Here is a 57,671-nt window from a genome sequence, read left to right on the forward strand (position 1 = left end):
GGCCCGCGTCGTCGGCTCGGCCTGCGATGGGTCATCCGGCCAGTAATGCTTGGGATAGCGCCCTTTCATGTCCTTCTTCACCTCGGCATAACTGCCACTCCAGAACCCGGCCAGGTCCTGGGTCACCTGCACCGGTCGACGCGCCGGGGAAAGCAGGTGCAGCTTCAACGCTACCCGGCCCTGGGCGATACGCGGCGTTTCGCGGCTGCCGAACATCTCCTGCAGACGCACCGCCAGTACCGGCGGTTGCTCGCTGTAGTCGATACGGATACGTGACCCGGTGGGCACCGTCCAGTGCGTGGGCGCCAACTCGTCGAGCTGTGACGGCAGCGGCCAGGGCAACAGGCCAGTGAGGATGGCTGGCAGATCCAGGTTGGCGAAGTGCGCGAGCCGGGTGACCCGGTCCAGCCAGGGGGCGAGCCAGTCTTCCAGGCCATCGAGTAAGGCCTGGTCGGAGACGTCCGGCCAGCGGCTATCAATGTCCTGCTGCTCATCCAGCTGGCGCAGCAGCAGGATACGTGCCTGCCACTGGCGCAGCGCCGGCGTCCAGGGCAACAGGCTGAGCCCCTGCTTGCGCACTACATTGCACAGGGCCCGGCTGCGCTGGGCCGGGTCAATATTCGCCAACGGCTCGCGGTGCAGCACCAGGGTACCGATGCGCTGCTGGCGCTCGGCGATCAGGGTTTCGCTACGCGGGTCCCATTCCAGGGTCTGCTCGATCTGCAGCATCTCCGGCAGATACTGCTCCAGCCACTCCGGGTCTAGCGCCGCAGCGAGAAATATCCGCGCATTGCGCTGGCTGGCATGGCCGCCGAGACTGGCAATCACCAGCCAGGGCCGCTGTTGCAGACTGTCGACCTGGGCGAAGGCGGCGGCGCGGCCATTGGCCAATCGGTAGTCCGCGCCCTGCTCGCCACGGCGCTGGGCAATGCGGTCCGGATAGGCCAGCGCCAGCAACAGGCCGGCCCAGCGCTCGCTGTCCGGCTCCGGCACGGGTTGCGCAACATCGATGCGCTCGATCAATCGCTGCCACTGCCCGGCCAGCTGGCGCGCCCGCTGCAGCGCACCGCGATCCAGGGCCGGCTCGCCAGCGGGGTGGTCGAATGCTGCCAGCCGGCGGGCGATATCCGCGTCCTCCACGCCGCGCAACAGGTCCCGCTCGCCGAGAATCGCGGCCAGCCGGCAGGCTTGACGCCCCAGCCCCAACTGCTGCCCCCGCAGCAGCATGTGCGCCAGCCGCGGATGCATCGGCAACGCTGTCAGCGCCGCGCCGTGGTCGGTCAGCTGCCAGCCCCGCTCAGTTCGTGTCAACGCCCCCAACTGGATCAGCAGATCCCGCCCCTGCTGCAGCGCCGCTCCCGGCGGCAAGTCCAGCCAGCGCAGCTCCGCCGGGTCATCTATACCCCATTGCGCCAGTTGCAGGGCCAGGGGCGCGAGATCCGCTTGCAGTATCTCCGCCTGACCCTGGGCAGCCAGCTGCTCCTGCTGGCCAGCCGACCACAGGCGATAACACACACCCGGCTCGGTACGCCCGGCACGACCTGCACGCTGCGTTGTAGCCGCCTTGGATATGCGGCGTGTGTGCAACCGGGTCATACCGGACACCGGGTCGAAGGCCGGCTCGCGGTGCAACCCCGAGTCGATGACTATCCGCACGCCGTCGATGGTCAGACTGGTCTCGGCAATCGGTGTAGCCAACACCACCTTGCGCCGCCCGGCCAGTGCCGGGCTGATAGCCCGGCGCTGCGCGGCGAAGTCCAGGTCGCCATACAGGGGGGCGATATCCACGTCAGGATAGCTGTCCAACGCATGTTCCAGCCGCCGATGCAATCGGCGAATCTCGGCTGTTCCGGGTAGAAACACCAGCAGGCTGCCGGACTCGGTGGCCAGTGCCTGCAGGATCGTCTGCTCAAGCAACGGCTCCAGCGGCTGGCCCGGCGTGGCGGCGGAGCCATAATGCACCTGCACCGGATACTGGCGCCCATCGCTGCTCACCAAGGGCGCGTTGTCCAGCAGACGGCTGACCGCCGCGGCGTCCAGCGTGGCAGACATAATCAGTAATTTCAGTGGGTTGGCGTCGTCGCGCAGATACTGCTGGGTCTGCAAGCAGAGCGCCAATCCCAGATCGGCGTCCAGGCTGCGCTCATGGAATTCATCGAAGATCACCAGGCCAATGCCCGGCAGCTCGGGGTCGGCCTGCAGCAGGCGCTGCAGAATGCCTTCGGTTACCACCTCGATGCGAGTCGCGGCGCTGACCCGGGTTTCCAGGCGAATACGATAACCGACCGTCTGGCCCACCGGCTCACCAAGCATCTGCGCCAGGCGCTCGGCAGCCGCCCGGGCCGCCAGCCGCCGCGGCTCCAGCAGGATGATCTTCTGCCCCGCCAGCCATTCACTGCGCAGCAGCGCCAGCGGCACCAGGGTAGTCTTGCCGGCGCCAGGCGGCGCCTGCAGCACCACCGCCGGCGAGCGGGCCAGTTGCTGATCCAGCTCGGCCAGCACCGTTTGTACAGGAAGATCAGACATGCACGGGATATCCGGTCAAAGGGGGCATTATAACCGCCCGCGACTTCAAGCCGTCACGGCACCAGCGTATAGTATGCAGGGTCTGGATACGTTGCCTACCCCGAGGAATATCATGCGCCTGAAAGCTCTGGCCAGCGTTCTGCTGACCACCACTCTGGTTTCCCAATTGACCGCCTGCGGCAGCATCTTCTACCCCGAACGCCGCGGTCAGATCAGCGGTGAGATCGACCCCGGCGTGGCGATTCTCAACGGTATCGGCCTGCTGTTCTATGTCATCCCGGGGCTGGTGGCCTTCGCTGTGGATTTCGCCACAGGCGCCATCTATTTCCCCGATGAACGCTACACCCTGGCCCCCGAACGCCTGCAGGAAGCTGTCGATGCCCAGGGCCAAGTCGACCCGCTTAAACTCGAAGCCATTCTGCAACAGGATCTGGGTCTGCAGCTGCCCATGCAGCATGCTCGGCTGCTGAACAGCCCGAACGGCGCGCACTTGGCCCTGCTCGGGCTGCCGGCCCGCGCCTGATGGAGATATCCGCCCAGCAGCTGAGCAAGCGCAATGCCCGCCTGCTACGGCTGGCCACCTACGCTTCGGTAATGGTCGCGATCCTGTTGATCACACTCAAGGCCGTCGTCTGGTTCATGTCCGGCTCGGTAAGCCTGCTGGCTTCACTGATCGACTCGTTGATGGATGCCGGCGCGTCGCTGATCAATCTGGTCGCGGTCGCCTACGCGCTGACCCCGGCGGATAAGGGCCACCGTTTCGGCCATGGCAAGGCCGAGGCGCTGGCCGGTCTGGCGCAATCGGTGTTCATTGCCATCTCGGCTATCGTGGTGTTGCAACAGGGTATCGATCATCTGCTCAACCCCAGGCCGCTGGAAGCAGCCTGGTTCGGGGTGGCGGTAATGCTGATCTCGATCATCGCGACCTTGTTGCTACTGGCTTTTCAGCGCCATGTGATTCAACACACCGGCTCAACCGCGATCCGTGCCGATGCCCTGCATTACCGCTCCGATCTGTTGATGAACGCCAGCATTATCATCGCGCTGATCCTGGCCTATTACGGCGTACCTGGAGCGGATGCGGTGTTCGGTATCGGCATCGCCCTGCTGATCGCTTTCAGCGCCCTGCAGATTGGCCGCGACGCGGTGCAGATCCTGATGGATCACGAATTGCCCGATGCGGTGCGCAAGGAAGCCATGGCGCTGGCTCGTAGCGTGCCCGGCGTGATCGACGTGCATGATCTGCGCACCCGCGAGTCCGGCCAGCAGTGGTTCATGCAGTTGCACCTGGAGTTGCCCGGCGACCTGTCGCTGACCGATGCCCATGAGCTGGGCGAACAGGTCCGTCACACGATCATCCGGCGCTTTCCCCAGGCGGATGTGCTGGTACACAAGGACCCGGTCCACCCCCAGCCGTCCGCACAAACGCAAACGGCCGACTGAGTCGGCCGTTTGCGCTGGGTCCGTTGAGGTATCCGGGTTGGATACTGCCTGTCCTCCGTGCCTTGTGGGCTGGGGTGGCCGGGTGACGAATCGATCCGGTAGAACCTTCCGTCTCAGGGCTGCTCGAGTGGAGCACCTGTTTGGACTCGCCGGCCAAGGCTTGAAACTTGTGATTATGGTAACGCGCAGGCAGCACCATTTCTTGTCTTTTATTGCCCATCAAGCGGTCAATTGCGCAATAATATCGCGACCAACTCAATATTCCTGCAACTACACGAGGTGGACGCATGAATGAATACACTCTGGACCGATATGATCTGAAAATTCTGGCCGCATTGCAGCAGGACGCCCGTATCAGCAATCAGGAACTGGCCGAGCGCATCGGCCTGTCGCCTTCACCCTGTTCACGACGGGTAAAACAGCTGGAAGAAAGCGGCTATATCACCCGGCAGGTGGCATTGCTCAACCCGCAGAAGCTGGGGCTGACCCTCACCGCCTTCGTGATGATCGGCATGGACCGCCATACCCCGGATCGCTTTGCCGGTTTCGAGGACACCATCCGCCAATGCCCCGAGGTGTTGAACTGCAGCCTGGTTACCGGCATGGAAGCGGATTACCAGTTGCGGGTGGTGGTGCCCGATATGGACCATTATCAGCAGTTTCTGCTGGGTACACTCACCCGCATCGAGGGAGTGTCCAGCGTGCGCTCCAGCTTTGTACTGAACCAGGTGGTCTCGAGTACGGAATTGCCGCTCAACCACCTGGTCACAAAATAGACAGCCCTTTTTCCTGACAGGAGACCATTGTGTCCTACGAAGAATTCGAAGCCCTTGCCCTGCCCTTGTCCATCTTTGCCCTGGTAGCCTTCATGGGATTCATTGTCTGGGATCTGGCAAAGAAGTCCAAGGCTGGCCGCTACGGCACCATGGTGTTGTTCTTCGCCCTGGGCCTGGGCGTGCTGGGCTTCGTGATCAAGGCCGTGATTCTTGGTAGTGTGGATGGCTGACGAGCACCCGAAGCACGACGCCAGGCTTTTCGGGTTCCGCCGACTATAAAAACAAGCATCGGAGTACCGCACCATGAACCTGCATCAGTACGCTGAAACCCATGAAGTCACCAATCAGGTGCCGCCGCTGGATGGTATCAACCTGTACCGTAGCGATCTGCCCCTGCGGCAATGGGTCCATCGTTACCGAGGTGACTGGGCCGATGAACAACTGTCTGCCTATGGCCAACTGGCCGGCGGTGCATTGATGCGGGCCGGCTTTCTGGCCAATGAAAACCCACCGGTATTCCACAGCCATGACCGTCAGGGCCGCCGGATAGACCTGGTGGAATTTCACCCCGCCTATCATGAACTGATGAGCGCAGGTATTGCCCATGGCATCACCAGCGCTCCCTGGACTGCACCGCGCCCCGGCGCCCATGTAGCCCGCGCCGCCACGATGTACCTGCACAACCAGGCAGAGGCCGGCACCAGTTGCCCGATGACCATGACCTTCGCCTGCATACCGGCGCTACGACTGCAGCCGGATCTGGCGGAGCATTGGTTGCCGAAGATCCTGTCGCGCCAGTACGATCCGCGCAATCTGCCGATGGAGCAAAAGAGCGGCCTGACCATTGGCATGGCCATGACCGAAAAGCAGGGCGGCACCGATGTGCGGGCCAATACCACCCGCGCCTGGCCGGTCGCCAATGCCGGCCCTGGCCACGCCTATGAGCTGCTGGGGCACAAATGGTTCTGCTCGGCCCCCATGTGCGACGCTTTCCTGACCCTGGCGCAGACCGACAAGGGCCTGAGCTGCTTTCTACTGCCCCGCCACCGCCCCGATGGCAGTCGCAACCAATTTTATATACAACGGCTGAAGGACAAGCTGGGCAATCAGGCCAACGCCTCCAGCGAAGTGGAGTTTCGCGGCGCCCTGGCCTGGATGATCGGCGAGGAAGGCCGCGGCGTACCGACCATTATCGAAATGGTGGCATTGACCCGCTTCGATTGCATGATCGGCTCCAGCTCGCTGATGCGCCAGGCCTTGGCCCAGGCCACTCATCATTGTGCCCACCGCAATGTCGGCGGGCGCCCACTGATCGATCAGCCGCTGATGCAGAACGTACTGGCCGATCTGGCCCTGGAAAGCGAGGCGGCGCTGGCCTTGACCATGCGCATGGCCAGCGCGCTGGACCACGCCGATGATCCACACGAGGCCGGATTCGCCCGCCTGGTCACCGCCATCGGCAAGTACTGGATCTGCAAACGCGCCCCGGCCATGATCAACGAAGCTCAGGAGTGCCTGGGCGGTGCGGGTTATGTGGAAGACAGCATTCTGCCGCGACTGTATCGCGAAGCGCCGGTGAACTCGATCTGGGAGGGCTCCGGCAATGTGCAATGCCTGGATGTGTTGCGCGCCCTGTCGAAGGAACCGGGCATCGTCGAGATGCTGTTCGCCGAGCTGGGTGATGGCGCTGGCGATCGGCGGCTGCAGGCCCATATCACCCAACTGCAACAGCACTTTGCGGACAAGGATGAGATCCAGTACCGTGCCCGTCAGTTGACCGAAGATGTGGCCGTGGCACTGCAGGCGAAACTGCTGCTGGAAGCGGGTAACAGTGCCGTATCCGATGCCTTTATCGCCAGTCGCCTGCAAGGGCATGGGCGAGTCTACGGCACCCTGCCCCGCGGCCTGGATGTGCGCACGCTGGTCGAGCGAGCGCTGCCGCAGGCCGGTTAACCCTGAAGCCAGGGTTTTCCTTCAGCCATACCCAATTAACAGGACGGTGCTGGCGGCAGGGCCGCTGATCGAGATGGAAGTCGACGGGGTCGCCATCGGCCCTCCAGAGGAAGTGCTGGCTGGTGGCATAGCATTGCCAGCCGGCAGCAGCGGCGTGCTGGCCAGCTGGGTACGAGCTGGTGCTCGAACCTCCCAGGGGTCCGGTACGCTCACTTTCTATGAGCCATAAAAAAAGCGCCCCACAGGGCGCTTTTTTTTACTCCACGCGGATCAGAAAATCTGCCGCTGGATGATGGTCTCGTTACGATCCGGACCGGTGGAGATGATATCGATCGGCGCGCCGACCAGCTCTTCTATCCGGGCAATATAGGCCCGGGCATTAGCCGGCAACCCTTCCAGCGTCTGGATGCCCAGGGTCGACTCGCTCCAGCCAGGTACTTCCTCGTAGACCGGTTCCAAGCCGATATAGCTATCCGCGTCGCTCGGCGCTTCCAGCACTTCGCCTGCAGCGTTACGGTAACCGACACAAATCTGGATTGCATCCAGACCATCGAGCACGTCCAGCTTGGTCAGGCACAGCCCGCTGATACTGTTGATCTCAATGGCGCGCCGCAGGATAACCGCATCAAACCAGCCGCAACGACGGGCGCGACCTGTGGTGGAACCGAATTCGTGACCGCGCTGGGCCAGACGCTCACCGATGTCGTCGAACAGCTCCGTGGGGAACGGACCAGAGCCGACCCGGGTGGTGTAGGCCTTGGTGATGCCCAGCACATAGTCCAGGTACAGCGGACCAAAACCGGAACCGGTGGCGGTGCCGCCAGCCGTGGTGTTGGAACTGGTCACGTAGGGGTAGGTGCCATGGTCGATGTCCAGCAGCGAGCCCTGGGCTCCCTCGAACATGATATTGGCGCCTTCGCGGCGCAGCTCGTGCAGCCGTGCCGTCACATCCTGCATCAGCGGCTTGAGCCACTCGGCATATTCCATGGCCTCGTCGAGAGTCTTCTGGAAGTCGATCGGCTGCACCTTGTAATAATGCTGCAGAGCGAAGTTGTGGTAATCCAGTACCTCCCCCAGCTTGGCAGCGAAGCGCTCGCGGTGGAACAAGTCGCCCACGCGCAGACCGCGGCGGGATACCTTGTCCTCATAGGCCGGGCCGATACCACGACCGGTGGTGCCGATCTTGGCTTCACCGCGGGCCAGTTCACGGGCCTGATCCAGCGCCACGTGGTAAGGCAGGATCAGCGGACAAGCCGGACTGATGCGCAGACGATCACGCACCGGCACACCCTTGGCTTCCAGGCCGGTCAGTTCCTTGAGCAGCGCCTCCGGGGACAGCACCACGCCGTTGCCGATGTAGCACATCACGTTTTCGCGCAGAATCCCCGAGGGAATCAGGTGCAGAACGGTCTTCTCACCGTCGATCACCAGCGTGTGACCGGCATTGTGCCCGCCCTGATAACGCACCACCGCTGATACCTGATCAGTCAGCAGATCGACGATCTTGCCCTTACCCTCATCACCCCATTGGGTGCCCAGGATGACAACATTCTTACCCATGTTCAGCTCTTGCCTCACTCGTTAGGAACTGGCCCAGCAGGCCATGAAAGTCAAATGTGCAGTTCTTTTACCTGCCAACCATCATTCGCAAAATGCAGAATCCGATCACAACCGAAACCCACCGCCTCGGCATCGAGCTGACCGGGCAATGCCACTATCACCCGCTCACCGGCTTGACGCAGCTGCATGACCTTGTCGTGCAGACCAGGCTGGCTCGCATGCGGCGCCCAGATGCCGTGATCACGACGACCACCGTCGATCTCACCGCAGGCCACCAGCAACCGCAGGTCAGTTGAGAAACCCGTAGCCGGGCGCGCACGGCCGAAGTCACGGCCAATCTCGTCATAGCGACCGCCCTGGGCGATGCTCTGACCGGTGCCAGCGACGAATGCCGCGAAGGTCACGCCCGTGTGGTAGTGATAACCACGCAGCTCCGCCAGATCGAAATACAGCGGCACCTGCGGATAGCGCTGGGAAATCACCTGAGCGATTTCCGCCAGCTCGTCGAGCGCTGCCAGAATGGCCTCGGGCGCACCGTCAAGCATAATATGCGCACGTTCCAGAACCTCGACCCCACCGGACAGCTCAGCCAGGCTGCAGAGCATGGCCGCCAGGGCTGGTTGCTCGATACGCGAGGTCAATTCCTGCACCTCGTCCAGCGCCTTGCGCTGCAGGGCATTGAACAGAGCGCGTTCGACCGCGCCGTCCAAACCCGCCGCCTCGACCAGACCACGGTAAATACCCACGTGGCCGATATCCAGATGCACACCCTCGACACGCGACGCCGCCAGGGTTTCCAGCATCAACGCAATAACTTCGATATCGCTGGCACTGGACGCATCGCCATAGAGTTCGGCACCCAGCTGGATCAGACTGCGGGAAGTGGACAACGGCCGCGGCAGCGTGTGCAGCACACTACCGCAATAGCATAGACGACTGGGACCTTCGGCGCCGAGCGTATGCGCGTCGATACGCGCCACCTGGGGCGTGATGTCCGCACGCAGGCCGAGCATACGCCCAGACATCTGGTCGATCATTTTGAAGGTTTGCAGTTCCAGATCATGACCGGAGCCGGTCAGGAGGGATTCGAGATACTCGATATGCGGGGTGATGACCAGGTCATACCCCCAGCGGGAGAACAGATCCAGCAGTTGCCGACGGGCTGCTTCGGTACGCGCCGCCTCTTCCGGCAGCACTTCTTCGATCCCGTCAGGCAAGAGCCAGCGATCAACAGTAGGCATTTTCAAAACCTTTATTACGTAAAGGGCAAAGGTCTGTCGACCCACCCTAGCGGATCAGATATAAGCAGGCAGTACCCGCCAGCATGCTCAGCAACCCGGCAACCCGCAGTTGCCGGTCACTCATACCGCTCACTTCAACCAGCATTCGTTTCCACCGGCGGGGAGCCAGAAAGGGCATCAGACCTTCCAGAACCAGCACCAGACACAGTGCCGCGGCCAGATTCTGCCACATGAACTCGAACCCCTCGCCCGGATCTGCCGGTCACAAAAAAGCCGGGATGACCCGGCTGCGCGATTGTAGCATGTTTTCGACTGGCTACACCCGTTCGTTGGACGAGTGCAGCCAGGCTCGAATCAGGGTTGCTGCGCCCCTTTGAAAAACTTGAAGAATTCGCTGCTCGGGTCAAGTACCAGCACATCGGACTTGCTCGAGAAGCTTTCACGGTAGGCCTGCAGACTGCGATAGAAGGAGTAGAACTCAGGATCCTTGTTATACGCCTCGGCATAGATGGATGCCGCTTCGGCATCACCCTGGCCACGGATTTCTTCAGCTTCACGGAAGGCTTCAGCCAGGATCACGCGCTGCTGCCGGTCGGCATCGGCGCGAATACCTTCGGCCAGCTCACGACCCTTGGCGCGATGCTCGCGGGCCTCGCGCTCACGCTCGGAACTCATCCGCTCGAACACGCTACGGTTCACCTCACGGGGCAGGTCCATACCCTTGACCCGCACATCGAGCACCTCGATACCGAGTTCGCGGCGCGCGCTCTCGTTAAGATCGCCAGTGATATCGGCCATCAACTGATCGCGCTCACCGGCCACCACCTCATGCAGGGTACGGCGCGCCACTTCGTTGCGCAGACCCGACTCCAGCTGGCGAGACAGACGCTCTTCGGCAATCGAACGCAGTCCGGAGGTAGCGGTGTAGTAGCGTTGCACGTTGGCGATGCGCCACTTGGCGAAGGAGTCCACCATCAGCGCCTTCTTTTCCAGCGTCAGGTAACGCTGGGTGGTGGTGTCCAGGGTCAGCAGGCGGCCATCGAACATCTTCGCTTCCTGCACGAACGGCAGCTTGAAGTGCAGCCCCGGTGGCACGTCGACACGGACGACCTTACCGAACTGCAGTACCAGACCGCGCTGGGTCTGCTCGACGATGAAGAAGCTGTTCCAACCGACCACGATCACCACCAGGGCGATTACGAGTCCGAAAATTGACTTGTTACTCATCAGCGGACCTCCCTTGTACGCACATCACGCTGCTGCAGTTGTACAGGCAGACGGGTATTGGCATCAGCGCCAGCGGCAGAAGGAACGGCCGAGGACGAAGATGACGAACCACCGCCCTGCTGCATCAGCTTGTCGATCGGCAGGTACAGCAGGTTGCTGTTGCCATCACCCGACACCATGATCTTGCTGGTGTTGCTCATCACTTCCTGCAGCGTTTCAATAAACATACGCTCGCGCATCACTTCCGGCGCTTGCTGGTACTCGCTCACCAGTAGGTTGAAGCGCTCAGCCTCACCCTGAGCACGGGCGACCATGGCCTGACGGTAACCGCTGGCTTCTTCCAGCAGGCGCTGGGCTTGACCGCGAGCTTCCGGAATCACGCCATTGGCATAGGATTCAGCCTGGTTGCGCTCACGCACCTCGTCTTCCCGGGCGCGGATCACGTCGTCAAACGCGTCCTGCACCTCGGCCGGAGCCTGCGCGCTTTCGATGTTCACCTGAACCACGGTGATACCGGTCTGATAGGCATCCAGATAACGCTGCAGACGCTCTGTAGTCTCGACGCCCATCTGCTCACGACCTTCGGTCAGCACCTGGTGCATCCCCGTGGAACCCACCACATGACGCAGCGCGCTCTCGGTTGCATGGCGCAAGCTGGTCTCGGGATCTTCCACCTTGAGGACGAAGTCCTCCAGATTGGAGATACGGTACTGCACCGCCAACGGCACCTCGACGATGTTCTCGTCTTCGGTCAGCATCTGACCCTGTTGACGATAAGAGCGTACCTGGGTGACGTTGCGCTGGAATTTCTTCTCGATCGGCGGGAAGTAGATATGCAGACCCGATTCAACAGTCCGGTGATATTCACCGAAACGCAGCACCACTGCCTGCTCCTGCTCGTCGACCTTGTAGACCGCATTGAATAGCCAGAAAACGAAGATGATCAGGCCGCCGATGACCCAGAGCCCCTTGGGGATGCCCTGTCCACCGCCGACACGCCGGCCGTTGCCGCCATCGCCGCTGCCGCGCTTCTTGCTGCCGAAGATACCGTTCAGGCTGTCCTGCAACTTGCGCAGCGCCTCGTCCAGATCGGGTGGTCCCTGCTTGCCGCCGCGATTGCCACCGCCACGGTTACCGCCACTACCCCAGGGATCCTGGTTGTTCGAGTTGTTGCCACCACCAGGCTCATTCCACGCCATAGCGTTCTCCGTTATCCAAAACCATTAAACTGCTTCCGCCGACGTGGATGGCCGGCGCAGTCATTTCTGCAATCCTACAGCAAATGTCAGCCGCAGCGCGAACCGCGACCGCCATCCATTATTGCAAAGTGTGTTGTTCGAGAAACCTGTCCGGCTGCCAGCCTTCACGTTTGAGCAGCCGATTGAAGTCGCTGCGCTGCAGGCGCAGATCCAGCTCCTGACGGCCGTCAGCGGCGATGCGCTCGGCAGTGACCGCTCCCGCAGCGTAGAACTGCGCGCGCAGCCGGGCCTCGGCGTGCTCCAGCACAACGCTCTGCTGCACGATATCGTCACCCAGGCGTTCAGCGACAGCCTGCGCCAGCAGCTCCAGACCCTTGCCTTCGCGTGCCGACAGCCAGACCCGCACCGCCACGCCATCGCCGTCACGCTGGATCTGAGGTTCGAAGTTATCCAGCAGATCGATCTTGTTGTAGATCTCCAGCATCGGCAGTTCATTGGCGCCAATCTCACCCAGTACCAGATTGACCTGCTCGATATTCGAGGTGCGCTCCTCATCCGCGGCATCAATTACATGCAGCAACAGATCAGCCTGACTGGATTCTTCCAAGGTGGCGCGGAAGGCTTCAACCAGTTTGTGCGGCAGATGGCGGATGAAACCCACCGTATCAGCCATGATGACCGGGCCGATATCGTCCAGCTCAACCCGGCGCAGGGTCGGATCGAGCGTAGCGAACAGCTGATCGGCCGCGTACACCGCAGATTCAGTCAAGGTATTGAACAGAGTGGACTTGCCGGCGTTGGTATATCCGACCAGGGAGACGACAGGAATTTCCGCCCGGCGACGGGCGCGGCGAGCCTGATCACGCTGGCTGCGCACCTTCTCCAGGCGCTTGGAGATCTGCTTGATGCGCACCCGCAACAGGCGGCGGTCGGTTTCCAGCTGAGTTTCGCCCGGGCCACGCAGACCAATACCACCTTTCTGCCGCTCAAGGTGAGTCCAGCCGCGAACCAAGCGGGTACTCAAGTGATCCAGCTGGGCGAGCTCAACCTGCAACTTACCCTCATGGGTACGCGCACGCTGGGCGAAGATATCCAGAATCAGCCCGGTACGATCAATCACCCTGCACTCAAGCTCGCGCTCGAGGTTGCGTTCCTGGCTCGGTGTCAACACATGGTTGAAGATGACCAGATCACCCTCACCCGCCTTGACCAGCGCGCGCAGCTCCTCAACCTTGCCCGTGCCGATGAGAAAGCGCGGGCTGGGCTGATAACGATTGATGGTCAGGAAATCGACGATCTCCGCGCCGGCCGAGCGTACCAGTTCCAGAAACTCATGAGGGTCTTCACGGTTCTGTTCATCCTGGCCTTCCAGGTGAACGAGTACGGCACGTTCACCCCCCTCATGACGTTCAAAAAACAATCAGGCCTCCAGCGCGATCAAGGATTGCCAGCCTCGGCCTCATCGCCACCCTGCACCGGCAGGCGAACCGGGCGACCGGGCACCACGGTGGAAATGGCGTGCTTGTAAACCATCTGGCTGACAGTGTTCTTCAGCAAAATGACGAACTGGTCGAAAGACTCGATCTGGCCTTGCAGCTTGATGCCATTGACCAGATAGATGGATACCGGAACACGTTCCTTGCGCAGAACGTTCAGGTAAGGGTCTTGTAGAGAATGCCCTTTTGACATTGCCTCACTCCTTATGGAAACCATTATGGGAACCGCTTTAAATTGAAATGCATTATCCGGCCAGTCCATCAGGACGGACAGCCAGTATCCAGATGACTACGTGACACCTGCCGACAGCAGTACGAGAAAGCTATATGGCGATTGACCCGAGGTATTTCAAGAGCTTGTCCGATCTTTCCGGGTCCAGGCTGTCGAACCATTCGATATCCTCACGCCAACCGCGCAGCCAGGTAAACTGGCGCTTCGCCAACTGCCGGGTGGCAATTACACCGCGTTCGACCATTTCATCGAGAGAGAGTTTCCCGTCGAGATAGTCCCAGGCCTGCCGGTACCCCACTGCACGAACCGACGGCATCGACACATCCAGATCACCCCGCGCATGCAAGGCTTCCACTTCAGCAATGAAACCCTGCTCCAACATCAGTGAAAAACGCAGGGCAATGCGTTCATGGAGGATATGCCGCTCGCGGGGAGCCACAGCCACATAGCGCGTAGTATAGGACATATTTGCCCCACCAGTCGCCCTGCTTTCGGCATTTTCAAGCGCCTGGCGGGCATGCCAATCGGTCAGCGTCACGCCACTCAACAGAAAGACTTCATAAGCACGCTGAATCCGCTGCGGGTCATTGGGATGAATGCGGGCGGCCGCGGTCGGATCGACCTTCGCCAGCTCGGCATGCACTGCCTCCCAACCCTGCGCCGCAGCCAGGGCCTCGATGCGCTGACGCACCAGCGGATCAGCCGCCGGCATTGCGGCCAGTCCGCCGGCCAGAGCCTTGTAATACAGCATGGTGCCGCCGACCAGCAGCGGAATGCGGCCGCGATTGATGATATCGGCGATCAGCGCCTGGGCATCATGGCGAAAACGTGCCGCCGAGTAGGCTTCGGCTGGATCGAGGATATCTACCAGATGGTGGGGATAACGCGCCAGGGTCGCGGCGTCGGGCTTGGCGGTGCCGATGTCCATGCCGCGATAGACCAGTGCCGAATCCACGCTGATCAGCTCGCATGGCAGGTGCTCGGCCAGATGCAGGGCCATATCGGTCTTGCCCGCGGCGGTCGGGCCCATCAGGCAGATCACCGTGGGTGTCGCAGAAGCGCCCATTCAACGGCCCCGGAGGAAGAGTTTATCCAGCTCGCCCATGCTCATGCGGGTCCAGGTCGGCCGCCCGTGGTTACACTGGCCACTGCGCTCGGTCTGCTCCATGTCACGCAACAGTGCGTTCATTTCCGCCAGGGTCAGGCGCCGATTGGCGCGTACCGAGCCGTGGCAGGCCATGGTGGCCAGCAATTCGTTGCGGTGCGCCTCGATGCGATCGCTGGTACCGAACTCCATCAGGTCCGCCAGTACATCCTGCACCAATTGCGCCGCATCGGCCTGGCGCAGCAATGCCGGAATTTCACGAATGGCCAAGGTTTCCGGCCCCATGCGCTGCAAGGCAAAGCCCAACCGGGCGAACCAGGCGGCATGTTCCTCGGCGCAGTCGGCCTGACGCTGACTCACCGCCATGGATTCGGGTACCAACAGCGGTTGGCTGCGCAGCCCCTCAAGCTCCATGGCCTGCTTCAGGCGCTCATAGGTGATGCGCTCATGGGCGGCGTGCATGTCGACGACTACCAGGCCGTCGGCATTCTCCGCCAGAATGAATACGCCGTGCAGCTGGGCCAAGGCGTAGCCCAGCGGCGGCACCTCGCCGGCGTCTCCGGCTGGCGGCATCTGCGCAGGCTGACCCGCCGTTTCACCATAAAGCCCGGTATAAGCCTGCGTGGCGCCAGCCAATGCCTGTGGCGAAGGGCGTTCCAGCGCCGCAGGCGCAACCGACCAGGCTGGTGCGGGTTCATTCAGCGGCATATGGGTCTGCCCGGAGAATACCCCGGCGCTCAGGCCCGTGGCGGCTGGCATGGCCGTTGACTGCAGGCCTTCACCAGTTGAATCATCCGTCGCCCCGCTCTGCGAGTCCGGCCGCTGATCGGCCAGCGCCCGGTACAGGGTGCTGAACAGGAAGTCGTGCACCATGCGACCGTCGCGAAAGCGCACCTCGTGCTTGGTCGGGTGTACGTTGACATCCACCACCGCCGGATCCACTTCCAGAAACAGCACAAAGGTCGGGTGCCGCCCATTGAACAGCACATCACGATAGGCCTGACGTACCGCATGGGCCACCAGCTTGTCGCGGATCATCCGGCCATTGACGCAGAAATACTGCAGATCCGCCTGGCTGCGGGAAAAGGTCGCCAGTCCGACCCAGCCCCACAGGCGCAATCCGCTGCGCTCCTGGTCGATGGTCACCGACTGTTCGACGAAAGCCGGCCCGCAGATACTGGCGACCCGACGCCGCGCCTCCTGCTCGGTGTGCGCCGGTCGCAGGCTAAGTACCGAGCGACCATTGTGCCGCAGATTGAAAGCGACATCGAAGCGTGACAAGGCCAGGCGCTTGACCACCTCTTCCAGGTGGCCGAATTCGGTTTTCTCGGTGCGCAGGAATTTGCGTCGCGCCGGGGTATTGAAAAACAGGTCACGCACTTCCACCGTGGTGCCCCGGGGATGCGCCGCCGGTTGCACCCGCGGGTTCATGTCGCGCCCCTCGGTCTCCACCTGCCAGGCTTGTTCCGCGGTCTCCGAGCAGGAAGTCAGCAGCAGCCGCGACACCGAGGCTACCGAGGCCAGCGCCTCACCACGAAAGCCCAGGGTGGCGACCCGCTCCAGATCATCCAGGTCCATGATCTTGCTGGTGGCATGGCGTGACAGCGCCAGCGGCAGATCATCCTCCTCAATACCACAGCCGTCATCGCGCACCCGCAACAGTTTGACGCCGCCCTGTTCGACGTCGATGTCGATTCGCGTGGCGCCGGCGTCCAGGCTGTTTTCCAGCAGCTCCTTGATCACCGAGGCGGGACGTTCGACGACCTCTCCAGCCGCAATCTGGTTGGCCAGACGCGGATTCAACAACTGTATTCGGGGCATGTCAGACTTCGTTAGCAGTATCAGGGGTCATTTTTGACCAGCATGTTGCCGGCCGGCACCTTGAGCACCTGACCGACGCGAATCTGATCACTACCCAGGCCGTTGGCCTGGCGCAGACTGGCCAGGCTGACCTCGTAGCGGGTAGCGATCATCGACAGGGTATCACCCCGCGTCACCGTATGCTCACGTGGCCCTTGCGCCAGCTGACCGTTGCTCTTGAGCGCGGCAATGCGCGTACCGGGCGGCGGATTGCGGTGGAAGTAGCTGCGAATACCGCTGTGCATCGCCCGCGCCAAGCCCTGCTGGTGGCTGCGGGTCACCAGCTTCCTGGCCTCCCCGGGATTGGAGATGAACCCCGTCTCAACCAGAATCGATGGAATGTCCGGGGATTTGAGCACCATGAAGCCGGCCTGTTCAACCCGGCGCTTGTGCAACGGGGTCAGCTTGCCGATAGAGCCCAGTACCTGCTGCCCGACATCCAGGCTGGCGGACAGGGTAGCGGTCATGGACAGATCCAGCAGCACGCTGGCCAGCACCTGATCCCTGTTGTCCAGACTCACGCCGCCCACACCGCCGATCAGGTCGGAGCGGTTTTCCCGGTCCGCCAGCAGGCGCGCGGTTTCCGAGGTCGCACCGCGATCAGACAAGGCGTACACCGACGCGCCGAAGGCGCTGGGCCGGGTAAAAGCATCGGCGTGAATGGAGACGAACAGGTCGGCGTTGTGCTTGCGGGCGATCTCGGTGCGCTTGCGCAACGGAATGAAATAATCCCCGGTCCGCACCAGCACCGCCTTGAACCCCGGCTCGGCATCGATCAGTGCTTTCGTCTCGCGAGCGATTGCCAGCACCACGTCCTTTTCCCGCGCCTTGTTATGGCCGATGGCGCCCGGGTCTTCACCGCCGTGACCGGCATCGAGAGCAACAATGATATCCCGCTGGCCGGCCTCGCTCACCGAGCGGGTCGGCGTCTGCGGCAAGGGCGAAGCGCTTGGCTCGGCCGTGGCCGGCAGGTCCGGTCGCGGCTCGTTGTCATAGAGGTCGATCACCAGTCGGTGGCCGTGCTGCTGATTCGGCGGCAACGAGAAGCTCTTCGGCTTGACCTCACGGGACAGGTCCAACACCACCCGCAGATCGCTGCCGTCACGAGGCGCCGAACGCAAGCCGGTCAGCGGGGTGTTCTGCAGCGGCAGATCACCGGTACTGGCGGCAAAGCGCGCGCCCGAAATATCGATGACGATCCGCTCGGGATTGGACAGGGTAAACAGTTTGTGGTCGGCAGGGCCGGTGAGGTCGAAGACCAGCCGGGTGTTGTCCGGCGCGCGCCACAGGCGCACACTTTCGATCTGCGCGGCCTGCAGCAGGCCGCCATACAGCGTGCCGGTGACCAGCAGTAACAGCCCCAGCGCACGCAGCGTCATTGTTCTGAGTTTTATCACGGCGTTGCTTCGCCTCTTGTGCTGTGCAGCCTGTGGCCAGCAGCCAGGCCGCGCTCCCCATGCCCCTCAATCTGCAGTCTTCTGCCATCGCCGTCAACCGTGATGCTGATGATCAGGTCCGGCTGCGGCAACATGCCCTGGCCTTTCGCGGGCCATTCTATCAAACACAGGCTATTGTCCGAAAAGTAGTCACGAATACCGAGAAACTCCAGTTCCTCGGGGTCGGCCAGTCGATACAGATCGAAATGGTAGATACTCCGCTGCTCCAGCTTATAGGGCTCGACCAGCGTGAAGGTCGGGCTTTTCACCGCACCGGCATGACCGGCAGCGCGGATCAGGCCACGACTGAGGGTAGTCTTGCCCGCGCCCAGGTCGCCCTCCAGCCAGACGCTACCGCGCCAGTTCAGTGCCTCACCAATAGCCGCGCCCAGGCGTTCCATGGCCTGATCACCTTGTGCATGCAATTCCAGGGTCATCAAATATCCCGCAGGTTCAGATAAAAACGTATGGATGAAATCAGGTCGCTGGCGATAATACCCAACTGACCGCCCTGCTCTGCCGCCCGGTCACCCGCCAGGGCATGCAGCAATACCGCGTAACGCCCGGCTGCGCCCGCTTCCAACCGCTGGGCCAACAGCGCGCCGATCAAACCGGACAGGACATCCCCCATCCCCGCACTGGCCATACCCGGATTACCGTACTGGCATAACCCCGGCAACACTTCATCTGCGGGCCCGGCCACCAACGAGCCCACACCCTTGAGGACAGCCGCACAGCCAAAGCGTTCCGCCAACCGCTCGACCGCCGCCAGCCGGTCGGCCTGAATGTCTGCGGTCGCGCAGCCGAGCAACCGGGCCGCCTCGGCCGGATGTGGCGTGATGATCGTCCGCTTGCCCAGCGAGACAGCCTGCGGCGCGGCGGCGATGGCATTCAGCGCATCGGCATCCAGTATTCGCGGCAGGTCGCGCTCCAGCACTGCATTCAGCAGTTGTGTAGCCCAGGGACCAGAGCCCAATCCGGGCCCCAGCACCACCGCCGTGGCCTGGTCCAGCAAAGGTGCCAATTGTGCCGGATCATCCACCCCATGCGCCATCACTTCCGGGCATCGGGCCAGCATAGGCACCACATGTTCACTGCGGGTCGCCACACTGACCTTGCCCGCGCCGCAGCGCAGCGCGGTTTCTGCCGCCAACAGGATAGCGCCGCCCATCCCCTGGTTGCCGCCAATGACCAGCAGGTGGCCGAACATACCCTTGTGTGCGGCCCGGGGCCGCGGCGCAAGTGTCTCATGATAGAACGCCAGATCCAGCCGTTCGAGCTGCGGCGCCACGCCCGGCTCGGACGCCTCGGCCAGTGCGGCGAAACACAGCTCACCGACCTGATCCGGCCCCTGGCCGGTCAGCAGGCCGGGCTTGAGGGCGATAAAGGTCACCGTCAGATCCGCCCGGATAGCGCAGCCCTCGATTACTCCGCGATCAGCATTCAAGCCGCTGGGCAGGTCTACCGCCACCACCGGTAGGCCGCTGGCATTGACCACTGTAATGGCATTGCTGAAGGGATCACGCACCGCCGCTTGCAGCCCGGTGCCGAGCATGGCATCCAGCACCACACCACTTCGCGGCAGAACGCCTCGCCAGGGCTCGATGCTGGCGCCCGCTTCCTGAGCGGCGCGCCAAGCCGCTGCCGCATCGCCTTGCAGACGCTCCGGCGGCGTCAGCGTCAATACCTGCACGTGCCAGCCGGCCCGCTGGGCCAGGCGCGCCACCAGATAACCATCGCCGCCATTATTACCGCCGCCGCACAGCACGGTCAGCCGGTCGGCATGGGGCCAGCGCCGGCGCAGCTCGCGCCAGACAGCGGCGGCGGCCCGCTGCATCAGCTCGAAACCAGGCGTGCCGGCGGCGATAATGCGTGCATCCAGCTCTCTGGTAGCCGCGGAGCTGTAGATGTGGCGAGGAAGATCAGGACGCATGGACATGTCACCCGGATGTGTTGTCTGGCAGAATTATACGTTCACTCAAGCACAGACCCCATCCCCATGCCCGATACCGCTCCCGATTATGTCCAGCTTGCCGCTCAGATCCGCGAGATCGCCGCCGAGCTCGGCTTTCAGCAGTTGGGCATCAGCGACCCAGACATCGGCGCCCATGAACAGCGTCTGCAGCAATGGCTGGATGCGGGCTACCACGGGGAAATGGAGTGGATGGCCAGCCACGGCAGCAAGCGCACACGCCCGGAAGAGCTGGTCCCGGGAACGCGCCGGGTCATTTCGGTGCGCATGGATTACCTGCCCACCGACACCGGCATGGCCAAACGACTGGCCGACCGCGATGCAGCCTATATCTCCCGCTACGCCCTGGGCCGCGACTATCACAAGCTGATCCGCCGCCGCCTGCAGCAACTGGCCGAGCGTATCCAGAACCTGATCGGCCCGTTCGGCTTTCGCGCCTTCGTCGACAGCGCCCCGGTCATGGAACGCGCCCTGGCGACCCGCTCCGGGCTGGGTTGGATCGGCAAGAACACCATGCTGCTGAACCGCAAGGCCGGTAGCTTTTTCTTCCTCGGCGAGCTGTATACCGATCTGCCGCTGCCTACCGATGAAGCCTATGAGCAGGACCACTGCGGCAGTTGCAGCGCCTGCCTGAGCAAATGCCCGACCGATGCGTTTGTCGGGGCGCATGTGCTGGATGCCCGGCGCTGCATTTCCTACCTGACCATCGAGCTCAAGGGCGCGATTCCAGAGGAGTTGCGTCCGCAAATGGGCAACCGGGTGTTCGGTTGTGATGACTGCCAGTTGGTCTGCCCCTGGAACAAGTTCGCCAAGCCCACCAACGAGCAGGATTTCAGTCCGCGCCATCAGCTGGATCAGGCCGATCTGATCAGCCTGTTCCGCTGGGATGAAGAGCAGTTTCTGAAAAACACCGAGGGGTCACCGCTGCGCCGCATCGGCCACGAACGCTGGCTACGCAATCTGGCCGTAGGTCTGGGCAACGCCCATACCAGCATCCCGGTGGTCGAGGCACTCCGCAGTCGGCTCGATCACCCCTCTGAGCTGGTGCGCGAACATGTGCGCTGGGCGTTGACACGGCACGGAACCAGCCCGGAAAGCTAGAGTGGCATCTGCCTTGAGTGCAGGGGCTGGCCGCCCCACCAGTCCGCCCCGCCACCGTTCAGAACTTGATGAAGTGCTCGCGGTAATGCCGCAACTCGGCAATCGAATCGCGAATATCATCCAGCGCCAGATGACTGCTCTCTTTCTGGAAACCATCGCGCACCGCCGGCGCCCAGCGCGCGGCCAACTCCTTCAGCGTGGACACATCCAGGTTGCGGTAATGGAAGAATTGCTCCAGGTTCGGCATGCCGCGATAGAGAAAACGCCGATCCTGGCAGATACTGTTGCCGCACATCGGTGAGCGTCCCGCCGGCACCCATTTGCAGATGAACTCGAGGGTCATCTGCTCTGCTTCGGCCAGACTGATGGGGCTGTCCTTGACCCGTTGCACCAGACCGGACTGGTTGTGCTGGCGGGTATTCCACTCATCCATGCCGTCGAGCAGCGCATCGGGTTGCTTGATGGCCAGCGCCGGCCCTTCGGCGAGCACGTTCAGCTGGGGGTCGGTGATGATGGTGGCAATTTCGATGATCACGTCCTTGTCCGGATCCAGACCGGTCATTTCCAGGTCGATCCAGATCAGGTTATCTGGGTGCTTCATAGTCGCTCCTTTGCATATTGGCGCCGCCGGGTAGCAGCAGTATACGCGCCCCGTGCTACACTGCGGCGGATTCTCAAGATGCATAATTTATGGCCAAGCGACATCTCACCCGACGCCAGAGCTGGCGGATTCAAAAAATCCAGGACGAGCGCAGCGCGCGCGCCAGCCGGCGGGCCGATCTGGCCGAGGAAAGCCTGCTCGGCGGCGACCTCGGGCCAGAACAGGAAGGCCAGGTCATCGCCCATTTCGGGGTGCAAGTGGATGTCGAGGCCAGCTCCGGCCCGCTGCAAGGCCAGGTCCGGCGCTGCCATCGGCGCGCCAACCTGCCGGCACTGGTAACCGGCGACCGCATCGTCTGGCGTGCCGATAATCAGCAAGGTGGCGTGATCGTCGCACTGCAGCCGCGAGCAACCGAGCTGCATCGACCAGACCATCGCGGCCAGCTGAAGCCAGTGGCAGCGAACGTCGACCGTCTGGTGATTGTATTCGCCCCCCTGCCCACGCCACACAGCAACCTGATCGACCGTTATCTGGTCGCCGCCGAACAGGCTGGACTGGAACCGCTGCTGGTATTGAACAAGGCTGACCTGCTGGATCAGGGCGACTTCGGGCACATCCGCTCGTGGCTGGATGACTACGCCCGCCTGGGCTATCGCACCCTGTGCCTGTCCGCTGGCTCGGGCGAAGGGCTGGATGGCCTGCGCCGGGAGCTGCGTGATCATGTCAATGTGCTGGTCGGTCAGTCCGGGGTGGGCAAATCCTCTTTGATCAACGCTCTTCTGCCGGATGTGGACCTGCGCGTCGGAGCGCTATCAGAGATGACCGGCAAGGGTACCCATACCACCACCACCGCCCGGCTGTTTCACTTTCCTGATGGCGGAGATCTGATCGACTCCCCCGGCATCCGCGAATTCGGCCTGACTCATATCAGCCCCGATGAGCTGCTGGAAGGCTTTATCGAGTTTCGCCCATTCCTCGGCCATTGCCGTTTCCGCGATTGCCAGCACAAGCACGAACCGGGCTGCGCCTTGCTCGAAGCGGTGGCCAGCGGCGAGATTTCCGCCGGCCGAATGAACAGCTACCGGCATATTCTGGCAAGTCTGAGCGGCAACTGAGCCGGTGCTCCAGCGCCCAGAAGCCCTACTGCAGGAGCGGCCTCGGCCGCGAAGCGTTCCGGGTGAGGCCTCGCGGCCAAGGCCGCTCCCACAATAGATCTCTCCTGCTGCGGCGCTTCTAGAGCCTCAGTTCCAGGGACTGACTGTCATCATCGAACAGGTTACGCGGGCGCTCAGAGGGTGGCGTGGCGGGCAGCTCGTCGGCTGCCGGCGCGCTATCCCCAGCCGATTGCGAGTCCAGCGATGCGCCTTCCGGGTCGGCCTGCGCCGAGCCACCTTGCGGCCGCTCAGCGCCGGCCTGCCGCCGCATATCGAACTCGGCACGCTTGTTCATGACCACGATATCGATCCGCCGGTTGATCGGATTGAGCGGGTCGTCCGCGTCGAACAGCGCCGAGTCGGCGTAGCCCACCACACGCGCCACCTGCTGTTCGGGATACCCGGCGGCCAGCAGCGTGCGCCGCGCCGCATTGGCGCGCTGGGTCGACAGTTCCCAGTTGCCGTAATCCCGGCGTCCGGTATAAGGCATGGCGTCGGTGTGGCCGCTGATGCTGATACGCTTCGGCACCTTGGCGATGGTATCGGCCAGGGTCAACAGGATCTCCTCGAAATACGGCCGCAATTCGGGGCTGCCACTGGCGAACATGGGCTGATTTTCCGCATCAACGATCTGGATGCGCAACCCCTCCAGGGTAAACTCCATCAGGATCTGATCACGGAAGCGCTGCAGAACCGGCTCGGTATCGATCTTGTTCTGCAGTTCCTGCAACAGCAGGTCCAGCTCGCGCAGCTCCATCTTGTCCGGCAGCTCATCCACCTCCGGCCGCGCCGGCACCATCGGCTCCAGTTGCTCCAACAGCTCCGGCAATTGGTCCCTGCCACTGTCCAACTCATTGAGGGTACGTTGCGGCGCCGGTGTCGGCGAGCCGCCCAGATCAATTGGGTGCGGGCTGCCACCATCAAAATTGATCGGGTCCTTGAAATAGGCGGAGACCATTTTCAGCTGCTCCGGCGTCGCTACCGTGACCAACCACATGACCAGGAAGAACGCCATCATGGCAATGGCGAAGTCAGCGAAGGCGATCTTCCAGGAGCCGCCGTGGTGGCCGTCAGCCTTGCGGCTGACTCGCTTGACGATGATCGGCTGAGGACTGTCCACGGCTCAGCGCCCCTTGACCGACGTTTCCAGCTCGGCAAAGCTTGGCCGCTGCTCCGGCAGCATTGCCTTGCGGCCAAACTCCACCGCCAATGCCGGTGGCAGGCCCTGGGCACTGGCGACCAGGCACATTTTGATCGCTTCGTAGGTATTGGCCTCTTCGTTGGCGTCATGCTGGACCGCGGTGCCGAAAGGTCCAACGAAACCGTAGGCCGCGAGGATACCCAGGAAAGTCCCCACCAGCGCAGTACCAACCTTCTCGCCGATCAAGGCGTTGTCCGCCTCGCCGAGGATACTCATGGTGATGACGATCCCAAGCACTGCAGCGACGATACCGAAACCCGGCAGGGCGTCGGCGATCCGGTTCAGGGCGTGGGCCGGCTCGTTCAGTTCCTCGGTGAGGCTGGAAATTTCCACATCGAACAGCGCCTCCAGCTCGTGGGGCGCCATAGTGCCGGTGGACATGATGCGCAGGTAGTCGCAGATGAAAGCGGTCATATGCGCATCCTTGAGAATCGCCGGGTACTTGCTGAAAATCGGGCTTTCCTGGGGCTCTTCGATATCCGCCTCGATCGCCATCATGCCCTCGCGGCGGCTTTTGTTGAGGATCTCATAGAGCACCCCGAGCACATCCAGATAAAAAGCCTTGTTGAAGCGGTGTCCAAAGAAGATCGCCGGGATCTTGCCAAGTACCTTTTTTACCGTCGCCATGCTGTTGGCAATCAGAAAGATACCCAACGCCGCACCGCCAATGATGACGATTTCAAAAGGATGCCACAGCGCCGCCAACATCCCGCCCGACATCATGAACCCACCAAACACGCTGATGGTGACTATCACATAACCCACAATTTTCAGCATATGCCCCGCTATCTCCGACTCGCCCGGCGCCCGACCGGCACCCAAAAAACCATCATACCGGCCTATATCGGCCACAGCGCGCCAATTCTGAATGACAAATTGCAGCGGCTGCTGCCACTCATCGCATCGGCTTTTTCAGCCAAGCCCAGCTTTGCCGGCTTTGCTCTGTATAATGCCTGCAACAACGAAAAGAGATTCGAACCATGACCACTTCCTCTTCTGCATTGCCGTTACTGCTGGAGCCCAGCCAGTTACCGGCATCGCTCGATCCGGCGGTATTTCGGCTGGTCGACCTGAGCAAGTCCGAGCAGTACCTGGCCGGCCATGTCCCCGGCGCCGTGCATCTGCCGCCCGGCAGCATCACCAGCCCTGCCCCGGTTCCCGGGCTACTGCCCGACGTGGCCAGCCTGCAGCAGATTCTCGGCAGCCTGGGCCATCATAGTGAGCTGCATTACATCGTCTACGACGATGAAGGCGGCGGTTGGGCCGGACGCTTCATCTGGATTCTCGACAGCATCGGCCACCCGCACTACAGCTATCTGAATGGCGGTCTGAAAGCCTGGCAGGCCGAGAATTTGCCGCTGGAGCAACAGGCGCATCAGGCCGAGCCAACCCAGCCCACCCTGACCGTCAATGGCGATCACAGCGTGACTCTGGATGAGCTGCTGGCCAACCTGAATAACTCTGATCAGGTAATCTGGGACGCTCGCTCGCCGGCCGAGCACCGGGGCGACAAGGTGCTGGCCGCTCGCGGCGGGCATATCCCCGGGGCCATCAACTTTGAATGGACGGCCGGCATGGACCCGCAGCACGGCCTGCGCCTGCGCGCCAACCTGGCTGCACAACTGCAAGCCCTGGGCATCACTCCTGACCGGGACGTGGTCACCCATTGCCAGACCCATCACCGCTCCGGCTTCACCTATCTGGCGGCCAAGATCCTTGGCTACCCACGGGTCAGGGCCTATGCCGGCTCCTGGGCCGAATGGGGCAACCATCCCGACACACCCATTGATCTCTGAGACCTCTACATGCGCGATCGCCTGTTCATCACTTCCCAATACCTATTGCCCCAGCACCTGCTGTCCCGTCTGGCCGGCGGGCTGGCCAACTGTACCTGGAGCTGGGTGAAAAACCCCTTTATCAACTGGTTCGTCAAGCGCTACCAGGTCGATATGAGCCAGGCCGTCGAGCCGAACCCGACCGCCTACCGCTGCTTCAATGATTTCTTTACCCGCGCCCTGCTGCCCGACGCCCGCCCACTGGATGAGGGCGAAGCCAGCATTCTCTGCCCGGCCGATGGCGCCATCAGCCAACTGGGCAAGATCGAGCATGGCCGCATCTTCCAGGCCAAGGGCCAGAGTTTCAGCGTGCTTGAACTGCTCGGCGGCAATCCGGCCCATGCCGAGCAATTCCAGGGCGGCGAATTTGCCACCGTATATCTGTCGCCCAGCGACTATCACCGCGTACACATGCCCCTGGGCGGCACACTGCGCGACATGATCTATGTACCGGGCAAGCTGTTTTCAGTGAATCAGACCACCGCAGAGAACGTGCCGGAGCTCTTCGCCCGCAACGAACGGGTGGTCTGTCTGTTCGATACCGATGCCGGCCCCATGGCCGTGGTGCTGGTCGGTGCGATGATCGTGGCCTCAGTGGAAACCGTCTGGGCTGGCCTGGTGGCGCCACCGCAACGCCAGCTGCGCAGTGAATCCTACGGCCACCGCGCCCCGGAACTGGAACGCGGCGCGGAGATGGGCCGCTTCAAGCTCGGCTCCACGGCTATTGTGCTGTTCGCTCCCGGACGCGCGCGCTGGGATGAACACCTGGCGGCCGGTAGCCTGGTACGCATGGGTCAGAAGATGGGCGAGCGACTCAGCCCCGCTGACTGAGCCATTGAAGCTGTAAGCACAACGCCCCCGCTCGCCGGGGGGGCGTTGTCACTTCCCCTCTCTTGCTTGCCCGTGCCACCTTCCCAAGCGGTCATGGGCGGCGAAATATTATCCGGTCAGGCGCGAGCCAGGGGAAAGGCGATCACCTCGTCGATCCGGGTCGCTCCCAGTGCCAGCATCACCAGCCGGTCCACTCCCAGCGCTACGCCCGCACATTCCGGGAGCCCCTGCTGTAACCCGCTCAACAGCAGCTCGTCCACCGGCAATACCGGCCGCCCCAACGTCTGGCGCTGCTGTTGGTCAGCAGCGAAACGGCGGGCCTGCTCATCGGCATCGGTCAACTCGAAATAGCCATTGGCCAACTCCATTCCGCGGATGAACAGCTCGAAACGCGCCGCGCTGGGCACGCAGTCATCCCCCTCCACCACACGAGCCAGCGCCGCCTGGGATGCCGGAAAGGCATACACCATGGTCGGCTGCTGCAATTGCGGCTCGATGCAGTGGGAGAACAGCAGATTCAACCAGCCATCCCGATCCAGTTGACCCTGGAAGTCACAATGCTCACGCCCCAGCCGCGCCAGCTCGGCGTCGCCACAGGTGTGGATATCGACAGCAAGGAAATCCGCGAACAATGCCGCATAGGTCACCCGCCGCGAGCGTTCGCTGCCCAGCAATGACATCACCAGATCATCGACCTCATCCATCAGTTGGTGATGATCAAAACCAATGCGGTACCACTCCAGCATGCTGAACTCGGGATTGTGCCGGCTACCGGTTTCGCCGTTGCGATAGACCCGGCATAGCTGCCAGATACAACCACTGCCAGCAGCCAGCAGGCGCTTCATCGGATACTCCGGCGAGGTGTGCAGATACAGGGTCTGCGAGACCCCACCGCCCTCGGGCACATAATCGGTGGTAAAGGGAAACAGGTGCGGATCGCTGACCGCTGCGGCAGAAAGACTGGGCGTGTCTACCTCCAGCACATCACGCGCGGCGAAGAACCGGCGGATACCATTGATAATCTCCGCTCGCCGGCGCAGGTTGCCCAGGGGCGCAGCCGGTTGCCAATCGTTCATATGTTCTCCAGGGAAATAGCGTCATTCAGCGATTGCTGCTGCGGTCCTTGGCGCGCTCGAGAGCATCTCCCAGCGGGCCGACCTTGGGCCTTACACCAGCCATGTGGCCGGCACGCGATATTATATGAGCCGCCATCGGTGCGCTAACCAGAAGTACGGCAACGGCCAGGAAAACGTTGAACCAGGCATGTCCACCCGTGGCAAACAGGGCCCCCAGCAATATCAGGATGGCACCCAGTGCGCCGGCCTTGCTCGCTGAATGCATGCGGCTGTAGGCATCAGGCAACCGACACACGCCAAGCGCGCCCAGCAAACTGAATAGTGCGCCGAGCAGTATCAATATGGAACCGGCAAATGCCATGGCCTCTTTCATCTGTCGTCCTCATGAAGCTGGGGTCCCGGCTGCTCGTCGCTGCTGTGAGCCCCCCGGAACAGTAATGCAAAAGCCGCACTTCCCAGGAAGCTGACAATGGCCAGGATGATAGCTACATCCAGCAGCACTTGCTGCCTGGTTATCAGCGCCAGAACAGTGACTCCCGCCACGCCTATCATGGTCAACGCATCCATGGCGACGGCCCGGTCCGGCCTGCTCGGACCAACCAGCAGACGCCACATCAGCAGCACCATGCTGACCACCAGGATCCCCCCGGCCAGGTGCAATACCCAATACTGTCCAGCCAGTAGCACATTCATCGGCCGCCTCCCAATGGTTGGATCCAGCGCATGAGACGCCTCTCGATTTCTGCAATGGAGCCAGTGGCCGACTCGATCGAGCGGGTATCCAGAATGTGCACGAACATCTCGCCGGTGCGCGACCAGTAGTCCAATGCCAGCGTGCCCGGCGTCAGCGTGAGCAAGCAGCCAATCAACGTCACCAAACGCTTATCCCGTGTTTGCAAAGGTACGCGGACTACAGCGGACTCGGGTTGCCGATGTGGGCTCAAGACCATCTTCGCCACATTCATCGATGCACTGAAGACCTGATAGGTAAACCAGCAGATGAATGTGGTACCTGCCTCGATACGCATTGCATACAACCGGCAGGCACCATTGACCAGGCCGCCCAGCCGAAACAGCGGATACAGCGCGGCAAACGCCAGCATCCAGTAGAGCGGGCTCGCCTGGGCCAGCAGCATGGCCAGCGCCGTCGCGAGCAGCAGATGCAGATACACCATTATTCGCCTCCTCTGTTCAGCAACTGCAGATAGGCGGGCGCCTCGATCAGCTGGGTTGAAGCGGCGATGGCGTAATCCATTACCGGGCCGGCGCCCAGGCCGATCATCACTGTGATCGCTGCCAGCCCGGCGACTGTGAACCAGGCGGACCGCGGCCCATTGCCCGTCGCGCCAATCCGTTCTGGGTCGGGGTGCGCCTTGAGAAAAGTCTCGTTCCAGATCTTGCTCATCGATAACAGGGTAAATATCCCGGTAAACAAGGCGAAAAAGGCCGCTACCCAGATTCCAGCGTCCAGGCTGGCCTTGACCAGGACGAATTTGGCCCAGAAACCGGACAGCGGCGGTATGCCCGCCAGCGACAACGCCGGGATGGCAAAAAGGATGGCCAGCAACGGCGTCCGGGCATACAGCCCGCCCATCGCCGCCAGACGCTCAGACCCGCTCAACCTGGCCGCGATGCCGCCGACGAAGAACAGATTGGCCTTAACAACGATATGATGAATCAGATAGAAGACCGCCCCGGCCAGTGCCAAGGGTGTCGCCAGGGCCAGCCCGAGCACCATATAGCCCACCTGGCTGACAATATGAAATGACAATATCCGCCGCACCTCGGTCTGCGCGGCCGCCCCGAGCACGCCAATGATCATGGTGGCGCAGGCGACCCATAGCAGCACCGAGTGCACTACGCCGGGCTCTGGCCAGAGCAATGTCACCAGGCGAATCAGTGCGTACACACCTACCTTGGTAAGCAGCCCGGCAAACAAGGCAGAGACCGGCGTCCAGGCCACGTGATAGCTGGCCGGGAGCCAGCCGAACAACGGGAAAAGCGCAGCCTTGATAGAAAAGGAAACCAGCATCAAGATGACGCCCAACCATGCTCCGGCACTGGCTTCATCGGCGCGGAACAACAAGGCCAGCTCGCCCATGTTCAGCGTGCCGGTTGCCCCGTACACCAGACCCGCCGCGAGCAGGAACAGCAGCGTCGCCAACATGTTCAGCACCAGGTAGGTCATCGCCCCCGACAGGCGTCGCTCCCCGCCGCCCAGGGCAATCAGCGCAAAAGAACCGATCAGCAGAACTTCGAACCAGACGTAGAGGTTGAAGATGTCAGCGGTGACGAAGGCGCCGCAGATGCCTACCAGCAAGCCCTGAATGAACAGGTGGGTATCGCGCAGAAAGTCCGCCGGCATCGGCTGCCGGAAGCAATAGACCAGGGTCGCGAAGCCGATTACCCCACTGATGGCAACCATGACCGCCGACAACCGATCTATGACCAGGCTGATACCGTAGGGCGCAGCCCAGCCCCCCATCTGGGCGCTAAGTACCGTGCCCTCGGCGGCCAGAGCAACCAGATAGATACCGGCGAGCAACAATATTGCCGAGCCTGTCATGCTGATGACGGTCACCCAGGCGTGGTGGCGTCTGACCAGCAACGCGAGCAATAGCGTCGTCAATGGAATGAGGATCGGCAGAATAACCAACACGTTCATGGCTTGCGATCCTCTGCCGGCGGATACGGCTCTTCTTCATCCTGATCCGGAGCGGGCCGCTCGGTCACCTGGCTGACTCGATCAGTGTCCTTGTCGCCATGCAATTCATGGGTCCGCTTGAGCACCGACAAGGCGAAAACGAAAAGCGCAAAACCGATCACGATGGCGGTAAGCACCAACGCCTGAGGGAGCGGGTTGGCGGAATCCAGCACCTGCTGGCCAGCGAAGGTGAAGGCGGCCTCGCTACCGGCGAAGCGTCCAGCCGTCAGCACCCCCAGGTTGATGGCATTACCCAGAACCGCAATGCCCAATACCACGCGCATCAAATGCCGGTCCAGCATCATCCATACGCCCAGCGCCGCCATGATGCCTGCGGTGATGGCACCGATCCATTCCATCAGACAGCCCTCCCGATCAGATTGCGCAACATATGCATGACCGAACCGAATACCGTCAGAAAAACCCCCAGATCGAATAACAAGGGGGTTCCCAGCTTCACACCGAAAGGTGCAACCCAGAGCCCAGTCATGAAAGAAAGCTCGGCAGCCAGACCAAATAGCCCTGCACCGACGGCGCAAGCCAACCCCAGACCAATAATGGTCGGCGGTGCAATGCGCGCCAGTCCGCGTTGAATGCCTCGCCCGAACGTTACTATCAGCAGCGTAAAGCCGGTCGCAGCGACCAGCCCGCCGATAAACCCGCCCCCCGGCAGGTTATGTCCTCGCCAGAGAATGGCCAGCGACACCAGAAACAGAATGGCTGCCAGCGGGCGCATACCCTGGCGCAACATGAGGGAGCTGAATTCGGGCAAGCCACGGGGCTTGGCTGTGGGTGGTTGTCCGACACCAAGCAGCGTCGATGCCGCCAGCGCAGCGATGGCTACCACCAGGATCTCGCCGAGCGTATCGACAGCCCGGAAATCCACAAGAATGACATTCACCACATTACTGCCGTACCCACTCGGCAGGCTGTTGACCAGGAACCAGTCGGCCAGATCACCCGGCAATGGCTGACTGACTGCGGTCATGATCAGCAAGGTCACTGCCAGTCCGAAAACCACCGCCACGGCGGCATGCCAGATATTCGCACCGGCGCCACTCCCACCACTGGCCGGCACTACCGGCATACGCCGCAGCACCATGGCGAGAAAGACCACGGTCAGGGTCTCGACCATCAGTTGCGTCAGTGCCACATCCGGCGCGTTGATCGAAACGAAGAACAACGCCAGGCCCAGGCCACTTGCCCCAAGCGATGCCACCAACGCCAGGCGCCCAGCCATGAAAGCCGCCCCCGCGGCGCCTCCCAGCGCCAGCAAACAGCCAATCACGCCCGGCAGGCTGACCTCCGATAATGCGTGGCCATCGAAGGGTGTCGTTTTCATCATGAGCATGCCGAACAACACGCAGATACTCACCACCAATGTCATCAGCGCCATATGCAAACGCAACGACCCGTGCTGGAACAAAGCGGCCACGGCACCGGCAAAGCGGAACAGTCGCTTGAGCAGTTTGTCCCAGAGCAGGTCCCCGCTGAATGTCCATATGCTTCCCAGCCGGTTTGCCAGGGCGCGAACGGCATCGGCCTTGAAGTAGAACACCGTACCCAGACCCAGCGTCAGGGCGCTGGCGATGACCGCAGGGGTAATCCCACCCCATAGGTACAACCCCACATCCACTTCTTCGCTGGCGATGGCCTGCACCGCGGTGTTGACCAGCCAGATTTCCGGCCATTGATTGCCGGCACCCAGGCCGAAGCCGCCCACGGCCAGCAGCAGCGGGCCAATCCACATCAGCGGGCTGACCTCATGTAGGCTGTGGCTCAGCTTGCCGGGCGAGCCCAGAAAGGTCTTCAGGAAAATCAGGCCCGCAGCAGCCACCAGCAGCGCATTGGTGAGGATCATCACCACGGTAACCGTCCAGCCAATCGAACCCATTTCGATCAGGCCGGCGTACTTGAACTCCTTGGCGATGAAGCCGAAGAAAGGTGGCAGGCCGGCGTTGGAAAAGGCCGCCAGCCCGACAGCGATGCCGGTGAGCGGCATCAGCGTGAACAGGCCGCTCAAACGCCGGATATCCCGCGTACCGGTGGCATGATCGATGGCCCCCACCGCCATGAACAAAGCGCCCTTGTAGAAGGAGTGCGCTACCAGGTAGAGCACGAACGCCTGCAGGCCATAACTGGTATTGGTGCCGATAAGCATGGTCAGCTGGCCAAGTACGGTCACCGTGGTATAGGCCAGCATACGCTTGAGATCATATTGGCGAATCGCCAGAACGGCGCCCAGCAATGCCGTTAATGCCCCGAGGGTAATCAGTACCGTGCTCCACCCCGTGCCTCCACCCAATGTGGGATTGAGCCGGGCGAGCAGATAGATACCCGCTTTGACCATGGTGGCGGAATGCAGATACGCAGAAACGGGCGTGGGCGCGTTCATGGCATTGGGCAGCCAGAGATGAAAGGGGAATTGCGCCGACTTGGTAAAACAACCGATCAACACCAGCACCATGATCGCCGGGAACAGCGCATGTCCCTGCACCATCTCGGATTGCAGCTGGGAAAATTGCCAGGTATCCGTTGCAATCCCCAACAGCACCAGGCCCGCCAGCAGTGCCAGGCCACCGCCGCCGGTAATCAGCAGAGCCTGTAGCGCAGCGCGGCGCGATTCGGCCTTTTCATGGTTGAAGCTGATCAGCAGATAGCTGGCAATGCTGGTCGCCTCCCAGAACACGAACATGGCTATAAGGTCGTCAGCCAGCACCAGTCCGAGCATCGCCGTCATGAATATCAACAGGTAAGCGTAGAAACGGCCAAGTTGCCGATGGTCACGCAGATAGGCGCCGGAATACATCACTATCAGCGTGCCAATGCCGGTAATCAGCAAAGCGAACAGCAACGCCAGACCGTCCAGTCGCAAACCCAGAGTGATATTCAGCGCCGGGACCCAGGCCAGGCTTTCGAATAGCGCCCCACCCCCTGAAATCTCCGGAACCTGCAGAGCGAACCAGATGAAGCTGGCCGCCGGAACCACCGCCAACAGCAGTCCCGCATGACGATGCGCAAGGCGCCATACAAAAGGCGCACAGAGTCCATTGATGAAGATACCGAGCAAACTGATCAGCATGGTCAGTCAGGTCCCGATTGAATGAGGAAAGGCATGGAAGTCACAGGGCTCCGTCAAGTTGTGATATTCACAATTTACACGCTTGAGCCGTGTAGGAATATGTTGACAAGCCAAGCGGTTCCGATACTCACGAACGAACCCGCAAAGGCTATAAATAAGCAGGAAGAAAAGCGTCCCTGTAGTAATTTGAATCAATTACCAGTGAAACCAGAGGTCCTGAAACGCAGCGGCCCGCCTCGAATTCTATCCGAGGCGGGCCGCTCAAAGGTCTGTTGCTGTGCGCCTATATCAGGCGCGACCTACGTAGTCCGCAGTACGGGTATCAACCTTGAGCACGTCGCCCACGTTGATGAACAGCGGTACCTTGACCACCGCGCCCGTGACCAGCTTGGCCGGTTTGGTGCCGCCGCCGGAGGTATCACCACGCACACCCGGATCGGTCTCGACCACTTCCAGCTCGACGAAGTTCGGCGGAGTCACTGCGATCGGCGCCCCGTTGAACAAGGTGACAGTGTAGATGACCTGCTCTTTCAGCCAGTTGGAGGTATCACCCACGGCCTTCTCGTCGGCACCAAACTGTTCGAAGGAACCGTCAGTGGCCATGAAATGCCAGAATTCCCCGTCGGTGTACAGGTATTCCATATCGCGGTCCATCACGTCGGCGCCTTCCAGGGAATCTCCTGACTTGAAGGTCCGCTCGTTGACCCGGCCGGTTTTCAGGTTGCGCACCTTGACCCGGTTGAAGGCCTGTCCCTTGCCGGGTTTGACGTACTCGTTCTCGAGGATCGCACAAGGATCGCCGTCGAGCATGACTTTAAGACCCGGCTTGAATTCGTTGGTAGAATAGTTGGCCATAGATTTCCCACTTACAGTTTGAACGGATACATCCGAAATCGCGCCGACCGATGGTTGCTGCCTGACGTTGCTCGCAACGTCCGACGGATGCCCTGTCACCCATGCGCGGAAAAACGCCAATGATACATGGATCTTTAGCGCCTGTTGAGTCTGTCAACTGGCAAAGTCTGCTGGCCGGCAGCATTACCGACCCACGGATACTGCTGAGCCGCCTCGACCTGGACCCAGCCCTACTCGGGCCCGCTCGCGCCGCCAGTGCCGACTTTTCCCTGCGCGTACCCGAGCCTTATTTAAGCCGTATGCAGCGCGGCAACCCCACCGACCCCCTGCTCCGTCAGGTATTGCCGGTCGGAGAGGAATTGCTGGAGCATCCGGATTTCGTACTCGACCCGCTTGGGGAACAACAGACCAACGCCCGCCCGGGCATTATCCACAAGTACCACGGACGGCTGTTGCTGGTGGTCAGCGGTGGCTGTGCGGTCAACTGCCGCTACTGTTTCCGGCGGCACTTTCCCTATGAAGACAATAACCTGAGCACCGACGAGTGGCGTGAGGCGCTGGACTATATCCGCCAGGATGACAGCATCGCTGAGGTCATCTACAGCGGCGGCGATCCCCTCGCGGCAAGTGACCGGCGCCTGGCCTGGCTGACGCGGGAAATCGCCGACATCGCCCATGTGCGTCGGCTGCGAGTACATACTCGGCTGCCGGTGGTCATTCCCCAACGGGTCACCAGTGAGCTGATCGACGCGCTGTGCGGCACCCGGCTACCGGTCAGCATGGTGCTGCATTGCAATCATGCCAATGAGCTGGACAGCCAGTTGGGCAGCGCCATCCAGACCTTGCGCCAGGCGGGAGTCATGCTGCTCAACCAGGCCGTGTTGCTGCGCGGCGTCAATGACAATATCGAGGCGCAGGTCGCTCTCAGCGAAGCGCTAGGCGATAATGGCGTTTTGCCTTACTATCTTCATGTGTTGGATCATGTGAAGGGAGCGCAGCATTTTCATGTGGACGATGATACCGCCAGACGACTGTCCGGGGAGCTGTTGGCAAGGTTGCCGGGCTTCCTGGTACCCCGCCTGGTAAGAGAGGTCGCAGGGGCAACCAGCAAGACGCCATTGCCGCCCACATTGATCAGTCAGTAGCAGACCGCTTTACCCGTACCCCTTCGCTTGGGTTGGGGCCAGCTGCTACATTGTGATCAAAACATCATCAAGGTGTGACGCATGTATGGGACTCCAGATTGATTCGTTCTCGATTTAGCCTGAAAGGGCTGCAACGGAAGAAAAATGTTATGGATAACACGGCGCACACCCTGAATCTGCGGGTGCCACAGCAGACTCTCACGTCCCTGTCTTTTGCCGATGGCAGCGAAAAGGGCATTATCGACTGGCTTGCCAATCTGCCCAAGGCCAACATCGGCGAGACCGCACGCCAGCTCTACCAGGGGCTGATCGAACTCAACCAGTTGCAAGTCGCCCCCGACAAGCGCCTGGCCATGCTGGAGCAGATCCGCCCCAGCGTGCATTACGTCTGCTCCGCCCTGGCACGCTATTATCTGGGCCAGTCGATCGTTCTCGAAGACCGCCCGCGCAAGGTGGCCAATCTCTCCCAGTCGCTGCAGAATCACCTGGCCAACGGCTACAAGATTGTGGTGGGCCAGGAGGCCGGCATGAAGAACCGCGATCGCGAAGAGCTCATGTCACTGGCCATCCAGCGCGCCATTCGCTCCTTGAGCGGCCCATTGCTGCGCGCCTATCAACTGTATTGCCCGGTGGCCGATGGTATCTGGCTGGAAATTCACCAACTGTACCTGCTCGCCCGCAAACGCGATCTGCATCAGACACCGGTCAGCGATCCGGAAAGTCTCGATGGCAAGCACCTCAGTATCGAGCGAACCTATCTGACAGTACTGCTCATGGGCTCCGCCCGGCCCAACCAGATCCGCCAGAGCGCCATGGGCAAACTGTTTGCCCAGCTGGAAGACTGGAGCAGCCTGGTCAGATTGACTGAAGCAGAGTCCACCGATGCACTGTTCATCATCAATCCGGACATGGACTGCCCGCCCCGCTACCGCTCGCTGGTGCTGGACGAGGATCTCACCGGCAGCCTGGGCCTTGATACCCGACAGCTGGTCGACACCATCAAGCAGTATCTGCTCGACAACGAACCGGCCCGCAACCGCTTGCGGGTGCCCGAAGGCCTGGGCGTGGAGCTATTGCAGCATGTCAGCCAGTCCTGGGGCGATCTCGCCGAAAGGACCTTCAACCGCATGCCGGGCCGCGGTGAGCTGCGCGTCACCATCGGCATGAGCGCCACCCATTTCCAGATCGCCGGCAAGAGCTTCTCGCAGTTCATGAATGCCGAGGACAGCAACCCCTTCTCCGACAGCAGCCGCCGTGCTGCCCAGGAAGGCTGGAGTAACGCCTTCGATGGCGACAAGGACATCGAGTGGGCGCCGGATGTGGAAAAGATCAACTACCACAGTCCGAACGAACCCAGCGAGGAAGAGAACTCTGAACATTACCCGGTCCACAACCTGCGTATCGTCAACCACAGCCCCGGCGGCTTCTGCCTGACCTGGCCACGTGAGGTGCCCAAACAGTTGCAGGCCGGCGAATTGCTGGGTGTACAGGAGCAGAGCGACCAGAGCTGGAGCCTGGCGGTGGTCCGCTGGATTCGCCAGGTGCGCGGCGGCGGTACCCAGATGGGCATCGAGCTTATCGCTCCGCATTGCACACCCTGCGCTGTCAAACTGCTGCGCAAGACCGAGCAGCCGAGCCGCTACCTGCGCGCTCTGCTGCTGCCGGAAGTCACTGCTATCGCTCGTCCGCCAACGCTGCTCACCCCACGCCTGCCCTTTCAGGTCAACCATAAGGTGATGCTGTGCCTGGGCGGCCAGGAGTTGCGCGCGCAATTGGCCGACCGGGTGACGGCCACCGGCAGCTTCAGCCAATTCGAGCATCACATATTGGGCCAGGCAGAGAAAACCGCCGGCAAAAGCGAGACCGATAGCACAAGTTTCAGCATCGCCACCGAGGATGACTTTGACTCCCTGTGGAAGTCTCTGTAAATTCAGCCACTTGGATCTCAGGGACGCGGCCACTTGGACGTAATGGACTAGCATGGGCATCGACGCACAAGCCATAAGAGTATTGATTCTGGACGACTCGCAAAACCATGCGGAACGTCTGGTAAGCCTTCTGCGCAACGCGGGGCATGCTACCCGTGCCCATCGGGTCACCTCTCGCGAAGATCTGCAGGAATCCTTGCAGCAGACCTGGGATCTGTGCCTGGCCTGCCCCGAAACCAGTTACATGACGGCGCAGGAAGCCTGCCAGATCATCAGCCAGTCCCATGATGTGCCTTTCATCCTGCTGACCGACCAGATTGATGTCGATACCCGTACCGAGGCCATGCGCTGCGGCATGCAGGATACCGTACTGGTCAGCGCCGACAGCCTGATTGTCCTCGTCGTCAAACGCGAGCTGACCAACCTCACGGCCCGACGCCAGCGGCGCATTGCCGAACAATCCCTGCGCGAAACGGAGAAGCGCTGTCAGCTACTGCTGGACAGCTCGGTGGACGCTATCGCCTATGTGCTGGATGGCATGCACATTTACGCCAACCGTTCCTATAGCCGGCTGTTTGGCTACGATGATGCGGACGACCTGGCCGCCGAACCCATGGTCGGCCTGATCGCCGCCAAGGACCAGCACACCTTCAAGGATTTTCTCCGCCATTACGCCACCCGCGGCGACCAGAGCGAACTGCGCTGCACTGCGCGGGACAGCGAGGGGAAGGAGTTCCCGATCATGCTCAGCTTTTCGCCGGCGAACTACGACGGCGAGCCCTGCACCCAAGTGGTCATTCGGGCCGAAACAGCCAGCGCCGAGTTCGAAGAAAAGCTCAAGGCCATGGCCAGCCATGATCTGGTGACCGGACTGTTCAACCGGTCCTGGTTTCAGGAACAGCTGGACCACATCAGCGAGCTGGCCGTCCATAACAGCCAGCCCAGCACCCTGGCATACCTGAGCATCGACAACTTCAACGTGCTGCAGAGCGACATCGGGATCGGCGGCTCGGATCTGATCCTGGCTGACCTGGCGCAGATCCTGCGGCGATTCTTCCCCGAAAACACCCTGCTGGCCCGCTTCAGTGACGACGCCTGCAGCGTACTGATCGAGGGCAAGGAACCGGAGGCGGTCACCGCTCAGCTCGGAGAATTGCTGAAGCAGGTCGAAGGCAACCTGTTCGAGGCCAATGGCCGCACCATCCAGATCACCGTCAGCATCGGCGTCTCCTGCATCAGCGAGACTCACCCGGAGCCGACGCTGGCCATCGAGCGGGCCCATCGCCTGGCCGAGCAGATCAGCCAGGCCGGTGGTAATACCATCAAGGTATTCAATCCGCTCGAAGAGCTGGCGCAGCAGGCCAACCGGGGCAATATCATCGCCCTGATCCGCCACACTTTGGAAACCGATGGGTTCAGCCTGCAGTTCCAGCCCGTGATCAGCCTGCGCGGGGACAGTGCCGAGCATTACGAAACCATTCTCCGACTGTTCAACAGCCAGGGCGAGGAGATCCCCAGCGCGGAATTCTATACTGCGGCGCTGGAATCTGGTCTGGCCATGGACATTGATCGCTGGCTGATCGCCCGGGCCGTCAAACTGCTCGCCCAGCACCGCAGCAAAGGCGCGGATACCCGGCTGGTGCTGAGCCTGAGCAATGCCAGCCTGCAGGATCCGGAAATTGTGCAGTGGATCTCCACGCTGCTGAAGGAAAGCCGGTTGTCAGCCGAAGCACTGGTATTCCAGTTCAACGATGCCGAAGCCAACCATTACCTGAAGCACGCCAAGGTACTGGCCGAAGCGCTGCGCTCCATCCACGCGCGGATCGCGCTCAGCCATTTCGGCGGCGCGCTCAACCCCTACGCGATACTCAAACACCTGCCGGTCGATTACGTGAAGATCGACGACGCCTTCAGCCGGGACCTGTCCACACCCGCAGCGGTGGAGCAACTCAAGGAAATGGTCACGACATTGCATGGCCAAGGCAAACTGACCATCGTCTCCAACGTCAGCAGCGCCACCATGATGCCAACGCTATGGCAGGCTGGGGTCAATTACATCCAGGGCGATTATCTGCAACCACCCGCTGACAGCATGAACTTCAATTTCTCGGGGGAGTGAGCTGCCCGGCTCCCTGAACTGCCCTCAAGAAGCAGTCTGGAAGACTGGCCAGGCCGTGGAATCTTCCACAGAAAGCCAGTCTTCCAAATATCCCGCGGGCCTCTTGCAGCGTCAGAACCCTTCCCGATCGCGGAAGCCCAGCAGATAGAGAATGCCATCCAGGCCCAGAGTGGAGATCGCCTGTTTAGCCGACTGCTTGACCAGCGGCTTGGCGCGGAAGGCCACACCGAGGCCGGCGATGGACAGCATTGGCAGATCGTTAGCGCCGTCGCCAACAGCAATGGTCTGCTCCAGGCTGATGCCCTCGCGCTGGGCCAATTCCCGCAGCAGATCGGCCTTGCGCTGGCCGTCGACGATGGGTTCCAGCACCTCACCCGTCACCAGTCCATCTTCGGTCGGCAAGGCGTTGGCATAGACATAGTCGATGCCCAGACGCTGCTGCAGCCCTTCGGCGAAATAACTGAAGCCGCCGGACAGGATAGCGGTCTTGTAACCCAGCCGGCGTAGCTGGGCGATGAGCGTTTCCGCACCTTCGGTCAACCGCAGCGACTGGCCGATTTCCTCCAGCACACTGACCGGCAGCCCCTTGAGCAATGCCATGCGCTCGCGGAAGCTGGCCTTGAAATCCAACTCGCCACGCATCGCCCGTTCGGTGATCTCGGCAACCTGATCACCAACCCCGGCCGCCTTGGCCAGCTCATCGATCACTTCGGCGTCGATCAGGGTGGAGTCCATATCAAAGACCACCAGCCGGCGATTGCGGCGGAACACGCTGTCCTGCTGGAAGGCGATATCGACATTCAGCTCCTGGGAAATGGCCAGGAACTCGGTGCGCAGCGCCGCAGGATCGGCCGGCTCTCCGCGCACCGAGAACTCGATGCAGCCCTTGCCCTGATCACTCGGCATGCCCTCGGGAATACGCTCGGAAAGACGATCGATATGGTCTATGTTCAGACCGTAACGGGCCGTAATCTCACTGACCCGAGCAATATGCTCGGCGGTAACCCGACGTGCCAGCAGCGTGACGATATGCCGTGGCTTGCCCTGCCCAGTAACCCAGCGGCTATACTCCTCAGCGCTCACTGGCGTGAAGCGCACCTGCTGATCCAGCTCGTAGCCGCGGAACAAAACGTCTTTCAACACGTCAGAAAGACCGTCCTCACCCGCCATTTCCACCAGGATGCCGAACGACAGAGTGTCATGGATAACAGCCTGCCCGATATCAAGAATCTTGACATTTGCCCGCGCCAGAATGCCGGTGATAGCTGCCGTCAGGCCAGGGCGATCGGGACCGGTGATGTTGATCAGGACAATTTCCTTCAAGGGACCGCTCCAGTCAGAAAACAAAGTTCGCTATTCTACCCGCAAATGCCCGACTCATCCCAGCGCCCGCCTTCTTCCACCTGCGGCGACTGGCTATACTGTCACCTGTTCGTGTCCCTGCCGCCAATCTACCGATCGAGACCATTTTGAATCACACACCGAGTTCATCCGACAATCTGTTTCTGCGTGGCCACGCTTCCCTGCGTAACAAGCGACTCAAGTTGCCAGGCACGCTGATACTGCTGACTCTTGTCCCATTGCTGCTGATACTCGTACTGGTGCTCTGGTTCGGTCAGGTTCAGCTGCAGCGCGACATCGCCACCCAGGCAGACCGGACCGGCAGCGAGCTGGCCCGACAGATTGCTACCCTGATAGCCGATCCGCTGGCGGCCAATGACACCTTGAGCCTGAACATCACCCTGGCCCAATGGACACAAAGCCCATTGATTGCGCATACCAGCCTGACCGCGGCAGGCAGCAACCGCATCGTCGCCCAGGCCGGGCAAAAGCCGCCCGCCGATAATCTGGCCCCCGGTCAGGGCGAATTCATCGCCGCCGTGCATTTTCAGGATGAACTCATTGGCCGGCTGCATCTGAGCCTGGCGAAAACACCCTTCACCGCACCTTCGGCCAACCTGCTGCAACGTCTGATCTGGGCCCTGGTACTGCTGATCATCATCGCCGGCCTGATTGCCTGGCGCCTGGGCGCGGGCATGCGCCGCGTGCTGGCCGGGCTGGGCAACTGGTATGGCGATTCCGGTATAGCGCCCCCGGGCATGACCCGCTCCGACGAACTGGGCGACCTGGCCAGACGCCTTGCCGAGCGCCGCATTGTCGATCTGCCGCCGCTGCCGGAACCCGAGCCCGAACCGGAGCCTGAGGAGGAAGTGTTCGATGAAACGCTGCTGGAAGACCCGGCTGAGGAACCAGATAGCGTCACGGCTGACACTGCCGAATCCACGCCTGAAGACCAGCCTGAGCGTGAGGTTGATGAAGCTGATATCGACGCATTAACGAGCGATGAGCTGGCAACTGCAGCCGATGCGCCTCCCACCGCACCAATCGATACCGAGGACACCGAAGCCGCTGCCATGCTCAGCGAGCAACTCGACGAACTGCCGGAAGCAGCTGCCATGCCGGCGCCTGCCAGCACGGTGCTGGCCATCCGTCTGGGCAATCATCATACCCTGCACCGTCTGCCCCGCCCGCGTCTGCTCGGGCTGCTGGAGCGCTACCGCGAGCAACTGGAGCAGGCCAGCCGCGCCTGCGGCGGCCAGTTGCATACCCTGCAGGACGGCACCAGCCTGGTGTTCTTTCATCCATCGGACACCGATCAGCTCGGCGACGCCCTGTGCTGTGGCGAGTTGATGCGCGTGCTGGGTCATGAGTTGCAGGTCCAGATTGCCGACACCGGAGTCGCCCTGCATCTGCAGATCGCCCTGTGTCATGCACCCTGTGCAGATATTGCGCCTGATGATCTGACGGAGCAGGTACCGGATTGTGCGCAGATGCTTGAACGCATGCAGTACAGCCGCAACCTGCTGTTGCTGGATGCCGAACTCGCCAACGACGCGCTGATCAGAGACCGGGCCGTGCTACGCAGGCTGGCCACCCCGCCAGGCATTTATTGTGTAGAGCGCTTGCGAGAGCCCTACCAGAGACAGCTGGAACAGCAATTGGAAGTGCTGGGCAAACAGCAAGACTGAGCGCGAGAAACGCCGCTGGCCGGGATGGAAGCCGGCCGAGCGGCGACCGGCATGCCAAACCACGGGAGATTCGAGCACCCGCTCCTACCAGGGTTAGCCTGCGTTACCGCGGTGCCGGCCAACACCACTCGTCGAGCTGATGCTCGACGACCCAGGCAGGATGCCGCCTTACACGCCATCCTCTATCTGCAGCGCATCCACTTTCTGGAAGCCGCGGGGTAGCTTGTTACCGCGGCGGCCGCGTTCGCCGCGATAGTGCTCCAGATCGGCCGGCTTCAGTGTCAGGGTCCGTTTACCGGCGGTCAGCACCGCGCTCGCCCCTTCGGGCAGCAATGCCAGCGCCAGCAGGAACTCCTCACGGCTCTTCACCCGTGCCGACGGAATCGACAGAATCTTGTTGCCCTTGCCCTTGGACAGTTGCGGCAAGTCCTTGAGCGGGAATACCAGCAATCGACCCTCGTTGGAGATGGCGATCACCTGATCACTGTCGCGCTGTTTGACCGGCACCGGTGCGATGACCTTGCCACCTTCGGGCAAGCTCAACAGCGCCTTGCCGTTCTTGTTCTTGGCTTGCAGATCTGCGCCTTGCACCACAAAACCGTAACCGGCATCAGACGCCAGCAGATACAGCTGCTGATCTTCCGGCACCAGTATGCCAACGAACTCGGCACCCGGCGGTGGGCTCAGACGACCGGTCAGCGGCTCGCCCTGCCCCCGGGCCGAAGGCAGGCTGTGCGCCATCAGCGAATAGCTGCGGCCGGTGGAATCGAGGAACACCGCCTGCTGGTTGGAACGCCCGCTGGCCTGGGCGCGGAAACTGTCGCCAGCCTTGTAGGACAGCCCCGCGCCATCAACCTCATGCCCCTTGGCACACCGCACCCAGCCCTTCTCCGATAACACCACAGTCACCGCCTCGGCCGGTACCAGATCGGTTTCCGACAGGGCGCGGGCTTCCTGGCGTTCAACCAGCGGGGAGCGGCGGTCGTCGCCGTAGGTTTCGGCGTCAGCCAGCAACTCGCCGCGCACCGTCTTGCGCAACAGCTTCTCGCTGCCCAGCACCTTCTGCAATTGGTCACGCTCCTTGGCCAGCGCATCCTGCTCGCCACGGATCTTCATTTCCTCCAGCCGCGCCAACTGCCGCAGGCGGGTATCGAGGATGTAGTCGGCCTGCAGCTCGCTCAAATCGAAGCGAGCCATGAGTTCCGCCTTGGGATGCTCCTCGCTGCGGATGATCTCGATTACCTCATCCAGGTTGAGGAAGGCCACCAGCAAGCCGTCCAACAGGTGCAGGCGGGCCAGCACCTTGTCCAGGCGAAACTGCAGACGCCGCCGCACCGTGGTGATCCGGAAGCCCAGCCATTCACTGATCAGACCACGCAGATCCTTGACCGCCGGGCGGCCATCGGTGCCGATCACGTTCATGTTGACGCGGTAGCTGTGCTCCAGATCGGTCGTGGCGAACAGATGCTGCATCAACTCCTCGGCATCCACCCGATTGGAGCGCGGCACGATAACCATGCGCGTGGGGTTTTCATGATCCGACTCGTCTCGCAGGTCGGCAACCAGCGGCAACTTCTTGGCTTGCATCTGCGCAGCGATCTGCTCTATGACCCGCGCCCCGGAGACCTGATGCGGCAAGGCGGTAATCACGATATCGCCATCCTCACGGGTCCAGACCGCGCGGCAACGCACCGAGCCGCGGCCGGTGGCGTACAGGTTCAATAACTCGCGGCGCGGAGTGATGATCTCGGCTTCGGTCGGGAAATCCGGCCCCTGGATATGCTCCATCAACTCATCCAGCCCGGCACCCGGCTCATCCAGCAGTCGCACACAGGCGGCGGCTACCTCACGCAGGTTGTGCGGCGGAATGTCAGTGGCCATACCGACGGCAATACCGGTGGTGCCGTTGAGCAGCAGGTTGGGCAACCGCGCCGGCAACACCATGGGTTCTTCCATGGTGCCGTCGAAGTTTGGCTGCCAATCCACCGTGCCCTGTCCCAACTCGGTCAGCAGCACTTCGCTGTAACGGGCCAGACGCGCCTCGGTGTAACGCATGGCGGCGAAGGACTTGGGATCATCCGGGGCGCCCCAGTTGCCCTGCCCGTCCACCAGCGGATAGCGGTAGGAGAACGGCTGCGCCATCAGCACCATGGCTTCGTAGCAGGCCGAGTCGCCGTGAGGGTGATACTTACCTAGCACGTCGCCCACCGTACGCGCCGACTTCTTGTGCTTGGACAGGGCCGACAGGCCCAGTTCGCTCATGGCGTAAACGATTCGTCGCTGCACCGGCTTGAGCCCGTCACCGATATGCGGCAGCGCGCGGTCCATGATCACGTACATGGAGTAGTTCAGATAGGCTTCTTCGGTAAACGACGACAGCGAGCGGCGCTCAACGCCTTCCAGGCTCAGATCCAGACTGTCACTCATACTTACTCTCTATAAATTGAGGGAGATACTGAATAATGCTGGCGAGGCAGCTGATCATTCAGTGCCTCCCGTAGTGTTGACGCAAAATCAGTTCGCCGCCCTGTTGGCTGAAATCCAGCTGCTTCAGGGCACTCATACCCAGCAGTACATCCTCGCCGAGGATCCCCGGCACGATGCCGGCGCTGACATCGTGCAGACGTATATCGCCCAGCTGCAGCGTATCGATGCGGGTGCTCCAGCTTTCGGTCATGCCGTTGGCGGTATTGACCATGATCGGATTGCCCCGCGACAACCCGAGGCGCTCGGCAAGGCTCGCCGGCACCGCGACGAAGGTAGCCCCGGTATCCAACAGGAAGGTCACCGGCTGGCCATTGATCTGACCCGCGGCAAGATAATGACCGTGGCGGTTACGTTCCAGACGCACCTCCACCGTCTCGTCGACCTGCAACGACACCGGCGCCTGGTTGGGGTTGCGACGGCGTTCTTCCAGACCGGAAAACCACTGCGCTGCGAGCGCCAGCCCGGCAATCCAGGCCAGCACCAGCATGATGGTACCCAGTCGGCGGTCCGGCGGCGGATTCATGCCGAGCGATCCGGCATCAGATCAGCACCTCGGCCAGATTACCCTTGCTTTCCAGCCACTGCTTGCGATCCGAGGCGCGCTTCTTCGCCAGCAGCATGTCCATCAGCGCTTCAGTACCCTGAAAGTCATCGATGGTGAGCTGCACCAGCCGACGGGTATCCGGCGCCATGGTGGTTTCGCGCAGCTGCAGCGGATTCATTTCCCCCAGCCCCTTGAAACGGGTGACCTGAACCTTCCCGCGCTTGCCCTCGGCTTCGATGCGGTCGATGATCCCGCTCTTCTCGGCATCATCCAGCGCGTAGAAAACATCTTTGCCGATATCCACGCGATACAGCGGCGGCATGGCGACGAATACATGACCAGCCTCCACCAGCGGGCGGAAATGCCGGACGAACAACGCGCACAGCAGCGTGGCAATGTGCAAGCCGTCGGAGTCGGCATCGGCGAGAATACAGATCTTGCCGTAGCGCAACTGCGTCAGGTCCGGCGAGCCCGGATCAACGCCGATGGCGATGGCAATGTTGTGCACTTCCTGGGAGGCCAGCACCTGGCCGGAATCGACTTCCCAGGTATTGAGGATCTTGCCGCGCAGCGGCATGATTGCCTGGAACTCCTTGTCCCGCGCCTGTTTGGCACTGCCGCCGGCCGAGTCACCTTCCACCAGAAACAGCTCCGAGCGACGGCTATCCTGCCCGGCGCAGTCAGCCAGCTTGCCCGGCAGCGCCGGCCCCTGGGTGATGCGTTTGCGCTCGATCTTCTTGCTGGCCTTGAGCCGCCGGCTGGCATGGTCGATGGCCATTTCGGCGATCTGCTGACCAATATCGGCGTGCTGGTTCAGCCACAGACTGAAGGCATCCTTGATCACCCCGGACACGAAGGAGGCGGATTCGCGGGACGACAGACGCTCCTTGGTCTGCCCCGAAAACTGCGGCTCGGCCATCTTCACCGAGAGCACATAGCTGACCCGCTCCCAGATGTCCTCCGGCGCCAGCTTGACGCCACGGGGCAGCAGGCTGCGAAACTCGCAGAACTCGCGGATCGCCTCCAGCAGGCCGGAGCGCAAACCGTTGACATGGGTTCCGCCCTGGGCGGTGGGAATCAGGTTGACATAGCTTTCCTGCACCAGCTCGCCCCCTTCGGGCAGCCAGAACAGCGCCCAATCCACCGCTTCCTTGCTGGAAGCCAGTGCACCGGTGAAAGGAGCCTCCGGCAGGCTCGGCCATTGGGCGCAGGCATCCACCAGATAATCCCGCAGGCCATCTTCGTAAAACCAGGTGGTTTTCTCACCGGACTGGCGATCATCAAATTCGACGCGCAGGCCAGGGCACAGCACTGCCTTGGCCTTGAGCAGATGCAGCAGGCGGTTGATGTTGAACTTGGAAGTATCGAAATACTTGCCGTCGGGCCAGAATTTGACCGTGGTGCCGGTATTGCGCTTGCCCACGGTGCCGACGACTTCCAGTTCGCTGACCTTGTCGCCATGCTCGAAGGCGATAGCGTATTCCTGGCCATCGCGGCGCACCCGCACCTCCAGGCGCAGCGACAGGGCATTGACCACGGAGATGCCCACCCCGTGCAGGCCGCCTGAGAACTGGTAATTCTTGCCGGAGAACTTACCGCCAGCGTGTAGTCGCGTGAGAATCAGCTCGACCCCGGACACACCTTCCTCGGGATGAATATCCACCGGCATGCCCCGGCCATCGTCGATCACCTCCAGCGCGTTGTCCTGATGCAGGATGACCGTGACCGTCCGGGCGTGCCCGGCCAGCGCCTCATCGACACTGTTGTCGATGACTTCCTGGGCCAGGTGGTTGGGGCGGGTGGTGTCGGTATACATGCCCGGGCGACGACGCACCGGGTCCAGACCGCTGAGAACTTCAATATCATCGGCGTTATAGGACGATTGGGACATAGAGTGTCTGGGTTTCCTTGGTCATTCTGGCGGGTACAGCCTCCCGCCGGGGCAAATCAGCATAGTATCCTATCTGCGGCGCCGGTATGTCGCCAGTGCTGGCGCACCCGGCGGGGAAAGGTGCTAGTAACCAGATGCGCCATCCGCCGGCACAAAGCAGCCAGCCGGCAGGCGCGATACCGCGGTCTCGACGCGGCCATCGCCATGCAAGCGCAACCAGCGATAGCCGGGGGGCTGCGCATCGGTGGCGAAGTCATCACTGCCGACGGCGAACTGCACACAGGTAGAAGGCGATGCCAGCAGACGGATATGTCCGCGCTGCTGATCCAGATATTGATGTATGTGCCCCCAGAGCACCACGCGCACGCGGGGGTCGGCATCCAGCCGGGCGAACAATTGCTCGCTGTTGTCCAGCCCCAGCGGCTCCATCCAGGCACTGCCGATCGGTACTGGATGATGATGCAGGCAGACCATCAGATAACGCTCGCCCGCCGTCGCCAGCGCTTCGTCCAACCGCAGCAGCTGACGCTCATCAAGATGACCGCCGACCGAGCCCGGCACGCTGGAGTCCAGCAGCACTATGCGCCAGGCACCAGCATCCACCCAGGGCTGATTGAAATCATGGCCAGCGCCAAGTTGTGCCATGCGCGCCGCATCATCGTGGTTGCCGGGAATCCAGTGCCACGGCGCGGGCAGCCGGGTCATGGCCTCGATAAACCGCTGATAGGCCGGCTCCTCTCCATCCTGGGTGATATCACCGGTGGCCAGCACCAGATCGATCTGTGGCATATCCTCCAATACCTGGTCGATCACCCCATGCAACGATGCAAGGGTATCCAGCCCCAGCAAGCGTTGATCCGGCGCGGTAAAGAGGTGGCTGTCGGTCAGCTGAACCACCTGGACTGCAGCGGTGGAGGTGGTCGTGGCGGGTGGCGACATCGGGCGTATTCTCTGATCGGTGGACTTCTGTTCGCAGGACATCAGTAGCTCCCCTGCGACCCCCCGCCATGATGGCAACAGACCGGCCGACAATCCAGTGGCGCACCGGCGGCGGTGGCGGAAACTTGCACTCGGCCACAAAAAAACTGGTCAGACCAGACTACTATGCAGGCCCCATCGCCGCGAGGCGCGACTCCTGCACAGAACAGTCAACTGTAGAAGCGGCAGAGCGTATGCGCAGCTCAGCGATTGAGCAGCACCGGCTGCGGACTCTGACCATGGCGGTGACAGTAGCCGAGCCATTCACCGAGAAACTGGTTGAGCTGGAATTTCTCGTCCGGCTGCAGCATCTGCTCGTTGGGATAGGGGTAGACACTCCGGAAGCGACGGCGATCATGCACCACAGTCACTTCGGCCATGCGGGCATCGTGGTACAGGCGTACCTCCATGCTCGGAGGCGTCAGCCACTCATGGCGTTTCTCATGCCGGAGTCGCAGCGTGGTGGTGTACGGGCAGCGCTCGAGTACCTGCATCACCAGACGCTGTTGTTCGCTGCCAGCGCTGAGCAGGATATGACATTCGTCCTTCAGCGCCATGTCCGGCATCAACTGGCGCAGACGGTAAAAATTCGCCTCGCATACCGCCTGCAGCGACGACAGATCAACCCGATAGCGGGGTTTGCCGAGAGCCATCATGGTTGCGGCCCCGCCTGGGCACGCAGGCCCTGGCCATGCAGCTCCAGCCATTGCAAGGCGATGATGCTGGCGGCATTATCGATCCGGCCATCGGCCATGGCGGCCAGCGCCTCGCTGCGCGGCCAGACACTGACACGAATGTCTTCGCCTTCTTCGGCCAGCCCGTGCAGGCCGCCCGCGCCACGGCTATCCACCGTCGCGCAGTACAGGTATACCTGCTCGTCACTGCCACCCGGCGAGGGAAAGTAGCGGGTGATGGGCGTCAGGTTCAGCAATGTGAGCCCGGCTTCCTCCTCTGCTTCGCGATGGGCGACCTGTTCGGCCTCCTCCCCATCATCAAACAGCCCGGCGACCAGTTCCAGCATCCAGGGATTGGTGCGCTTGCCCAGCGCCCCGACGCGGATCTGCTCGATCAGCACCACCGCATCCTGCCAGGGATCATAGGGCAGCACGCAGACGGCATCCGGCCGCACGAACAGCTCACGGCGCAGCTCCGGCCCCCAACCGCCGGCAAATAGGCGATGGCGCAGGGTCAATACATCCAGCCGGTAGAAGCCGCGAAATCCGGGTTCTCGACGCAGGATCTCGACATCCTGCTGGTTGAATTCGGTCAAATAATCGCCCCTGAAAAAGACATACCCAATGGTCGTGCTTTTAAACTCGCATATCCGAGCGGACCGAGGCAAGGACTGACCTGTTTCAGCGGCGAACGGTCGTGCCGGTGCGTGTTATTCACGCCCCGGCACCGCTATCCACCCTGCCGCTACACCTTCTGGTACAGCTGCGACCCGGTCTGGCGAAACTCCGAGGACTTGGCCCGCATGCCCTCTTCCACTGCCAAGTCCACCGCCTGAATCCGCTGCGCCGCAGCGTAATCACGCACCTCCTGGGTGATCTTCATCGAGCAGAACTTCGGTCCACACATGGAGCAGAAATGCGCTACCTTGGCTGACTCCTTGGGCAGAGTCTCATCATGGAAAGCGCGAGCCGTGTCCGGGTCCAGACCAAGGTTGAACTGATCCTCCCAGCGGAATTCGAAGCGCGCCTTGGACAGCGCATTATCGCGAATCTGCGCGCCCGGGTGCCCTTTGGCCAGATCCGCTGCGTGGGCAGCAATCTTGTAAGTGATGATGCCGGTCTTCACGTCATCCCGGTTGGGTAGCCCCAGATGCTCCTTGGGCGTGACATAGCAAAGCATGGCACAACCGAACCAGCCGATCATCGCCGCACCGATGCCCGAGGTGATGTGGTCATAACCCGGAGCGATATCGGTGGTCAGCGGCCCAAGGGTATAGAACGGCGCCTCGTCGCAGCACTCCAGCTGCTTGTCCATGTTCTCCTTGATCAGTTGCATGGGCACATGGCCCGGGCCTTCGATCATGCATTGCACATCATGCTTCCAGGCAATCTTGGTCAGCTCACCCAAGGTTTCCAGTTCACCGAACTGCGCCGCGTCGTTGGCATCGGCGATGGAGCCTGGACGCAGGCCGTCGCCCAGGGAGAAGGACACATCATAGGCCTTCATGATCTGGCAGATATCCTCGAAGTGGGTATAGAGGAAGTTCTCCTGGTGGTGCGCCAGACACCACTTGGCCATGATTGAACCACCACGGGAAACAATACCGGTGACCCGGCTCGCCGTCATCGGCACGTAACGCAGCAACACACCGGCATGAATGGTGAAGTAGTCGACGCCCTGCTCGGCCTGCTCGATCAGCGTATCGCGGAAGATCTCCCAGGTCAGGTTCTCGGCGATGCCATCAACCTTCTCCAGCGCCTGGTAGATGGGCACGGTACCGATCGGTACCGGCGAGTTGCGGATGATCCATTCGCGGGTTTCATGGATGTTCTTGCCGGTGGACAGATCCATCACCGTATCCGAGCCCCAGCGAATCCCCCAGGTCATCTTCTCGACTTCTTCTTCGATACTGGAGCCCAGCGCCGAGTTGCCGATATTGCCGTTGATTTTCACCAGGAAGTTGCGGCCGATGATCATCGGCTCCAGCTCGGTATGGTTGATATTGGCCGGCAGGATGGCGCGGCCCCGGGCGATTTCCTCACGCACGAATTCTGGCGTGATTTCCTTGGGAATGCTGGCACCGAAGCTGTGTCCCGGATGCTGCTCGGTCAGCAGACCAGCGGCGCGCGCCTCCTGCAGTTTCATGTTTTCGCGAATCGCGACGAACTCCATTTCCGGAGTGATGATGCCCCGGCGGGCGTAGTGCATCTGCGTCACGTTATGCCCGGCCTTGGCCCGGCGCGGCGTGCGCACATGGGCAAAGCGCATGTGATCCAATGATGGATCGGACAGCCGGGCATTACCGAACGCGGAGCTCAGACCAGGCAGGATCTCGGTATCACCCCGCTCATCGATCCAGGCGCTGCGCACATCTGCCAGCCCGGCACGCAGATCAATCTGCACCGCCGGATCGGTATAGGGGCCGGAGGTGTCGTATACCAGCACCGGCGGGTTCTTTTCCACGCCCTTGTCGGTCTGGGTATCGGCCAGGCTGATTTCCCGCATGGGCACACGGATATCCGAGCGCGATCCGGTTACGTAGATCTTGCGGGAGTTAGGCAAGGGCTGGGTTGCGGCACCATCTGCGCCGGAGTTGGCAATGGCGGTATCAGGCAAGCGATTGGTCATTATTATGCTCCACTGTATGAATTACACAGGGAACCGAAGCGGCACGGAGCCACCACCCCAGGACGGGGTAATGCGGAACTGCGCATCTCGATTCCTACGCCGGTATTAACCGGATCAGGTTCAACGGGTGAAGTCTCAGCCAGCACAAAAAAATGCCGGCACCCCGTCAAGATGAGCCAGCAGCTTAGGCCGTCGCGCGCCAAACAGCAAGTAGCCGACCGCTTGGCCTTGACCGGCGGCCTGCACCTCTTTAGCCTTGGCAGATTGACTTCTACCTCCATGCGAAGGACCTCTGCATGCTGCGCCCCCTGTATATCGCCGTTGTGCTGGCAAGCCTGTCCGGCCCAGCCCTGGCTAAATCCGATTTGCTGACTATCTACCAGGAAGCCCTGCTCAACAGCGCCGATCTCGCCGCAGCCGAAGCCGATGCCCTCGCCCGCCAGGAAGCTCTGCCCCAGGCGCGCGCTCAGTTGCTGCCGAACATCGGCCTGGGGGCCGGCGTGGCCCGCGAACGGGTCGACGTCGAGGGGTTGGGGTCGGACAGCTATTCGACCCATTACTATCAGGCCAGCCTGACGCAGCCGCTGTTCCGTGCCGATCGCTGGTTCAATTACCAGGCGTCCAAGTCGCTCAGTGAACAGGCCCGCGTGGAGTTTTCCGCTACGCAGCAGCAGTTGATCCTGGATGTAGCGCTGGCCTACTTCAATGTATTGCGGGCTTCCGACAACCTGGCCACTGCCCGGGCCGAAGAAGCAGCGTTCGAGCGTCAGCTGGAACAGGCGCGAGAGCGTTTCGAAGTCGGCCTGTCGGCCCGCACCGATGTACTCGAAGCGTTGGCCGGTTTCGATACCGCCCGCGCCGCACGCATCACCGCCGCCACCAATCTGGACGTGAGTTATCAGGCACTGACCCGCCTGACCAACCGCGACCACACCGACCTGCTCGGCATGAGCCACAACCTGCCGATCCTTGCGCCTGTGCCGGCCGACATGCAGGAGTGGGTGGAGACCGCAGCTGCGCAGAACCTGGGCCTGCAGGCCTCGCGGCTGGCTATCGATGCCGCCGGCGACAGCCTGCGCAGCAGCAAGGCGGGTTACGCCCCGACGGTGGATGCTTTCGTGCGTTACAACGACAGTTATGGCGGCGCCCGTCTGGGCGGTGTCGGGGCAGGTATTGGTGGTATGGGCGCCGGCGGTGACACCGAGCTGACCCAGTTCGGCGTGGAGATGACCCTGCCGCTATTTACCGGTGGCGGCACCACATCCCGGGTCCGCGAATCCAACTTCCGCCTGACCCAGGCCGAACACACCAGCGAAGCCGAGTTGCGGCGCATCGTCGAGCGTACCCGCAATCTGTTCCGTACGGTCACCTCCAGCGTCGAGGAAGTCGAAGCCCGGCGCCAGTCGATCATTTCCTCCAAGGCCGCCGTGGATGCGACTCAGGCCGGTTATGAGGTAGGTACGCGCAACGTGGTGGATGTGCTGGACGCCCAGCGCAATCTGTTCCGGGCGGTGCGTGACTACAACGATGCCCGCTACAACTACATCGTCGACAACCTCAACCTCAAGCAGGCGGCCGGCACCCTGAGCCCGCAGGATCTGGAAGACCTCTCGACCTGGCTGAAGGCCGACTACGACCCGGACCGCGACTTCATTCCGCCGTTTACCCCGGAAGAAATGCAGCGCATGTCCATCGGCAACCAGCCGCCGCAGCCAATGAGCGAACAGCAGCGGCGGATGCGGACGTCGTTCTGAGTGGCCGGGCAGCGACGCTGCCCCCTGGGATTGTCGAGCACCAGCTCGCCGCCGCCAGCAAGGTACGAGCTGGTGCTCGAACCTCCCAGGTGTTTGCGCCGCTACGGTGGACCGGTTTCCAGCTCGACCAACAGCTATCAGGCGGCCGCGCTGGCCGGAATGGGAGTTGACGGGATCGCCATAGACCGGGGCGCGCTGACCGGGGCGCGCTCGACTCGATGGAAACCCATCAGTCACTCGCAATGACCGACTAGCTCCCCAGCAACCGCGTGATACCCTGCAGCAACCGCTCCAGTGCCCCCTGATTGGCCGCTACTACCGCCTGCCCCGCCGCTCCAGCGCGGTGCGCTGACGACTTATCACCCAACCAGGCATTTGCCCGCTCCGCCATCGCCGGGGCATCGGCCACTTCCACCAAGGCCCCGGCCTGCTCCAGCAAATCACTGATCTCGGCAAAGTTGAATCGATGCGGCCCGGACAGCACCGGCAGGCCGAGCGCCGCTGGCTCCAGATAATTGTGTCCACCGCCGGGAATCAACGACCCGCCAACGAAAGCCACATCCGCGCAGGCATAGAACTGCATCAGCTCGCCCATGGTATCGCCCAATAACACCTGATCGGCCATCGCCGGCATGTTCCCGGCGCTGCGGCGTACCATGCCCAGCCCGGCATTTTCTATCTGCCGCGCCACGGCATCGAAGCGCTCCGGATGGCGCGGCACCAGAATCAGCAGCGCCTCGGGATGCCGCTGCAGAACCTGACGATGCGCAGCAAGCACGATCTCGTCTTCCCCGCCGTGAGTGCTGGCGGCGATCCACACTGGCCGCTCACCCCACTGCGCTCGCCACTGCTCTGCCGTGGCCAGCAGCTCGGCGCCGGGCTTGAGGTCGAACTTGATGCTGCCGGTCACTGCCAGTGCTGACTGGCGCACGCCCAGCGCGATGAAGCGCTCCGCCTCCGCTGCCGTCTGCACCGCCACCCAATCCAGCGCGGCGAACATCGGCCGCACCAGCGCAATGACGCGTTGATAACCCCGTGCCGAGCGCGCAGATAGCCGCGCATTGGCCAGTACTACTGGCACGCCGGCGCGCTTGCACTCGGCCACCAGGTTGGGCCACAGCTCGGTTTCCATGATGATGGCAATCCGTGGCTGCAGCCGCCGAATCAGTCGCCGCTGCAGCCAGGGCAAATCGTAGGGCAGGTAAGCGTGGCCAACATCATCACCGAATAACTTGCGGATCTGTTCGGAGCCGGTTGGTGTCATGCAGGTCACCGTGATCGGCAACTGCGGATGGCGCTGGCGCAATTCGCGCACCATGGGCGCCGCGGCAATGGATTCGCCCACCGACACCGCATGCACCCAGATACCGCCAGCGCGAAGGTCTCCACCCAGGGCAAAGCGCTCGCGCCAGCGCCGGGCATAGGCCGGGGCGCGCCAGGCACGGTACAGCAGGCGCGCCAGGATCAGCGGCAGACACAGGGTAAAGATCAGACTGTACAGAAAACGCGGCATTCCCTTCTCCAGAAGCGGTCGAGCAGCACAAACGCGGCATAGAGTAGCAGAAGTGACCTGCCCGGCCGTTGATCGCTATACTACGCGAGCTAATCCACTGACCCCGCGGAGCCCATGAGCACACCCTTGCACACCGATATCTGTATTCTGGGCGGCGGCGTCGCCGGTCTCTGGCTCAATGCGCGGCTGCGGCAACAGGGCTACAGCACCTTGCTGGTCGAGCCCCATACCTTGGGCGGCGGGCAGAGCAGCAAGTCCCAGGGCATCATCCATGGCGGCACCAAGTATGCCCTGCACGGCAAACTGACCACCGCCGCAGAAGCCATCGCCGGCATGCCCGGCCGCTGGCGCGCCTGTCTGGATGGTAGTGGTGAACTGGACCTGCAAGGCGTGCGTGTACTCTCGGCGCACCATTATCTCTGGTCACCGGGCAACCTGATCAGCAACCTGGCCGGCTTCTTCGCCAGCAAGGCACTGCGCGGCCGGGTCGATAGCGTGAAGGGGCGGGAGCTGCCCGCGGTTTTCGCCAATCCGGCTTTCAAGGGCAAGGTCTACCGGCTGGCCGAGCTGGTGCTGGATGTGCCCGATGTGGTCCGCCGCCTGGCGGAGCTGGGTGGCGACAGCCTGCTCAGCGGCCCGGTCAAAATCGGCGGCAACAGCGACGGTATCACCTCCGTACAGGTTGCCGATCAGCAGATCATCGCCCGACGCTATGTGCTCACCGCCGGGGAAGGCAACGAGGCGCTGCTGCACGGTGCCGGTATCCAGCAGCCCGCCATGCAGCGCCGGCCGCTGCAGATGGTGCTGGTCAAAGGTCCGAACCTGCCGGCCCTTTACGCCCACTGCCTGGGCAGCAGTCCCAAGCCGCGGGTCACTGTGACTACCCACCCCTGCAACGATGGCCAATGGTGCTGGTACCTGGGCGGCGAACTGGCTGAACAGGGCACCGATATGCCGGCCGAGGAGCTGATTCGCCGGGCACAGAAGGAGCTGCAGGAACTGCTGCCCTGGGTCGATCTGAGCAGCTGCCAGTGGGCTACCCTGCCGGTAACCCGTGCCGAACCGGCTCAAAGCGGCCTGGTGCGCCCGGATAATGCCTACCTGCAGGCAGTCGGCAATGCGCTGGTGTGCTGGCCGACCAAACTGGCTCTGGCACCCGACCTGAGCGACCAGGCCATCGCCGAGCTCGGACGTCAGGCAATCCAGCCGGAGCTGCCGCAGCCGACCAGCGACCTGCCTTGCCCGCCCGTTGCCACTCCAGTCTGGGATACCCTGTTTTCATGACATCCCTACAGCAATATCATCGCCCGCTTGGCAGCACTGGCCTGACGGTTTCTCCGCTCGGGCTCGGCACCGTCAAGATCGGCCGCAATCAGGGGGTGAAATACCCCAGCGGCTTCGAACTACCGACCGACCAGCAGGTGCGCGACTTGCTGGCCCAGGCCCGGGACCTGGGCATCAACCTGCTGGATACCGCCCCCGCCTATGGCCTGAGCGAACAGCGCCTGGGGCCGCTGTTGCAAGGCCAACGCCAGGAATGGGTGCTGTGCAGCAAGGTGGGCGAAGAATTCGACAATGGCGAGTCCTGGTTCGATTTCAGCGCCCGACATACCCGTCACTCGGTACAACGCTCGCTGCAACGGCTGCAGACCGATTATCTGGACCTGGTGCTGGTGCACTCCAATGGTGATGACCTGACCGTCCTTGCTGATGAGGTCTACCCGACGCTGCAGCAACTGAAGCAGGAGGGGCTGATCCGCGCCTTCGGCTTTTCCGGCAAGACTGTCGCTGGTGGCCTGCAGGCGCTGGAGGATGGCGATTGCGCCATGGTGACCTGGAACCTGCGCGAGCAGACCGAGCGTCCGGTTCTCGACTTTGCGCTGTCACACAACAAGGGCATTCTGGTAAAAAAAGCGCTTGCCAGTGGGCATATCTGCCTGGAGGGTGAAGACCCGGTCCGTAGCGGTTTCGAATTGGTCTTCAGCCACCCGGCCGTCGGCAGCGCCATCATCGGTACCATCACACCGGCGCATCTGACGCAGAATGTAGTCACCGTCGCCAACATTCTGCAGCAAGCCGACACGCACAGCGGATCTCAAGCCAGGCCGCGCTGACAGCAGCATGCGCGGCCCCAGACCCAACGAGGGGCGCCATGACCACTATCATTGCCCGCCACGATCCGGTGGCCTTCAAGACCCAGGCCATCCACGTCCAGGCCGGCCCCGAGGTGTTGCGCTACACGCCGGTCGGCAACCCGCTGAGCTTCGAGCAGATGCTCGAGCTGCGCCAGCCGATACAGGTGGATGACCCGGAGCAGTTCGACGTAACCCTGGCCAACCTGGGGGTTTCCGCGGATATTACCTTCCGCTGGCAACAACGGGACTTTCGTCTGCTGGTCCACCAGCAGCGCCCTGATCGCAATGACCAAGTGCTGAAACTGCTGTCCGGCTACGTACCCGCCCACGAGCTGCGTTTGCCCTTGCTCACCCTGATGACCGAACTGGCCGAGGAGCT

The 57,671-nt window shown here is 62.0% G+C and carries 51 protein-coding genes and 1 riboswitch (2 of these 52 running past the window's edge); of the genes, 18 read left to right on the top strand and 33 right to left on the bottom strand.

Annotated elements, in window-relative coordinates:
- Positions 1 to 2,526, bottom strand: the 5' portion of a protein-coding gene (gene hrpB, locus DHB74_RS09090; protein WP_499161250.1) for an ATP-dependent helicase HrpB. The gene continues 18 nt to the left of window position 1, outside the view; 2,526 of the gene's 2,544 nt are visible here — the first part of the coding sequence; it begins with the start codon at positions 2,524 to 2,526; its stop codon lies off the left edge, out of view.
- Between the two features lie 112 nt (positions 2,527 to 2,638).
- Between hrpB and DHB74_RS09095 the strand changes: the two genes are divergently transcribed.
- The 5 genes from DHB74_RS09095 (at position 2,639) to DHB74_RS09115 (ending at position 6,698) form a co-directional block, all read left to right on the top strand.
- Positions 2,639 to 3,049 (top strand): hypothetical protein, encoded by a 411-nt coding sequence (locus DHB74_RS09095; protein ID WP_036990623.1) that lies wholly within the window; start codon positions 2,639 to 2,641, stop codon positions 3,047 to 3,049.
- Positions 3,049 to 3,969, top strand: a complete 921-nt coding sequence (locus tag DHB74_RS09100; protein WP_036990624.1) for a cation diffusion facilitator family transporter — start codon at positions 3,049 to 3,051, stop codon at positions 3,967 to 3,969. Before DHB74_RS09095 ends, DHB74_RS09100 begins: the two co-directional genes overlap by 1 nt.
- A gap of 287 nt (positions 3,970 to 4,256) precedes the next feature.
- A complete protein-coding gene (locus DHB74_RS09105) occupies positions 4,257 to 4,745 on the top strand; it encodes an Lrp/AsnC family transcriptional regulator (protein ID WP_074780250.1) in 489 nt (162 codons plus the stop codon).
- Positions 4,746 to 4,774: 29 nt separating this feature from the next.
- A complete protein-coding gene (locus tag DHB74_RS09110) occupies positions 4,775 to 4,975 on the top strand; it encodes a DUF2788 domain-containing protein (protein WP_074780248.1) in 201 nt (66 codons plus the stop codon).
- 73 nt (positions 4,976 to 5,048) lie between these two features.
- Positions 5,049 to 6,698 (top strand): isovaleryl-CoA dehydrogenase, encoded by a 1,650-nt coding sequence (locus DHB74_RS09115; RefSeq protein ID WP_499161251.1) that lies wholly within the window; start codon positions 5,049 to 5,051, stop codon positions 6,696 to 6,698.
- A 270-nt stretch (positions 6,699 to 6,968) separates the two neighbouring features.
- On the opposite strand, the gene DHB74_RS09120 is transcribed toward DHB74_RS09115, so the two are convergent.
- The 12 genes from DHB74_RS09120 to DHB74_RS09175 all read right to left on the bottom strand — a co-directional run bounded on the left by DHB74_RS09120 (position 6,969) and on the right by DHB74_RS09175 (position 19,987).
- A complete protein-coding gene (locus DHB74_RS09120; protein ID WP_036990628.1) occupies positions 6,969 to 8,258 on the bottom strand; it encodes an adenylosuccinate synthase in 1,290 nt (429 codons plus the stop codon).
- A 50-nt stretch (positions 8,259 to 8,308) separates the two neighbouring features.
- Entirely contained in the window at positions 8,309 to 9,499 is a 1,191-nt protein-coding gene (locus DHB74_RS09125) for an ATP phosphoribosyltransferase regulatory subunit (protein ID WP_499161252.1), read from the bottom strand.
- Positions 9,500 to 9,545: 46 nt separating this feature from the next.
- Positions 9,546 to 9,731 (bottom strand): DUF2065 domain-containing protein, encoded by a 186-nt coding sequence (locus DHB74_RS09130; RefSeq protein WP_036990630.1) that lies wholly within the window; start codon positions 9,729 to 9,731, stop codon positions 9,546 to 9,548.
- A 122-nt stretch (positions 9,732 to 9,853) separates the two neighbouring features.
- Positions 9,854 to 10,726, bottom strand: coding sequence for a protease modulator HflC (gene hflC / locus DHB74_RS09135; protein WP_499161253.1), 873 nt, complete (start codon positions 10,724 to 10,726; stop codon positions 9,854 to 9,856).
- A complete protein-coding gene (hflK, locus tag DHB74_RS09140; RefSeq protein ID WP_036990632.1) occupies positions 10,726 to 11,925 on the bottom strand; it encodes an FtsH protease activity modulator HflK in 1,200 nt (399 codons plus the stop codon). The genes hflC and hflK overlap by 1 nt, the downstream gene beginning before the upstream one ends.
- A gap of 118 nt (positions 11,926 to 12,043) precedes the next feature.
- Positions 12,044 to 13,345: a ribosome rescue GTPase HflX gene (hflX, locus tag DHB74_RS09145; RefSeq protein ID WP_499161254.1), complete on the bottom strand. Its 1,302-nt coding sequence runs from the start codon at positions 13,343 to 13,345 to the stop codon at positions 12,044 to 12,046.
- A 17-nt stretch (positions 13,346 to 13,362) separates the two neighbouring features.
- Entirely contained in the window at positions 13,363 to 13,614 is a 252-nt protein-coding gene (gene hfq / locus DHB74_RS09150; RefSeq protein ID WP_036990634.1) for an RNA chaperone Hfq, read from the bottom strand.
- Between the two features lie 130 nt (positions 13,615 to 13,744).
- Positions 13,745 to 14,719, bottom strand: coding sequence for a tRNA (adenosine(37)-N6)-dimethylallyltransferase MiaA (miaA, locus tag DHB74_RS09155; RefSeq protein WP_074780232.1), 975 nt, complete (start codon positions 14,717 to 14,719; stop codon positions 13,745 to 13,747).
- On the bottom strand, positions 14,720 to 16,579 hold the full coding sequence (gene mutL, locus DHB74_RS09160) for a DNA mismatch repair endonuclease MutL (protein WP_499161255.1): 1,860 nt from the start codon (positions 16,577 to 16,579) through the stop codon (positions 14,720 to 14,722). It abuts the gene before it with no gap.
- Positions 16,580 to 16,599: 20 nt separating this feature from the next.
- Positions 16,600 to 17,997: an N-acetylmuramoyl-L-alanine amidase gene (locus DHB74_RS09165; RefSeq protein WP_036990637.1), complete on the bottom strand. Its 1,398-nt coding sequence runs from the start codon at positions 17,995 to 17,997 to the stop codon at positions 16,600 to 16,602.
- Between the two features lie 14 nt (positions 17,998 to 18,011).
- Positions 18,012 to 18,494 (bottom strand): tRNA (adenosine(37)-N6)-threonylcarbamoyltransferase complex ATPase subunit type 1 TsaE, encoded by a 483-nt coding sequence (gene tsaE, locus DHB74_RS09170; protein ID WP_499161256.1) that lies wholly within the window; start codon positions 18,492 to 18,494, stop codon positions 18,012 to 18,014.
- Positions 18,491 to 19,987: an NAD(P)H-hydrate dehydratase gene (locus DHB74_RS09175; protein WP_499161257.1), complete on the bottom strand. Its 1,497-nt coding sequence runs from the start codon at positions 19,985 to 19,987 to the stop codon at positions 18,491 to 18,493. The genes tsaE and DHB74_RS09175 overlap by 4 nt, the downstream gene beginning before the upstream one ends.
- A gap of 66 nt (positions 19,988 to 20,053) precedes the next feature.
- Between DHB74_RS09175 and queG the strand changes: the two genes are divergently transcribed.
- Positions 20,054 to 21,127 carry a tRNA epoxyqueuosine(34) reductase QueG gene (gene queG / locus DHB74_RS09180; RefSeq protein WP_280165418.1) on the top strand — a complete coding sequence of 358 codons (1,074 nt, stop codon included), beginning with the start codon at positions 20,054 to 20,056 and terminating at the stop codon, positions 21,125 to 21,127.
- Between the two features lie 58 nt (positions 21,128 to 21,185).
- Here queG and orn read toward each other — a convergent pair whose 3' ends face one another.
- On the bottom strand, positions 21,186 to 21,728 hold the full coding sequence (orn, locus tag DHB74_RS09185) for an oligoribonuclease (RefSeq protein ID WP_036990640.1): 543 nt from the start codon (positions 21,726 to 21,728) through the stop codon (positions 21,186 to 21,188).
- Positions 21,729 to 21,817: 89 nt separating this feature from the next.
- On the opposite strand from orn, the gene rsgA reads away from it, so the two are divergent.
- On the top strand, positions 21,818 to 22,843 hold the full coding sequence (gene rsgA / locus DHB74_RS09190; RefSeq protein WP_136869272.1) for a small ribosomal subunit biogenesis GTPase RsgA: 1,026 nt from the start codon (positions 21,818 to 21,820) through the stop codon (positions 22,841 to 22,843).
- A 118-nt stretch (positions 22,844 to 22,961) separates the two neighbouring features.
- Here the strand turns inward: rsgA and motB are convergent, their stop codons facing one another.
- Complete coding sequence (gene motB, locus DHB74_RS09195; protein ID WP_499161258.1) at positions 22,962 to 24,002, bottom strand: flagellar motor protein MotB; 1,041 nt, start codon at positions 24,000 to 24,002, stop codon at positions 22,962 to 22,964.
- A 3-nt stretch (positions 24,003 to 24,005) separates the two neighbouring features.
- Positions 24,006 to 24,860: a flagellar motor stator protein MotA gene (motA, locus tag DHB74_RS09200; RefSeq protein ID WP_499161259.1), complete on the bottom strand. Its 855-nt coding sequence runs from the start codon at positions 24,858 to 24,860 to the stop codon at positions 24,006 to 24,008.
- Here motA and DHB74_RS09205 point away from each other — a divergent pair, their 5' ends adjacent.
- Genes DHB74_RS09205 through asd form a run of 3 tightly spaced genes read left to right on the top strand, consistent with a single transcriptional unit; the run spans position 24,861 to position 26,749 of the window.
- A complete protein-coding gene (locus DHB74_RS09205; protein ID WP_036990644.1) occupies positions 24,861 to 25,067 on the top strand; it encodes a hypothetical protein in 207 nt (68 codons plus the stop codon).
- Complete coding sequence (locus tag DHB74_RS09210; RefSeq protein WP_499161260.1) at positions 25,064 to 25,879, top strand: rhodanese-like domain-containing protein; 816 nt, start codon at positions 25,064 to 25,066, stop codon at positions 25,877 to 25,879. Before DHB74_RS09205 ends, DHB74_RS09210 begins: the two co-directional genes overlap by 4 nt.
- 9 nt (positions 25,880 to 25,888) lie before the next feature.
- Entirely contained in the window at positions 25,889 to 26,749 is an 861-nt protein-coding gene (gene asd / locus DHB74_RS09215) for an archaetidylserine decarboxylase (RefSeq protein ID WP_074780211.1), read from the top strand.
- Positions 26,750 to 26,865: 116 nt separating this feature from the next.
- Here asd and epmA read toward each other — a convergent pair whose 3' ends face one another.
- The 8 genes from epmA to efp all read right to left on the bottom strand — a co-directional run bounded on the left by epmA (position 26,866) and on the right by efp (position 34,466).
- Entirely contained in the window at positions 26,866 to 27,825 is a 960-nt protein-coding gene (epmA, locus tag DHB74_RS09220) for an EF-P lysine aminoacylase EpmA (protein WP_036990649.1), read from the bottom strand.
- A 25-nt stretch (positions 27,826 to 27,850) separates the two neighbouring features.
- Positions 27,851 to 28,198 (bottom strand): monovalent cation/H(+) antiporter subunit G, encoded by a 348-nt coding sequence (gene mnhG / locus DHB74_RS09225; protein WP_036990651.1) that lies wholly within the window; start codon positions 28,196 to 28,198, stop codon positions 27,851 to 27,853.
- Positions 28,195 to 28,518 carry an MrpF/PhaF family protein gene (locus tag DHB74_RS09230; RefSeq protein WP_036990652.1) on the bottom strand — a complete coding sequence of 108 codons (324 nt, stop codon included), beginning with the start codon at positions 28,516 to 28,518 and terminating at the stop codon, positions 28,195 to 28,197. The genes mnhG and DHB74_RS09230 overlap by 4 nt, the downstream gene beginning before the upstream one ends.
- Positions 28,515 to 29,000, bottom strand: a complete 486-nt coding sequence (locus DHB74_RS09235) for a Na+/H+ antiporter subunit E (protein WP_074780203.1) — start codon at positions 28,998 to 29,000, stop codon at positions 28,515 to 28,517. The genes DHB74_RS09230 and DHB74_RS09235 overlap by 4 nt, the downstream gene beginning before the upstream one ends.
- A complete protein-coding gene (locus DHB74_RS09240) occupies positions 29,000 to 30,490 on the bottom strand; it encodes a proton-conducting transporter transmembrane domain-containing protein (RefSeq protein WP_036990654.1) in 1,491 nt (496 codons plus the stop codon). The genes DHB74_RS09235 and DHB74_RS09240 overlap by 1 nt, the downstream gene beginning before the upstream one ends.
- Complete coding sequence (locus DHB74_RS09245; RefSeq protein ID WP_074780199.1) at positions 30,487 to 30,888, bottom strand: sodium:proton antiporter; 402 nt, start codon at positions 30,886 to 30,888, stop codon at positions 30,487 to 30,489. The genes DHB74_RS09240 and DHB74_RS09245 overlap by 4 nt, the downstream gene beginning before the upstream one ends.
- Entirely contained in the window at positions 30,888 to 33,611 is a 2,724-nt protein-coding gene (gene mbhE, locus DHB74_RS09250; RefSeq protein WP_499161261.1) for a hydrogen gas-evolving membrane-bound hydrogenase subunit E, read from the bottom strand. Before mbhE ends, DHB74_RS09245 begins: the two co-directional genes overlap by 1 nt.
- Positions 33,612 to 33,899: 288 nt before the next feature.
- The gene (gene efp / locus DHB74_RS09255; protein WP_036990657.1) at positions 33,900 to 34,466 is read right to left on the bottom strand and encodes an elongation factor P; all 567 of its coding nucleotides are present in this window, start codon (positions 34,464 to 34,466) and stop codon (positions 33,900 to 33,902) included.
- 119 nt (positions 34,467 to 34,585) lie between these two features.
- Between efp and epmB the strand changes: the two genes are divergently transcribed.
- The 3 genes from epmB (at position 34,586) to DHB74_RS09270 (ending at position 39,658) form a co-directional block, all read left to right on the top strand.
- Positions 34,586 to 35,611, top strand: coding sequence for an EF-P beta-lysylation protein EpmB (gene epmB, locus DHB74_RS09260; RefSeq protein ID WP_074780193.1), 1,026 nt, complete (start codon positions 34,586 to 34,588; stop codon positions 35,609 to 35,611).
- A 149-nt stretch (positions 35,612 to 35,760) separates the two neighbouring features.
- Complete coding sequence (locus tag DHB74_RS09265; RefSeq protein WP_499161262.1) at positions 35,761 to 37,539, top strand: cyclic-di-GMP receptor FimW-related protein; 1,779 nt, start codon at positions 35,761 to 35,763, stop codon at positions 37,537 to 37,539.
- Positions 37,540 to 37,591: 52 nt separating this feature from the next.
- Positions 37,592 to 39,658, top strand: a complete 2,067-nt coding sequence (locus tag DHB74_RS09270; RefSeq protein WP_036990661.1) for an EAL domain-containing protein — start codon at positions 37,592 to 37,594, stop codon at positions 39,656 to 39,658.
- 111 nt (positions 39,659 to 39,769) lie between these two features.
- Here the strand turns inward: DHB74_RS09270 and serB are convergent, their stop codons facing one another.
- Positions 39,770 to 40,981 carry a phosphoserine phosphatase SerB gene (gene serB / locus DHB74_RS09275; protein ID WP_036990662.1) on the bottom strand — a complete coding sequence of 404 codons (1,212 nt, stop codon included), beginning with the start codon at positions 40,979 to 40,981 and terminating at the stop codon, positions 39,770 to 39,772.
- Positions 40,982 to 41,127: 146 nt separating this feature from the next.
- Between serB and DHB74_RS09280 the strand changes: the two genes are divergently transcribed.
- On the top strand, positions 41,128 to 42,687 hold the full coding sequence (locus DHB74_RS09280; protein ID WP_499161263.1) for a hypothetical protein: 1,560 nt from the start codon (positions 41,128 to 41,130) through the stop codon (positions 42,685 to 42,687).
- 168 nt (positions 42,688 to 42,855) lie between these two features.
- On the opposite strand, the gene parC is transcribed toward DHB74_RS09280, so the two are convergent.
- The 7 genes from parC to thiC all read right to left on the bottom strand — a co-directional run bounded on the left by parC (position 42,856) and on the right by thiC (position 51,890).
- Positions 42,856 to 45,114, bottom strand: a complete 2,259-nt coding sequence (gene parC / locus DHB74_RS09285; RefSeq protein WP_499161264.1) for a DNA topoisomerase IV subunit A — start codon at positions 45,112 to 45,114, stop codon at positions 42,856 to 42,858.
- 58 nt (positions 45,115 to 45,172) lie between these two features.
- Positions 45,173 to 45,697 carry a retropepsin-like aspartic protease family protein gene (locus DHB74_RS09290; RefSeq protein ID WP_074780183.1) on the bottom strand — a complete coding sequence of 175 codons (525 nt, stop codon included), beginning with the start codon at positions 45,695 to 45,697 and terminating at the stop codon, positions 45,173 to 45,175.
- Between the two features lie 16 nt (positions 45,698 to 45,713).
- Complete coding sequence (gene parE / locus DHB74_RS09295; protein WP_499161265.1) at positions 45,714 to 47,609, bottom strand: DNA topoisomerase IV subunit B; 1,896 nt, start codon at positions 47,607 to 47,609, stop codon at positions 45,714 to 45,716.
- Positions 47,610 to 47,732: 123 nt separating this feature from the next.
- Positions 47,733 to 48,548, bottom strand: a complete 816-nt coding sequence (gene cpdA / locus DHB74_RS09300) for a 3',5'-cyclic-AMP phosphodiesterase (protein WP_499161388.1) — start codon at positions 48,546 to 48,548, stop codon at positions 47,733 to 47,735.
- A gap of 242 nt (positions 48,549 to 48,790) precedes the next feature.
- Positions 48,791 to 49,240, bottom strand: a complete 450-nt coding sequence (locus DHB74_RS09305; RefSeq protein ID WP_036991163.1) for a DUF1249 domain-containing protein — start codon at positions 49,238 to 49,240, stop codon at positions 48,791 to 48,793.
- A complete protein-coding gene (locus DHB74_RS09310) occupies positions 49,240 to 49,857 on the bottom strand; it encodes an NUDIX domain-containing protein (RefSeq protein WP_499161266.1) in 618 nt (205 codons plus the stop codon). The genes DHB74_RS09305 and DHB74_RS09310 overlap by 1 nt, the downstream gene beginning before the upstream one ends.
- A gap of 149 nt (positions 49,858 to 50,006) precedes the next feature.
- Positions 50,007 to 51,890, bottom strand: a complete 1,884-nt coding sequence (gene thiC, locus DHB74_RS09315) for a phosphomethylpyrimidine synthase ThiC (RefSeq protein ID WP_499161267.1) — start codon at positions 51,888 to 51,890, stop codon at positions 50,007 to 50,009.
- Between the two features lie 74 nt (positions 51,891 to 51,964).
- Positions 51,965 to 52,066: riboswitch (TPP riboswitch) on the bottom strand.
- A gap of 120 nt (positions 52,067 to 52,186) precedes the next feature.
- Here thiC and DHB74_RS09320 point away from each other — a divergent pair.
- Positions 52,187 to 53,644, top strand: coding sequence for a TolC family outer membrane protein (locus DHB74_RS09320; protein WP_136869259.1), 1,458 nt, complete (start codon positions 52,187 to 52,189; stop codon positions 53,642 to 53,644).
- A 250-nt stretch (positions 53,645 to 53,894) separates the two neighbouring features.
- On the opposite strand, the gene waaA is transcribed toward DHB74_RS09320, so the two are convergent.
- On the bottom strand, positions 53,895 to 55,157 hold the full coding sequence (gene waaA, locus DHB74_RS09325; protein WP_499161268.1) for a lipid IV(A) 3-deoxy-D-manno-octulosonic acid transferase: 1,263 nt from the start codon (positions 55,155 to 55,157) through the stop codon (positions 53,895 to 53,897).
- A 114-nt stretch (positions 55,158 to 55,271) separates the two neighbouring features.
- Between waaA and DHB74_RS09330 the strand changes: the two genes are divergently transcribed.
- The 3 genes in view from DHB74_RS09330 to DHB74_RS09340 are tightly spaced (at most 38 nt apart) and all read left to right on the top strand, a layout consistent with a single transcriptional unit that may run on beyond the window.
- A complete protein-coding gene (locus tag DHB74_RS09330) occupies positions 55,272 to 56,441 on the top strand; it encodes an NAD(P)/FAD-dependent oxidoreductase (protein ID WP_499161269.1) in 1,170 nt (389 codons plus the stop codon).
- The gene (locus DHB74_RS09335) at positions 56,438 to 57,271 is read left to right on the top strand and encodes an aldo/keto reductase (protein ID WP_036990678.1); all 834 of its coding nucleotides are present in this window, start codon (positions 56,438 to 56,440) and stop codon (positions 57,269 to 57,271) included. Before DHB74_RS09330 ends, DHB74_RS09335 begins: the two co-directional genes overlap by 4 nt.
- Positions 57,272 to 57,309: 38 nt before the next feature.
- Positions 57,310 to 57,671: the 5' end (the start) of a hypothetical protein gene (locus DHB74_RS09340; protein ID WP_051611022.1), read on the top strand. The gene runs 511 nt beyond the window's last position; the window shows 362 of its 873 coding nt (coding positions 1-362); its start codon is at positions 57,310 to 57,312; its stop codon lies beyond the right edge, outside the window.

Origin of the sequence: Pseudomonas sp. G11-1, from assembly GCF_024031555.1 — a bacterium.
In the GTDB taxonomy this organism is placed as follows: domain Bacteria; phylum Pseudomonadota; class Gammaproteobacteria; order Pseudomonadales; family Pseudomonadaceae; genus Halopseudomonas; species Halopseudomonas bauzanensis.

Coding starts and splice junctions, on each gene's coding strand:
- DHB74_RS09095 (WP_036990623.1), top strand. CDS start 2,639: ATGCGCCTGAAAGCTCTGGCCAGCGTTCTGCTGACCACCACTCTGGTT.
- DHB74_RS09100 (WP_036990624.1), top strand. CDS start 3,049: ATGGAGATATCCGCCCAGCAGCTGAGCAAGCGCAATGCCCGCCTGCTA.
- DHB74_RS09105 (WP_074780250.1), top strand. CDS start 4,257: ATGAATGAATACACTCTGGACCGATATGATCTGAAAATTCTGGCCGCA.
- DHB74_RS09115 (WP_499161251.1), top strand. CDS start 5,049: ATGAACCTGCATCAGTACGCTGAAACCCATGAAGTCACCAATCAGGTG.
- DHB74_RS09120 (WP_036990628.1), bottom strand. CDS start 8,258: ATGGGTAAGAATGTTGTCATCCTGGGCACCCAATGGGGTGATGAGGGT.
- DHB74_RS09125 (WP_499161252.1), bottom strand. CDS start 9,499: ATGCCTACTGTTGATCGCTGGCTCTTGCCTGACGGGATCGAAGAAGTG.
- DHB74_RS09130 (WP_036990630.1), bottom strand. CDS start 9,731: ATGTGGCAGAATCTGGCCGCGGCACTGTGTCTGGTGCTGGTTCTGGAA.
- hflC (WP_499161253.1), bottom strand. CDS start 10,726: ATGAGTAACAAGTCAATTTTCGGACTCGTAATCGCCCTGGTGGTGATC.
- hflK (WP_036990632.1), bottom strand. CDS start 11,925: ATGGCGTGGAATGAGCCTGGTGGTGGCAACAACTCGAACAACCAGGAT.
- hfq (WP_036990634.1), bottom strand. CDS start 13,614: ATGTCAAAAGGGCATTCTCTACAAGACCCTTACCTGAACGTTCTGCGC.
- miaA (WP_074780232.1), bottom strand. CDS start 14,719: ATGGGCGCTTCTGCGACACCCACGGTGATCTGCCTGATGGGCCCGACC.
- mutL (WP_499161255.1), bottom strand. CDS start 16,579: ATGCCCCGAATACAGTTGTTGAATCCGCGTCTGGCCAACCAGATTGCG.
- DHB74_RS09165 (WP_036990637.1), bottom strand. CDS start 17,997: ATGACGCTGCGTGCGCTGGGGCTGTTACTGCTGGTCACCGGCACGCTG.
- DHB74_RS09175 (WP_499161257.1), bottom strand. CDS start 19,987: ATGCGTCCTGATCTTCCTCGCCACATCTACAGCTCCGCGGCTACCAGA.
- queG (WP_280165418.1), top strand. CDS start 20,054: ATGCCCGATACCGCTCCCGATTATGTCCAGCTTGCCGCTCAGATCCGC.
- orn (WP_036990640.1), bottom strand. CDS start 21,728: ATGAAGCACCCAGATAACCTGATCTGGATCGACCTGGAAATGACCGGT.
- rsgA (WP_136869272.1), top strand. CDS start 21,818: ATGGCCAAGCGACATCTCACCCGACGCCAGAGCTGGCGGATTCAAAAA.
- motA (WP_499161259.1), bottom strand. CDS start 24,860: ATGCTGAAAATTGTGGGTTATGTGATAGTCACCATCAGCGTGTTTGGT.
- DHB74_RS09205 (WP_036990644.1), top strand. CDS start 24,861: ATGCCCCGCTATCTCCGACTCGCCCGGCGCCCGACCGGCACCCAAAAA.
- DHB74_RS09210 (WP_499161260.1), top strand. CDS start 25,064: ATGACCACTTCCTCTTCTGCATTGCCGTTACTGCTGGAGCCCAGCCAG.
- asd (WP_074780211.1), top strand. CDS start 25,889: ATGCGCGATCGCCTGTTCATCACTTCCCAATACCTATTGCCCCAGCAC.
- epmA (WP_036990649.1), bottom strand. CDS start 27,825: ATGAACGATTGGCAACCGGCTGCGCCCCTGGGCAACCTGCGCCGGCGA.
- mnhG (WP_036990651.1), bottom strand. CDS start 28,198: ATGAAAGAGGCCATGGCATTTGCCGGTTCCATATTGATACTGCTCGGC.
- DHB74_RS09230 (WP_036990652.1), bottom strand. CDS start 28,518: ATGAATGTGCTACTGGCTGGACAGTATTGGGTATTGCACCTGGCCGGG.
- DHB74_RS09235 (WP_074780203.1), bottom strand. CDS start 29,000: ATGGTGTATCTGCATCTGCTGCTCGCGACGGCGCTGGCCATGCTGCTG.
- DHB74_RS09240 (WP_036990654.1), bottom strand. CDS start 30,490: ATGAACGTGTTGGTTATTCTGCCGATCCTCATTCCATTGACGACGCTA.
- DHB74_RS09245 (WP_074780199.1), bottom strand. CDS start 30,888: ATGGAATGGATCGGTGCCATCACCGCAGGCATCATGGCGGCGCTGGGC.
- mbhE (WP_499161261.1), bottom strand. CDS start 33,611: ATGCTGATCAGTTTGCTCGGTATCTTCATCAATGGACTCTGTGCGCCT.
- efp (WP_036990657.1), bottom strand. CDS start 34,466: ATGGCCAACTATTCTACCAACGAATTCAAGCCGGGTCTTAAAGTCATG.
- epmB (WP_074780193.1), top strand. CDS start 34,586: ATGATACATGGATCTTTAGCGCCTGTTGAGTCTGTCAACTGGCAAAGT.
- DHB74_RS09265 (WP_499161262.1), top strand. CDS start 35,761: ATGGATAACACGGCGCACACCCTGAATCTGCGGGTGCCACAGCAGACT.
- DHB74_RS09270 (WP_036990661.1), top strand. CDS start 37,592: ATGGGCATCGACGCACAAGCCATAAGAGTATTGATTCTGGACGACTCG.
- parC (WP_499161264.1), bottom strand. CDS start 45,114: ATGAGTGACAGTCTGGATCTGAGCCTGGAAGGCGTTGAGCGCCGCTCG.
- DHB74_RS09290 (WP_074780183.1), bottom strand. CDS start 45,697: ATGAATCCGCCGCCGGACCGCCGACTGGGTACCATCATGCTGGTGCTG.
- parE (WP_499161265.1), bottom strand. CDS start 47,609: ATGTCCCAATCGTCCTATAACGCCGATGATATTGAAGTTCTCAGCGGT.
- cpdA (WP_499161388.1), bottom strand. CDS start 48,548: ATGTCGCCACCCGCCACGACCACCTCCACCGCTGCAGTCCAGGTGGTT.
- DHB74_RS09305 (WP_036991163.1), bottom strand. CDS start 49,240: ATGGCTCTCGGCAAACCCCGCTATCGGGTTGATCTGTCGTCGCTGCAG.
- thiC (WP_499161267.1), bottom strand. CDS start 51,890: ATGACCAATCGCTTGCCTGATACCGCCATTGCCAACTCCGGCGCAGAT.
- DHB74_RS09320 (WP_136869259.1), top strand. CDS start 52,187: ATGCTGCGCCCCCTGTATATCGCCGTTGTGCTGGCAAGCCTGTCCGGC.
- waaA (WP_499161268.1), bottom strand. CDS start 55,157: ATGCCGCGTTTTCTGTACAGTCTGATCTTTACCCTGTGTCTGCCGCTG.
- DHB74_RS09330 (WP_499161269.1), top strand. CDS start 55,272: ATGAGCACACCCTTGCACACCGATATCTGTATTCTGGGCGGCGGCGTC.
- DHB74_RS09335 (WP_036990678.1), top strand. CDS start 56,438: ATGACATCCCTACAGCAATATCATCGCCCGCTTGGCAGCACTGGCCTG.